Raw genomic sequence first — 56991 nt, 5'->3', positions numbered from 1 at the left:
GGGCCCCCGGCTGCATCTTGCCGCTTGCTGGACAGCGCCGGTGGCGAGGTTTAGACCGGTGTGCGAACCGGCCTGGCCGGAGAGACCCGTTTTGCGATGAAGGCCCGCCATGCCCAGTCTGAATGACATCCGCTCTACCTTCCTTGGCTATTTCGAGAGGAACGGCCACCGGGTCGTGGAAAGCAGCCCGCTGGTGCCCCGGAACGACCCGACCCTGATGTTCGCGAACTCGGGCATGGTGCAGTTCAAGAACCTGTTCACAGGGGTCGAGACGCGCGACTATAACCGTGCGACCACGGCGCAGAAATGCGTTCGGGCGGGGGGCAAGCACAACGACCTCGACAATGTGGGCTATACAGCGCGTCACCACACATTCTTCGAGATGTTGGGAAATTTCAGCTTCGGCGACTACTTCAAGGAGCAGGCGATCCCCTATGCGTGGGAACTGCTGACCAAGGAATTTGGAATTCCGAAGGACCGGCTGCTGGTCACCGTCTATCACACCGACGACGAGGCGGCGAACATCTGGAAAAAGGTCGCGGGACTGTCAGATGACCGGATCATCCGGATCGCGACCAGCGACAACTTCTGGCAGATGGGTCCGACCGGTCCTTGCGGTCCCTGCACCGAGATCTTCTTCGACCACGGCGACAAGATCTGGGGCGGCCCTCCGGGCTCGGCCGAGGAAGACGGCGACCGCTTCATCGAGATCTGGAACCTGGTTTTCATGCAGAACGAGCAGTTCGAGGACGGGTCGATGCGGGCGCTGGACATGCAGTCCATCGATACCGGCATGGGGCTGGAGCGGATCGGCGCGCTGCTGCAGGGCAAGCACGACAACTATGACACCGACCTGATGCGGTCGCTGATCGAGGCCTCGGCCCATGCCACCAGCAGCGATCCTGACGGACCGGGCAAGGTGCATCACCGCGTGATCGCGGATCACCTGCGGTCGACCAGCTTCCTGATCGCTGACGGTGTCATGCCGTCGAACGAGGGGCGCGGCTACGTGCTGCGGCGGATCATGCGGCGTGCGATGCGGCATGCGCATATGCTGGGGGCGCAGGACCCGGTCATGCACAAGCTGGTTCCGGCGCTGGTGCAGCAGATGGGGGCAGCCTACCCCGAGCTGACGCGCGGGCAGCCGATGATCGAGGAAACGCTGCGGTCCGAGGAGACGCGCTTCCGCCAAACGCTGGACCGCGGCCTGCGGCTGCTGGACGACGAGTTGGCGAAGCTGCCCGAGGGGGCAGACCTGCCGGGCGAGGCGGCGTTCAAACTGTACGACACGTTTGGTTTTCCGCTGGACCTGACGCAGGACGCGCTGCGCGAGAAGGGTCGCACGGTCGAGATCGACGGTTTCGACGCGGCCATGGCCGAGCAAAAGCGTATGGCGCGGGCGGCCTGGAGCGGCTCGGGCGAGGCGGCGGATGCGACGATCTGGTTCGAACTTGCCGAAAAGCATGGCGCGACCGAGTTCTTGGGCTATGATACCGAAGAGGCCGAGGGGCAGGTTCTGGCCCTGGTTTTGGACGGGGCCGACGCCGCCGAGGCGGGCGAGGGCAGCAAGGTCGCCATCGTGGTGAACCAGTCGCCCTTCTATGCCGAAAGCGGCGGCCAGGTTGGTGATACCGGTCTGATCAAGACCGAAACCGGCGCGGCGCGCGTGATCGACACTAGGAAGGTGGCAGGCGTCTTCGTGCACCATGCCGAAGTGACGATGGGCGCCATCGCGCGCGGCCAAGGGGCGACGCTGTCGGTGGATCACGACCGGCGCAGCACGATCCGGGCGAACCACTCGGCCACGCACCTGCTGCACGAGGCATTGCGGCGGACGCTGGGTGACCATGTCGCACAGCGGGGCAGCCTGAACGCGCCCGACCGGTTGCGCTTCGACTTCAGCCATAACCAAGCCGTCTCGGCCGAAGAACTGGCGCAGATCGAGGGCGAGGTGAACGAATTCATCCGGCAGAACAGCCCGGTCGTCACGCGTATCATGACGCCGGACGAGGCACGCGCGATGGGTGCGCAGGCCTTGTTCGGAGAGAAATACGGCGACGAGGTCCGCGTCGTGTCGATGGGCAACTTGGCCGGCAGTGGCAAGGGACTCGACAAGGCAACCTATTCGCTGGAGCTGTGCGGCGGCACGCATGTGGCACGGACCGGCGACGTCGGTGCGTTTGCGTTGCTGGGCGACAGCGCGTCCAGCGCGGGCGTGCGGCGGATCGAGGCACTGACGGGGCAGGCGGCCCTTGACCACCTGCGCGACGCGGACCGTCGGCTGACGGAGATCGCCGGCATCCTGAAGGCGCAGTCGTCCGAGGTGGTGAACCGCGTCCGGGCGCTGGCGGATGAACGCAAGGCACTGGCCAACGAGGTCGCGCAGTTGAAGCGTCAGCTGGCGATGGGAGGCGGCGGCGCGTCCGACGCCGAAGAGGTCGGCGGCGTCAAGTTCATCGGCCGCAAGGTCGAAGGCGTCGGCGGCAAAGAGCTTGGCGCGTTGGTCGACGACATGAAGGCCGGGCTTGGCAGTGGCATCGTGTTGGTGCTGGCCGAGGCCGACGGGAAAGCGACCGTCGCGGCCGGCGTGACGCCGGACCTGACAGGCCGGATCAGCGCCGTGGCGCTGGTGCAGACCGCCACGGCCGCCCTTGGCGGCAAGGGCGGTGGCGGCCGCCCCGACCGCGCCCAAGGCGGCGCCCCCAGTCTTGCGGCCGCCGAGACCGCGTTGCAGGACGCCCGCAAAATGATCGAGGAAAGCGCATGACCGCCCTTTGGATTGCCCATGTGACCGTCACCGACGCAGAGGCCTATGGACGGTACGCCAAGGAGGCGGGGCCTGCCATCGCCGCCCACGGAGGCGTCTTCCTGGCGCGCGGCGGACGCTATCAGCAGCTGGAAGGAAGCGATCGGGCCCGCAATGTCGTCGCCCGGTTTCCCAGCTTCGATGCAGCCGTTGCCTGTTATCACAGCACCGACTATCAGGCGGCGCTTGCGCATGCCAAAGGGGCCAGCGAACGCGACCTCGTGATTGTGGAAGAGACGTCGCCGGCAACGGAATAGGTGATTGCTTCATCCTTTCGTGGTAGGTCTGTCACAAAGCAGACACGAAGGGGCAGGACATGTGTCGTTGGGCCGCCTATCTTGGCGAACCGATCTTCCTTGAAGACATCGTCAGCCGTCCGGCACATTCGCTGATCCGGCAGAGCCAGGGCGCGACGCGCTGCCTGACGCCGGTCAATGCGGACGGGTTCGGGATCGCCTGGTATGGTGAGCGGCCCGAGCCCGGGCTTTATCGCGACGTCATGCCCGCCTGGTCCGATCCGAACCTGCGCAGCCTGGTGGGTCAGGTGCGGTCGGGACTGTTCCTGGCCCATGTCCGTGCCTCGACCGGGACGGCGACCAGTCGCAACAACTGCCATCCCTTCACCGCCGGGCGGTGGTCCTTCATGCATAACGGCCAATTCGGCGGGTATGACAGCTTTCGGCGGCATGCCGATGTCCTGATCCGCGACGACCTCTATCAGCACCGCAAGGGCGCCACCGACAGCGAAGCTCTGTTCCTGATCGCCCTGGGGGAGGGACTGAACGAGGATCCGAAAGGTGCCATGGAACGCGCCCTTGGCCGAATGGGGGCGCTGGCCCGCCAGCGTGGGGAGGCGCCGCATGTCCGCGCGGCTTGTGCGCTATCGGATGGCCAGCGCCTGTTCGTCCTGCGGTACAGCAGCGACGAGTACGCGCCGTCGCTTTACTATCGCTGGTCGATCACGCGCCAAGGCTGGGCGGTCGTGTCAGAACCACTGGAAACGGACGAGGGTGATTGGCAGGAGGTGACGCCCGGCAGCTTCTGCGTGTTCGGCCCTGACGGCGTCCAGGCCGCGACGTTCCGGCCACAGCTGTGCGATCTTGCGGCGTGAGATAACAGCCGTTGATCCAGGCATCCGGTGATTATGCAGCACTCGCGGGGAGGCCGATAGCGAGCGATTTGTGCTTGTCGGCGCAAGTGCATAGGGCGCATCCACTCATTGTTCCCGGCGGCTCATTGCACGCCCACGCCGCAATGATCGTTAACTCTCGGGCGAGATCATATCCTTGAGTGCGCGGTTGCGAATGCGGGATTTTTTCGCGGCTGTGGTCGGCAAAGGTTCGGAGTCGGCGATCCGACAGGCGGCTTTTGATCGGGCTGTTCAGGGGCTGGTGAGGCTTTGAGAAGAAGCCGGCTGCGATGAATGAGATGCAAGTGGACAGGTCACGAGATGGCATCCAAGGCGCATGGAAGAAATGTGCGCAGGCAAATCGTGCGGGTCAACAGCGGCATGAAGATAAAGGCAGACACCGCTGCCGATGCCTCATGGTTTCTGGCCCGCTTCGTCAACCGACTGGCCGACTTTTGCCAGCCCACTCGGCCGGCGGCCGTCCCGACCAGCTAGCCGCTCAAGGGCTGGTTGCGTACCTAGCGCAGCCACGGTGTTGACTGGGTCAACAGGGGTCCGGACGATCAAGCAAGAGCAGCGGAGGTTTGCCACGACCTGACGGGAGACTTCCGTCCGACACGAAAGCGAAGCTGCGAACGGCGGACGGTGATCAACATCGCATTGAGCAACGCGAGGCCTGCTGCGCGTCTCCATTTGGTCCGCAAGGCCCCTCCAGTGTCGTCGCGACCGGCATGCCATGGCCTCGAGCCCTGACCTGGGACGTCAGCTTTCAGCGGGATCCGTAGCTGCCGGTTTCAGCAGGCGCTTGACCTCGGCGTCCTGGCCCTGTGGCGGCCTGCGAAACACCAGCACGTTATGATAGACCGTCGCCCGGCCGGTCAGGCCACTGCGCTCTTCGCTCGGCAGGACGTCGGCGCGCAGGTATTCCCAACCCTCGGCGGCCATGCGGTTCAACTCGGCCGTCAGCGTCAGCGCGAAGCGCTCGGTCGGCGTCTTGGCCTCGCGCGCCTTCTCGCCCCGCATGGGGGCGGCGACGACGGAGTATTCATAGGCCGGATGTGACATCAGTTCGGTCCTGACAAGCGTGGCGGTGCCGCCCGTGCGGCACCGGGGGATCTTATTGTCCCAGTTTCCGGGCAACCAGTTCATTGACGGCCGCGGGATTGGCCTTGCCGCCCGTCGCCTTCAGCACCTGGCCCACGAACCAGCCCGCCAGCTTGGAGTTGGCCTTCGCCTTTTCGACCTGGGCGGGGTTGTCGGCGATGATCTGGTCCACGGCGGCCTCGATGGCGCCAAGGTCGGTGACCTGCTTCATGCCGCGCGCTTCGACGATTTCGGCCGGATCGCCGCCTCCGGACCACAGGATTTCGAACAGGTCCTTGGCGATCTTGCCCGAGATGTCGCCCTTGGCGATCAGGTCGATCACGCCGCGCAACTGCGCGGCCGAGACGGGAGAAGTCTGAACAGTCAGCCCCTCCTTGTTCAGCCGGCCGAACAGCTCGTTGATGACCCAGTTCGCGGCCATCTTGCCGTCGCGGCCCTCGGCCACGGCTTCGAAAAAGTTCGCACTTTCGACATCGGCGGTGAGCACGCCGGCATCGTAATCCGACAGGCCGAGCGCCGTGACGAAGCGAGCCTTCTTTTCATCCGGCAACTCGGGCATGCCAGCCGCGATGTCGTCGACCCACGCCTGCTCGATGTCCAGCGGCAGAAGGTCGGGATCGGGGAAATAGCGATAGTCATGCGCCTCTTCCTTGGAGCGCATCGACCGGGTCTCGGCCTTGTCGGGGTCATAGAGCCGGGTTTCCTGCACGATGCTGCCGCCGTCCTCAAGGATGGCGATCTGGCGGCGTGCTTCGTATTCGATGGCGGCCTGGATGAAGCGCAGCGAGTTCATGTTCTTGATCTCGCAGCGCGTGCCGAGGTGGCCGAAGTCGCCGGTTTCCTGAAAGCGTTCATAGTCGCCGGGCTTGCAGACGCTGACGTTGACGTCGGCGCGCAGGTTGCCGTTCTGCATGTTGCCGTCGCAGGTGCCCAGGTAACGCATGATCTGGCGCAGCTTGGACACATAGGCCGCCGCTTCCTCGGGGCCGCGGATGTCGGGGCGGCTGACGATCTCCATCAGGGCGACCCCGGTGCGGTTCAGGTCCACGAATGACATGGTCGGATCCATGTCGTGGATCGACTTGCCGGCGTCCTGTTCAAGGTGAATGCGCTCGATCCGCACGAGGCGCGCGATCCCCGGGGCCATGTCGACGATCACCTCGCCCTCGCCCACGATGGGGTGATAGAGTTGGCTGATCTGGTAGCCCTGCGGCAGGTCGGGATAGAAGTAGTTCTTGCGGTCGAACGCGCTGCGCAGGTTGATCTGGGCCTTGAGCCCAAGCCCGGTGCGCACCGCCTGTGCCACGCAGAATTCGTTGATGACCGGCAGCATGCCCGGCATGGCGGCATCGACGAAGGCCACGTTGCTGTTTGGCTCGGCCCCGAAGGCGGTCGAGGCGCCGGAAAACAGCTTGGCCTTCGAGGCCACCTGGGCGTGAACTTCAAGCCCGATGACCAGCTCCCATTCGCTTTTCGCGCCCTGGATCACCTTGGGGGCCGGGGGGGTCAGGGTCAGGTCAAGCATGGGGGCCTCGTCTGCGGCTTTACGGTCTGGCGGCTTTTCTAGGGCAAGGCCGGGGGATTGTCACGGGCTGGCAGCTGCCGCGATCGTTGCCCATCGAATCGGCCGGCGGCCTGCGAAAGCTAAAATGCGTGTAAAATTATGCGCCAGTGATGCGGCTGCCCATCCCGGTCGGCGGATTTCCGAGCATCGACAGGCGGCATTGGGGCGCGAACCCGCCGACGCAAAATGCTGTGGCTTGCGGCGTCTTGCGGACCGGATATTGCAGATGACGACGAAATTGCCATTCGAGGTCACGATGCGCGCCGCGCTTTCCCTTGCCGCCCTTGCTCTGCTGGCCGCCTGTTCCACAACTCCCTCTGCCACGCCGAATGCGCAGGTCGAGGCCCAGGAAATGGCGCTGGCCCAGGAGCCCCCGATGCGGTGGGGAGAGCGCAACGGTTCCGACGAATGGACCCGCGCCACGCTGGCGGCGCTGGACCGCGAGGGCGTGACGATCATGTCGAACGTTCCGAACGACATCACCGAGTTCTGCCCGAATTATCGCCAGCTGGCGCAGCCGGGCCGCAAGGCGTTCTGGGCGGGGCTGCTGTCCGCCGTGGCCAAGCACGAGAGCACGTACAACCCGCAGGCCTCGGGCGGCGGCGGGCGGTGGTTGGGACTGATGCAGATCGCGCCCGCCACCTGGCGCAATTACGACTGCGACGGCAACATCAAGAACGGTGCCGACAACATGGCCTGCGCGGTCAAGATCATGTCGCGGCAGGTCGCCCGCGACAACGCGGTGGCCCGGGACGACGGCGGCTGGCGGGGCGTGGCGCGGGACTGGGCGCCGATGCGCAGCTCGTCGAAGCGCGCGGATATCGCGGCCTGGACCTCCAGCCAAAGCTACTGCTCTGCCAAAAGCTGAAGGGCGCTGGCCGGGATCTGGCGGAAGAAGTCGCGGGGGCGAGCAGAGATGCTCACCCCCGTTCTCGTCAGCGCAGGGCCGCTAGGATGCGTGTCCAGGAGCGTGCGCCCCTGGCAAAGCTCTCGACGTCGTATTTCTCGTTCGGCGAATGGATGCGGTCGTCGTCGCGGGCAAAGCCGACCAGCAGCGAATCCATGCCGAGGATGTCGCGGAAGTCGCCGGCAATGGGGATCGAGCCGCCGGCGCCGATGAAGGCGGCGTCCTGGCCCCATTCCTCGGTCAGTGCATCCTTGGCCATCGCAAAGGCCGGGTCCGAGATGTCCATGACGCTGGCCGAGCTGGCGCCGTGGTCATAAAAGGTGACGTTGCAATCGGCGGGAACGAAGCGCCGGACATGGTCCTGGAAGGCCTGGCGGACGGCTTGTGGGTCCTGCTTGCCGGTCAGGCGGAAGCTGACCTTGGCGCGCGCCTGCGCGGGAAGTACAGTCTTGAAGCCGTCTCCGGCATAGCCGCCGGCAATCCCGTTGATCTCGGCGGTCGGGCGGTTCCACGCCATCTCCAGCGCGGTGCGGCCTTTTTCGCCGATGGGGGTCGACAGGCCGACGCGGCTTAGGAACTCGGACGCGTCGAAGTTCAGCGCCTCCCAGTCGCGCGCTAGTTCGGGCGGCAGATCCTCGACGCCGTCATAAAAGCCGGGCAGGGTGACGCGGCCCGTGTCGTCCTTCAGCCCGGCCAGGGCCTGAGCCAGGATCATGATCGGGTTCGCGGCCAGGCCTCCGAAGCTGCCCGAATGCAGGTCGCGGTCAGCGGCGTCGATGACGACCTCCTGTCCGACCAAGCCGCGCAGCTGCGTGGTAATGGCAGGCCGGCCATCGGCATAGCGGCCGGTGTCGCAGATGATCGCAAGCGAGGCGCGGAGGCTCTCAGCATGCTGCTGCAGGAACGGGCGCAGCGACGGGGATCCCGACTCCTCCTCGCCCTCGAACAGCAGCACAAGATCGGTGGGCAGGCTGCCATGCACGGCCTTCCAGGCGCGGAATGCCTCGACGAAGGTCATCAGCTGACCCTTGTCGTCGGACGCGCCGCGCGCCCGGATGACGGGCCCCCGGGGTGTTTCCTCGATTGCGGGCTCGAACGGCGGGCGGTTCCACAGGTCCAGCGGGTCGACCGGCTGGACGTCGTAGTGACCATAGAACAGCAGCGGCCGCGCGCCGCCGGCGGCCGACCGGGCCACGACCATCGGGTGGCCTGGCGTGTCGTGCACCTCTGCCTCGAAGCCCAACGCGGCCAGTTCCGCGCGCAGCCATTCCGCCGCGGCCCGAACATCGCCCGCATGGGCCGGATCGGTCGAGATCGACGGGATGCGCAGGAAATCCATCAGACGCGCCAAGGCGTCCTCCAATCCCTGGTCCACCTGCGTCAGCATGTCCCCTAGCCTTGCGTGATCGGCCATGTTTCCTACCTTTTCCTGTGTCGGTTCAACGTCGGCGTCTGCCCCTTTGGTCGAAACGCAGCTTTTTCGATCTGTCATTTTCGCAGTTTGACCTCTATCAAGGCATAAAGCGCGCGGTCGGAGAATGATCGCACCCAGCCAGCTACGCAAGGGATCGCCCGCATGAAGTACGACGCCGCATTGGACCAGGCCATTTCGCGACTGCACGAAGAGGGCCGGTACCGGACCTTCATCGACATCGAGCGCGCGAAGGGCCGGTTTCCGCAGGCCGTGTGGAACCGCCCCGATGGTGCGCAGCAGGAGATCACCGTCTGGTGCGGCAACGACTATCTGGGCATGGGCCAGCACCCCACGGTCCTCGCCGCCATGCACGAGGCGCTGGACGCGACGGGGGCCGGGTCGGGCGGGACGCGCAACATCAGCGGCACCACGGTCTATCACAAGCGGCTGGAAGCCGAATTGGCCGATCTGCACGAGAAAGAGGCCGCGCTGGTCTTCTCCTCGGCATATATTGCCAATGACGCGACACTTTCGACGCTGCCCAAGCTGTTTCCGGGGCTGATCATCTATTCGGACGAGCTGAACCACGCCTCCATGATCGAGGGGATCAAGCGCAACGGCGGCGCCAAGCGGATTTTCCGGCACAACGACCTCGCGCATCTGCGCCAGCTGCTTGCGGCCGACGATCCGGCCGCGCCCAAGCTGATCGCGTTCGAATCGATCTATTCCATGGACGGCGACTTCGGTCCCGTTGCGGCGATTTGCGATCTGGCGCAGGAATTCGGCGCGCTCACCTATCTGGACGAGGTTCATGCCGTGGGCATGTACGGCCCCCGCGGCGGCGGCGTGGCCGAGCGTGACCGCCTGGTCGGGCGCATCGACATCATCAACGGCACGCTCGGCAAGGCGTTTGGCGTGTTCGGCGGCTATATCGCGGCCAGCGCCAAGATGTGCGACGCGATCCGGTCCTATGCGCCGGGCTTCATCTTCACGACCTCTCTGCCGCCCGCGGTGGCGGCAGGTGCGGCGGCATCGATCGCCTTCCTGAAGACCCCTGCTGGCCAGAAGCTGCGCGACGCCCAGCAGCTGCATGCGCGCATCCTGAAGATGCGGCTGAAATCGCTGGGGATGCCGATCATCGACCACGGCAGCCACATCGTGCCCGTGCATGTCGGCCATCCGGTCCACTGCAAGGCGCTGTCGGACATGCTGCTGCGCGACTATGGCATCTACGTCCAGCCGATCAACTTCCCGACGGTCCCGCGCGGCACGGAACGGCTGCGCTTCACCCCTTCGCCGGTGCACGATCCCAAGCAGATCGACCATCTGGTGCGCGCCATGGATGCGCTCTGGTCGCACTGTGCCCTGAATCGCTCGGAACTGAGTGCTTAGCACAATCGTTGGATGAACTGCTCTCGCCTGCGTGATATCATGCGGGTAAACAAGCGGTGGTAGCGTCCGATTCGGACGGCCATATAACGGGCGTATGAGGCACACGGGATGAACAGGCTGCGGGTAGAAGACCCGGCAGAGGGGTTCGCGCAGGTGGAGGTGACGACTTCCTTCCTCGACGATGACACGCGGTTGGGCGACCTCATGCGAGGAGAGCGCGCGACGTTGGGCAAGTCACTGCTCGACGTGCAGCGAGAGTTGCGCATTCGCGCGTCCTATGTCGCCGCCATCGAGAATTGCGACATCTCTGCCTTCGACACGCCCAGTTTCATTTCGGGCTATGTGCGGTCCTATGCGCGCTATCTGGGCATGGACCCCGACTGGACCTTCCGGCGGTTCTGTCAGGAATCCGGCTTTCAGCCGACGCATGGTATGGCTGCCTCGGCGTCGGGGCCGAAACCGGCGCGCCGGCCGTCCGATCCGGCCGAGGCGCTGGCCAATCCGCGCGCGTTGTTCATCCCGCAGGAGCGCAGCTTCTGGGCCGACGTCGAGCCGCGCGCAATCGGCGCGGTGCTTGTCCTGATCGCCGTGATCTCCGGTCTGGGCTATGGCGGATGGGCCGTCCTGCAAGAGGTCCAGCGCGTAACGCTGCTGCCGGGGGACGACCTTCCGGCGGTCGTAACGGCGCTTGATCCAGCGGAGGGTGCGGACCTTTCGGATCCCGAACTGGTCCAGATCTCGGGCCGCGATATTGCGCAAACCCTGCCGCAGCCGGACGCGTTGGACCGGCTCTATCGGCCGCAGATCCTGGAGGCGCCGGTGCTGACGGCGCGGGACGGTCCTATCGCCGCCATTGATCCGGGATTGATGGACAGTTCGGCCACCGTGGAACAGGTCATCGCTTCCGCCGGCGGTATCGGCGCGGAGCAGACTGCCGAAGCGCCCGGTCCTTCCGAGTTCATCGGGCCCCTCGCGCCACCTCGGCAGGTGCAGGTCCCATCCGAGCCGGGCGTGCGGACCGTTGCCGCCGATCCCGCGCAGTTGGAGCTGCTGTCGGTGCGCCCGGCTTGGGTGCGCGTCACCTCGGCCGACGGAACGGTCTTGCTGGAAAAGATCATGGACGCGGGCGAACGTTTTGCCTTGCCGCATCTTGAAGAAGCGCCGCTTCTGCGGACGGGGAATTCCGGCGCGGTCTATTTCGCCGTCAATGGCCAGACCTATGGTCCCGCAGCGCCCGGCGCGCAGGTCGTGAGCAAGATCGAGCTGTCGGTGGACGGACTGACGGGAAGCTATGCCCTGGCCGACCTGTCGGCCGACCCCGAGCTTGCCGACATGGTTGCTGTGGCGCAGATTGCGCCACCTGCCGGCGGGGACACAACCGTGGAATAAGCGAAAGGCCGGACGATCATCCGGCCTTTTCCATTCACGCCTTCCAAGTCCGCTCCAGCATCGAGATCCAGTTCTGGTGGGCGATCTTCGCCACCAGCGCGTCCCCATAGCCATGTCTGGCCATTGCGGCGATCAGCGCGGGAAGCGCAGCCGCGTGGTCCAGGTCCTGCGGCATCAGCGCGCCGTCGAAATCCGAACCCAGCGCCACGCCGTCCTCGCCCAGAATGCCGATCAGGTGGTCGAGGTGGCGCAGCATGACGTCCAGATCCTCCAGCGGCAGGCGGCGGCCGTCGGGGCGAAGGAAGCTTGACGCGAAGTTCAACCCGACCAGCCCACCGCTGTCGGCGATCTGGCGCAGCTGTCGGTCGGTCAGGTTGCGGCTGCTGGGGCAGATGGCGTGGACGCAGCTGTGGCTGGCGACCAGCGGCGCATCCGACAGCCGCGCGACGTCGTCGAACCCGGCCTCGTTCAGGTGGGACAGGTCCAGCATGATGCCGAGCGCGTTGCAGTCCCGGACCAGGCGGTGCCCCGCCTTGGTCAGCCCGGGCCCGATGTCTGGCGAGGACGGGAACGCAAACGGTACCCCTTCGCCATAGGCGGTCGGACGCGACCAGACCGGCCCTAGCGACCGCAGCCCCGCGGCGTACCACAGGTGCAGCGCGTCCGTGTCGCGGATCGCCTCGGCCCCCTCCATGTGCATGATGGCGGCGATGCGCCCGGCGTCGATACAGGCGCGCAGTTGCGAGGCGCTGCGCACGACCTCCAGCGTCCCGGTGCGTTCCAGCGAAAGCAGCGCGGCGGCCTGCTCGAACGCCGGGGGCAGCGCTTCGTCATGCGGGATCTGGGCGGGCAGGTCCATTGCGAAGGGCGGGTTTTCCATCAGGCGGACGGCATCGGCATCGTTCGGGCCGACAGGCGCGGGGATCCAGATGGCGAAGAAGCCGCCGACCATGCCCCCGGCCCGCATCCGCGGCAGGTCCATGTGACCCGTGCCGTCCCCGTTCAGCCACAGCCGTGCGCCGTCGCTGCCCGCCGCGACCACGCGTTGCAGGAAATCGTTATGGCCGTCGAAGACGGGTATCATGGCATCGTCCTTTCGCTTCTTCGCCGGCAGATTGCACGTCCTGCAGTTCCGCCGCAATGCTTTGCGCAGCGGCGCTTCCGGGCTAGGCTGGGTGGGCAGAGCAACGCCAGCAAGGACGCCAGCCATGCCCGACATCACTGCCGACTTCCAGGGTCAGACGGTCATCACCACCTTCGAGGTGACGCCCGGAAGCGCCCATGACGTCCTGGACCTGCTCACCGATGCCTGGGCGCAGGTCATCAGCCAGCAGCCGGGATGCCTGGGCGGCGCGATCCATTTGAACGACGCGCAGACGCGCATCGCGACCTATTCCAAGTGGCGCGACCGCAAGGACTATCAGGCGATGCTGCGCGAGCCGGAGATGCGTCGCCGCAATCGCGACATCCACGCGATGTGCAAAAGCTTCGAGCCGGTGATGTACGAGGTGCAGGGCGTCTATCCATGATGCTGCACCCGCAGAAACGGGGTGCATTCGGCTGACGCGGTGCTAGTTTGGTCCGAAATGGACGGAGGAACAGCATGGCGGGCCGGATCATCACCGTTGCGCAGCAGAAGGGCGGGTCGGGCAAGACCACGCTGGCGGTGAATCTGGCGGTCTGCCTGCACGCACGGGGACATTCGGTGGCGCTGGTCGACACCGACCCGCAGGGCAGCATGGGCCGCTGGTTCATGGAACGGATGCAGGCGCGGGGCGAGGATGAGGCGATGGACTTCTCGACCTCGTCGGCCTGGGGGGCAAGCTATGAATCCGAAAAGTTGAAGAAGCGATTCGACTTCGTCATCATCGACACGCCGCCCAAGATCGACAGCGACCTGCGCCCCGCACTGAGGGTGGCGGACCTCGTGCTGGTGCCGGTGGCAACCAGCCATGTGGACCTCTGGGCGACCGAGGGGGTCCTTGACCTGGCGCGGCGCGAGAAGGCCGAAGTTCTGGTCGTCCTGAACCGCACGCGCCCCAACACCCGGCTGTCGGTCGAGGTCGCCGCGAAGGCGGCCGGACTGGGCGCGGCGGTCGCCGCGGTCCGGGTCTCGAACCGTGTCAGCTATGCCGAGACACTCGGGCAGGGGCTGGGCGCGATCGAGCGGGCGCGCTCGGGCCCGGCGGTGGCCGAGATGGCGGCGCTGACCGACGAGGTGCTGAGGGCGATCGGCTAGCCGATCAGGCTGTCGACCCAAGCGGGCACGATGCTGGTTGCCGGCCCGAGGATGCGCTGGTCGAAGTCGCGCGCATTGCTGCTGGCGTCGAGGTTCAGTTCCAGGCACCGGGCGCCGTTGCGGCCGGCATGCTGCGCGAAGCCTGCGGCTGGATAGACGTTCCCGGACGTGCCGATCGCGACGAAGAGGTCGGCGACCTCGAGCGCGGCCCAGATCGCCTCGATGTGCTGTGGGGTCTCACCGAACCAGACGATGTCGGGGCGGGTGGCCGGTGCCGAGCAGGCGGAGCAGGGATCGGTGGCCGACATGACGGCCGGTGCCGTCCAGCGGTGCCCGCATCCGGCACAGCAGGCCCGGTTCAGCGCGCCGTGCATGTGGATCACATGGGGACTGCCGGCCCGCTCGTGCAGATCGTCGACGTTCTGCGTGACCAGCGTCAGGTCGTGATGTGCCGCCAGCCGCACCAAGGCCCGGTGCGCGGCGTTCGGATGCGCGGCGGCGGCTGCCGCGCGGCGCATGTCATAGAAGCGCAGTACCAGATCGGGATCGCGGGCAAAGGCCTCGGGGGTGGCGACATCCTCGATCCGGTGCTGTTCCCACAGCCCGTCCGAGGCGCGAAACGTCGCCAGCCCGCTTTCGGCCGAGATGCCGGCCCCGGTCAGGACGGTGATGCGCATCGCCTCAGCGGCAGAGACGCTCGGCCTGCGTGGCGAAGTTGCGGTAGCGGCGCCAGAAGGCGTTGTCGCGGTCGCTCTTGGATGCGCGAACCTCTTGCGCTCGGTGCGGGTCGCGGAAGAACTGCGCGGCCTGACGCTGGTCGGACCGCGACAGCGTCTGGTTCGCCACCTGCTGGATGCAGCCGCAAAGCGGCGCGTTGCCACGCGCGCGGTCCGACCGGACGCAGGCCGAGTCGATGGGCCCGGCCATGGCCAGGGGCGTGGTCATCACGACCGCGGCGGCCGCGATGATGAAACGGTTCAGCATGGACTGTCTCCTCGATTGCCGTGTCCGTTGCGGGCAGCCGGTTGATCCGGTCTCTGGGCCCCTGAACGGTGCGGCAAGCCTAGCAGGAATATCCGCGACGCTCAATCACGCTGCCGTGCGTTTTCATGATGCGGGCGTAGGCTGGTATCCGGCCGCGACGATTGCCTGCAGCGCCGTCGCCTCGTCCAAGCCGCCGACCGTGACGCGCTTGCGGTCCAGGTCCACTTGCGCTTGCCCACCGGCATCGGCAATGGCTTTCTCGACCGCTGCCTTGCAGTGACTGCAGGTCATGTCCGGAACTTCGTAGATCATGTCTTCCTCCGAAGGTGGAGGTTCGATCATGGTGGCTGCGTCGCCGACTGGCAAGATTCGCGAAAGGAACCGCAATGATCAAGGCGATCGGGCTGGATGCCGACGATACCCTGTGGGAGAACGAGACCTTCTTCCGCGTGACCGAGGCCGAGTTTCGCAGGCTTCTGGCCGAACATGGCGATGCCGAGGCCATTGCCTCGCGCCTGTTCGATGCCGAGCGTGCGAATCTGGCCCGCTATGGCTATGGCATCAAGGGCTTCATGCTGTCGATGATCCAGACGGCGGTTGAGCTGACGGACGGAGCCGTGGACGGTCGCACGATCAGCCGCATCCTGGAAATGGGGCAGGACATGCTGGCCCATCCGGTGAACCTGTTGCCGGGTGTCGCCGACGCGCTGGACAGGCTTGCCGGACGAAAGCTGATCCTTGTCACCAAGGGCGACCTGATGGACCAGGAGCGCAAGGTTGCGGCCTCGGGCCTTGGCGATCGATTCACTGCGGTCGAGATCGTGGCCGACAAGACGCCCGAGGCCTATGCGCGGGTCCTGCACGGGCACGGCGTGGCGGCCGAAGGGTTCCTGATGGCCGGCAACTCGATGCGCAGCGACGTCATTCCCGTGCTGGAACTGGGCGGCTGGGGCGTCTTCATCCCGCACGAACTGACCTGGCTGGTCGAGCGGGTCGAGGCGCCGGATCATCCCCGGCTGCGGCAGTTGCAGAGCATGTCGGACCTGCCGGACCTGGTGGCGCGGCTGGAGGCCGAGGCATGACGGACGGCACGCAGACATCGCCGATGAGCGAGAACGGGCGGGCCGCGATGTTCATGATCGGCTCGATGGCGATGTTCGCGATCGAGGACGCGTTCATCAAGACGCTGACCGGCGGCATGCCCGTCTGGCAACTGCTGGCCATGACGGGCGTGCTGGGGACCGGCGTCTTCTGGATGCGGCTGTCGCGGCGCGGCGGGCGGCTGTGGACGCGGCAGCTGCTGCATCCGATGGTCGTTCTGCGCAACCTGGGCGAGGTGATCGGCGCGGTCAGCTTCGTCACCGCGCTCGCGATCGGCGAACTGGCCTCGACTTCGGCGATCCTGCAGGTGCTGCCTCTGACGCTGGTGCTTGGGGCGGCGGTGTTTCTGGGCGAGAAGGTCGGCTGGCGCAGGTGGGCATCTGTCGCGGCGGGTTTCGCGGGCGTTCTGCTGATCCTGCGCCCGGGCACGGCGGCATTTCAGCCGGCGATGCTGTGGGCCGTGGCGGGCGTCGCCGGGCTGACGCTGCGCGACCTGGCGACGCGTCGGGTGCCGCGGGACGTGGCGTCCGACCAACTGTCGGCCTCGGCCTATGCGGCGATGGTGCCGGCGGGGCTGATCCTTGGGGCTGTCGGCGGGCAGGGGGCGGTGCTGCCCGACCTGCTGCAGATGTTCCTTCTGGCGGGAACGGTGGTCTTCGGCGTGTTGGGCTATGCAACGCTGATCGCGGCATCCCGGCTGGGTGAGGCGTCGGTGGTGGCACCTTTCCGGTACACGCGGCTTGGCTTTGCGCTGCTGGTCGCGGCAGTGGTTTTCGGCGAGAGGCCGGACCTGCCCATGCTGTTCGGCGCAGGGCTGATCGCGGCGGCGGGCATTTATGCCATGTGGCGCGAGGCGGGGCTGGGGCGTCGGGTACGTTCGGCCGGGCAGGTCGACGGGCTGATCCGGCCCGGTTCGCGTTGAGGGCAGCACAGCAGAAAAGCCGCCTGCAGCCCCATCGAGGGGCCTTGGCGGCTGCGCGACCGGACGGTCGCGCGCGCAGCCGCGGCGGCATCGGGAACCGCGAGGCGTCGGCGATCATTGACCGGACGTATCCGCAGTCGTCTTGACGCTGCGCAACCGGAAGGAACCTGCCATGCCCAAGGCGCTGATCATCCTGACATCCCACGACACGCTTGGCGACAGCGGCAAGCGGACGGGCTTTTATTGGGAGGAACTGGCGGCGTCTTACTGGATCCTGTCGGACGCGGGCTATCGGGTCGAAATGGCCAGCATAGCAGGTGGCAAGCCTCCGGCGGACCCGTCATCCGAGGCGGACGACGCCGTCACTGCGGAAGTCCGCAGGTTCTGGGCGGATGACGCGGCCATGCACCGGCTGGAGCATACCGAGCGGGTCGAGGACGTCGAAGTCTCGGGCTGCGACATCGTGTTTCTTCCGGGCGGACACGGAACGATGTGGGACCTTCCGACGTCCGAGGCACTTGGCGCGCTTCTGGCGCGTGCGTGGAAAGCAGGCGCGGTGGTCGGCGCGGTCTGTCACGGGCCGGCGGGGCTGCTGTCGGCCAAGCTTTCGTCCGGCGCGCCGTTGGTCGAGGGGCGGCGCGTGGCTGGCTTCACCAATGCCGAGGAAGACGCGGTCGGCCTTTCTGACACCGTTCCGTTCCTGCTGCAGGAGCAGTTGAAGGCCCAAGGCGCGCGCTTCGAATGCGGTCCCGACTGGCAGCCCTTCGTTGTCTCGGACGGCAAGCTGGTGACCGGCCAGAACCCAGCATCCTCGGCCGAAGTCGCCCGGCTGATGCTGCAGGCCGCCGACTTGCCGACGGTGCCCTGAGACAAACGACGCGCGCGCGCGATAGCCTCTTTTCGTGGCCCGCGCGCGCCTGTATAGCCCGGCCATGACCGAGCTTTCCCTCATCCGCAACTTTTCGATCGTGGCTCATATCGACCACGGCAAATCCACATTGGCCGACCGGCTGATTCAGCTGACGGGCACTGTCGCCGAACGCGACATGAAGGCCCAGATGCTGGACAGCATGGATATCGAGCGCGAGCGGGGGATCACCATCAAGGCCAACACCGTCCGCATCGCATATCCGGCGAAGGACGGGCAGACCTATGTGCTGAACCTGATCGATACGCCGGGCCATGTCGACTTCGCCTACGAAGTCAGTCGCTCGATGCGCGCGGTCGAGGGTTCGCTTCTGGTCGTGGATGCGACGCAAGGGGTCGAGGCGCAGACGTTGGCCAACGTCTATCAGGCCATCGACGCCAACCATGACATCGTGCCGGTCCTGAACAAGATCGACCTTCCCGCGGCCGAGCCGGACCGGGTGAAGGCGCAGATCGAGGACGTGATCGGCATCGATGCCCAGGACGCTATTCCGATTTCTGCCAAGACGGGCTTGGGCATTCCCGACGTTCTGGAAGCGATCGTCACGCGGCTTCCCGCGCCGAAGGGTGATCGGAACGCGCCGTTGAAGGCGATGCTGGTCGACAGCTGGTATGACGCTTACCTGGGCGTCGTCGTGATGATCCGCGTGATGGACGGCATCGTGCGCAAGGGCGACCAGGTCAAGATGATGCAGACCGGCGCGACCTACCGTTTGGACAAGCTGGCCGTCCTCACGCCCGCGATGCGCGACATCGAGGAACTGGGACCGGGCGAGATCGGCGTGTTTACGGCCTCGATCAAGCAGGTGCGCGACACCCGCGTCGGTGACACCGTCACGCACGAGAAGAAGCCTGCGGACCGCGCGCTGCCGGGCTTCAAGCCCGCGCAGCCGGTGGTTTTCTGCGGTCTGTTTCCGGTGGACGCCAACGACTTCGAGCCGCTGCGTGACGCGATCGAGAAGCTGGCCCTGAATGACGCGTCCTTCAGCTACGAGATGGAAACCTCGGCCGCGCTTGGCTTCGGCTTCCGCTGCGGCTTCCTGGGGCTTCTGCACCTGGAGGTCATCCGCGACCGGCTGGAGCGGGAATACGACCTGGACCTCATCACGACGGCGCCGTCTGTGGTTTTCAAGCTGCACATGAGGGATGGAGAGGTGCGCGACCTGCACAACCCCGCCGACATGCCCGACCTAACGCTCGTCGACCATATCGAGGAGCCGCGCATCAAGGCCACGATCATGGTGCCCGACGAATTTCTGGGAGACGTGTTGAAGCTGTGCCAGGACCGGCGTGGCATCCAGATGGACCTGACCTATGCCGGCAGTCGCGCCATGGCGGTCTATGACCTGCCGCTGGCCGAGGTGGTCTTTGACTTCTACGACCGGCTGAAGTCGGTCACGAAGGGCTATGCCAGCTTCGATTACCAGATCAGCGAATACCGCGAGGATTTCCTGGTCAAGATGTCGATCCTGGTGAACGACGAACCCGTGGACGCGCTGTCGATCATGGTGCACCGCGACCGCGCCGAAAGCCGTGGCCGCGTGATGGTCGAGAAGCTGAAGGACCTGATCCCGCGGCACATGTTCAAGATCCCGATCCAGGCCGCCATCGGCAGCCGGGTGATCGCGCGTGAGACCCTGTCGGCGATGCGCAAGGACGTGACAGCCAAGTGCTATGGCGGCGACGCGACGCGGAAGAAGAAGCTGCTGGAAAAGCAGAAGGCCGGCAAGAAGAAGATGCGTCAGTTCGGCAAGGTCGAGATCCCGCAGACGGCGTTCATCCAGGCGCTGAAGATGGATAGCTGACGCGCTTGGCGGGCAGTCCAGGCTGACGACGATGCCGTCTTGCCGTAGTGTCCTTGCGGTTTCGCTCCAGCGCCAGCGCCAGCGTCGTATCGAAGCTGAGCAACGGACGGGTCACAGCGTGACTGCGCCGCCGTGCCGTAGGTCTGGTTGTCAGTCCCGGAACAAGGGGAGCTCGATCTGGCAGTAAGCTGAAACGGCTTGCCCGATGGAAACCGACCCATCCCGCGGCCCCGCGCCGAACTGCGAGAGACCTGCGCCCTCTGCCTTTTTGGCCTCGGCCAGCGTAAACAGAATGCCCTTGCCGGCACCGCGCGGTTGCGGAGAGGCTCGCCATAGGCGTGTCGTGACCGGCAGGTCCAGAACCCGCTGCGCGAAATCGCCGGCGGCGCACCAGTAGTCGGTGTCCATCCTGCCGCTGTCGAACAGCACGGCTATGTCCGTCGGACTGACGTCCGTGGCTTGCATGCCGTTGCGAGCTAGGAACGCCGCGGCAGGCGTCGGAGTGAGAAGGAGCAGGATGGCAAGCAGTCGCATGGCACTTTCCCAACAAAATCCTTCAGTATCTGTGTCAGACAGGACGAAGCTTCTCTCGAATTTTGCCATTAAGGCTGAGGAAGACAATCAAGCCCTTCGAATCCCGCAGCCAGACCCATTCTCGTAAGAACTTGCTAGCTTCTCCCCCGAGAAAACGGCGGCGCAACAGACCGTCTGACTGCCATGCGAAGGAAACGACCCCGACGCTTGGCGCTCCGGGGTCGGGCCTCGTGGCGGATTATCAAATCCCGGCTTGCACCTCGGCGCTTTCTTCTTGCACCACCTGGCCCGCGGTCGAGAGATCGCGGCCTGCGCCTTGGACAGTTTCACACGCTGCCAGGGCGAACATGGCCAGAACGGCGGTAAGTCCCAGAACTTTCTTCTGCATCTCGTGGTCTCCTTTGCCAACCGACTGACATTGCAACGCAACTTGTCGCAGCGGGTTCCCGTCAAAATGCAACGCCGGACCACAGGCAGATATTGGCATAGGGGGTGAACTCGCCGGTGCGGACGACGGCCACGGCCTCGGCAGAGCGGCGCTTCAGATCGGCATGCGGCCTTAGATCAAGGGTACCGACCTGCCGGGACGAGAACCGTCGAACGAGATCGGCAGGTGTCTCGGTCGCGATGAGCGAGCGTTCGACCACGGATTCGGCGAGAATGGCGTCGAGCACGTCGAAAATGCCGGGCACGCCAGCCGTCACCGCCAAATCCACGCATTCAACGCCGCGCGGTACAGGCAGTCCGGCGTCACCAACGACAAGCAGGTCCCCATGGCCGAGGGCGGCAATCAGTCCAGACAGACGGGAATGCAGGAGTGGGCCACGTTTCATGACAGGGATCCTAGCGTTGGGGCAGCGTGTCGGCCAAGTACGCCATCATGTTGGCCCCCATGACCTTGGCGATCTGTTCTTCGGACAGGCCGCGGTCCAGAAGGGCCTGGGTCAGCGCCGGCAAGTGCGCTGCATCGAACGGGGTATCGACCGATCCGTCCCAGTCCGACCCGAGCGACACGTGATCATCGCCCGCGATCTCTATGGCTGCGGCGATCGCGTCGGCCACGTCGGCAGGCGTTTGGCCGCAGATCACATCGGACCAGTAGCCGACGCCGATCAGCCCGCCTGCATCCGCAATGCGCGCCACAAGATCGTCGGGCAGGTTGCGCGGACTGGGGCAGTGGCCGTTGATGCCGGTATGCGACAGGACGGGCCGCGTCCCTGGAATGGCCAGAACATCCTCGACCATCTGCGGGGCGGCGTGGGTCACGTCGATGACCATGCCAAGCTGCATCATCCGGTCGACAACCTGCCGCCCGAAATCCGACAGGCCCGCGCCGCTGCCGCCCTCTCCATGCAGGCTGCCGCCCAGCTCGTTGTCGAAGAAATGCGTCAGGCCCATCAGCCGGAACCCCGCACCGTAGAGGGCGTCGAGCTTGCCCAGATCCCCCTCCAGCGGGTGGCCGCCCTCCGAGCCGATGATGGCGCCCAGGACTCGCTGGCCGCTGTCACGCGCTGCCAGAAGCTGCGCCAGGTCGCCCTGGGTCCGGATGATCCGCAACTGGTCGGGGGCGCGCCGGGCGGCATCTTCCAGCGCCTCGGCCTGCACGAGGGCGCGTTCGTGCAGCGAGAATAAGGACCGTGGCGGACGAAGCTGGCCGATGAACAGGGGTGTGATGTTGTCGCCGCTGGCCGCGCTGTTGTGGTCATAGTTCTGGCCGCGCGGGCTCTTGGTGACCGTGGTGAACACCTGCACGGCGACGTTGCCCTCAAGCAGCCGCGGCACGTCGGTGTGCCCCCGGTCGACGCGCTTCAGAAGGTCACGGTCCCACAAAAGCGGATCGGCGTGCCAGTCGCCGATGACAAGGCGTTGGTGCAGCGCGCGCGCCTCGTCGCTGACGGGCCAGCCTTCGGCGGGCATGGACACGGGGTTCATCAATCGCTCGACATAGGCGGGCGCAAGCGAGAAGAAGGCTATCAGCCCGACCACGACGATCGCCAGAAGCGACAGGAGGATCCGTTTCAGCATTGCCTCTCCGACGATGGCCCGGCAGCGGGGTGGTCTGCCGCGCGAACCGTACCGGCAGCGGGCCAGAGGTCAAGGCGCAGGACATGCTGCGGGCCGATCTTTCCGCCGTGGTAGAGCTCTCGGCCGTCGCGGAAGCCCGCCGACAGATAGACCGCGCGGGCGGCGGCATTGATCGTGTTGACGGTCAGCACGCAGCCGCGGGCCTTGGGGTAGTGCTGGCAAAGATGTTCCCGCAACAGCGCCATGGCCGCCTTGCCGATGCCGCGTCCCTGCCAGGCGCGGTCGATCATCACACCCCGCAGCCCCAGTTCCCCCGGCCGCGCCAGCTCCATGCGGGACGCGTAGTCGCGGTCGATCTTGAAGAAGCCGACAGCGTGCCCGTCCCGTCGGATGACGTGAAAGTCGCAGAGGGGTTCGCCGACGGTAAAGTGGCCGGCGATTGTGCCGCTGAACGGCTCCTGCTCGGGCGCGACCGCGATGTGGCTGACATCCTCGAAGCGGTCGCGACCGAGCAGCGCCAAGGTGATCACGCCTCCAGTGCCTCGAGTTCGTCGATGAAGCCCTCGATCATCGACAGCCCCTTGTTCCAGAAGGCGGGGTCCGACGCGTCGAGGCCGAAGGGGGCCAGCAGTTCCTTGTGATGCTTCGATCCGCCTGCCTTCAGCAGGTCGAAATACTTCTCCTGGAACTCGGGCAGCCCGTCTTCGTAGGCGGCATAGAGCGCGTTTACCAGCCCGTCGCCGAAGGCATAGGCATAGACGTAGAAGGGCGAGTGCACGAAATGCGGGACATAGGTCCAGAACGTCTCATACCCCGGCATGTATTCGAAGACCGGCCCCAGGCTTTCGTGCTGAACCTGCATCCAGATGGCGTTGATGTCGTCAGGGGTCAGCTCGCCCTCGGCCCGCGCGGCGTGCAGGCGGCATTCGAAGTCGTAAAAGGCGATCTGGCGGACGACCGTGTTGATCATGTCCTCGACCTTGCCGGCCAGCAGGGCCTTTTTCTGCGCCGGATCGGTGGTCCGGGCCAGCAGCGCGCGGAAGGTCAGCATCTCGCCAAAGACCGAGGCGGTCTCCGCCAGCGTCAGGGGCGTCGAGGCCAGAAGCTCTCCTTGTGCGGCGGCCAGGCGCTGGTGGACGCCGTGACCCAGCTCATGCGCCAGGGTCATCACGTCGCGCGGTTTGCCCAGGTAGTTCAGCAGGATATAAGGATGCGCGGTGGTCACGGTCGGATGGGCGAAGGCGCCCGGCGCCTTTCCCGGCTTGACGGCGGCGTCGATCCAGCCCTTGTCGAAGAACGGCTGCGCCAGCTCGGCCAGTTGCGGCGAAAAACCTGCATAGGCGTCCATGACAGTCGCCCGCGCCTCGGGCCAATCGATGGTGCGGGGCGTTTCCGTCGGCAAGGGGGCGTTGCGGTCCCAGACCTGCAGCTTGTCCAGACCCAGCCACCGGGCCTTCAGCGCATAGTAACGGTGCGACAGGCGCGGATAGGCGGCGGTGACGGCGTTTCGCAGCGCCTCAACCACCTCGGGTTCGACATGGTTCGCCAGATGGCGGCCGTATTGGGGGTTGGGCATCTTGCGCCACTTGTCCTCGATGGCCTTTTCCTTGGCCAGCGTGTTGTGGATGCGCGAAAACAGCCCGACATTTGCGGTAAATACCTTTGCCAACGCCCGCGCGCCCGCCTCGCGCCGGGCGCGGTCGTGGTCGGTCAGCAGGTTCAGCGTGGCTTCCAGGCCAAGCGTCTCTCCCTCGACCTCGAAGGTCAGGGCGGCGGTGGTTTCGTCGAAAAGGCGGTTCCAGGCGGCGGCACCCACCACCGAGTTGTCGTGGAGGAACTGCTCCAGCTCGTCCGAGAGCTGGTGGGGGCGCATGGCCCGCATACGGTCGAAGACCGGCCTGTAGCGCGCGGGCCCCTCGGCGGCGGTGAAGACCGACTGGTAGGTCTCGTCCGGGACGCGGTTGAATTCGAGGCTGAAGAAGACCAGCGGCGTCGTCAGGTCGGTGATCTGGCCCTGCAGGTCGCCCATCTGCTTGGCGCGCAGCGGGTCGGTCGTGTTCTGGTAATAACGCAGGCCGACATAGGACATGATGCGTCCGGCCAGGATGTCGATCTGTTCATAGGTCTGGATGCAGGTCAGCATCTGCTGGGGCGTCAGGTCGGCCAGCTTGCCGCGATAGTCGCCGGCGAACTGCTGGACCAGGCCGTCGAGCTTGTCGACATCCGCCGCGAGTTCGAGGCTGTCGGGCGCGGGATAAAGGTCGGTCAGGTCCCATTCCGGAAGATTGCCGAAATCGCCCTGGCTGCGGGCGGGTTCGGTCGCGTCGAAGGCCATATAGCCTGCCATCGTCTGTCCTTTCTGTCGCTTGTCACGGATTTGGACGCTGCAGCGCGTCCGCACAAGTCCCGCGACCCTTTACAGTTGCTGGAACGCCCGCGCGTGCCGGACGGCGCTGCCCTGCGGCAGGTGGCCGTGTATCTGCAGGCCGGGCCAGGGCGAATCCAGCGACGCCTCGGCGAACCCGGCTGCGGCGTAAAGCGTGCGGCTACCCAGCACCACGACCGCATGGTCGCCCGCCGCCTTCAGCGCCGCCGCGATCAGCGCCCGCCCCAGGCCGCGTCCCTGAACTCCGGGATCAACGGCAAGCGGAGCCAGCGCATAGGCGGGGCGGTCGGCCTGCAGGGGCGACAGGGCCACGTGCCCGATGATCGTGCCTTGCGCATGGGCGACCAACGACACCGCCAGATCGCCGTCGGCGCGCAGGTCGCGGACCAGCTGGGCCTCGGCCGGGCCGTCGAAGGCGCGGGTCAGCAGCCGGTCGATCGCGTCGCGGTCGGTCGGTCCCTCGGGACGGATCTGCGGCTGCACGGAGTGGCGGTGAAAGTCGCGCCCCATGTCGCGGCTTCCGGCGCCCCAGGCGCTGGCCTGGGTTCGCTGCTGGTGGCGCTGGAAGGCGTCCTCGTCGGCAAACAGCTCGTCCAGGGCCCAAATCATCGGATCTTCGGACTGGGTGATGTCGAAGCGGAGACAGCCGGGCTCGGCCCGGGTCAGGGCGACATGGTCAGGCAGCAGGTCCAGCGCGGCCATCATCTGGCCCATGTCGCTGCAGATCAGCCGTCCATGAAGGCCGAAGAGGGGCGTTCCCAACTGCACCGTTTCGCCGGACGTGTCGGTCGGGGCGTGGTGGTGATGGCCGCAGGCGCAACTGCTCATGACATGTCCTCGTGCGATGTGCCGGGCAGCATTGACGGTCGCGGCAGCAGGGTCAAGCGTGCTCAGACCTCTTCGCCGGCGTCCATGCGCGCCAGAAAGGACCGGGCATCGGCCAGCGCCGCATCGCGCCTGTCGGCGTCCATGCGGTCCCAGGTGGCGTAGATGCGGCCGATCCGCGGGTTCTGCTGGAAGCGGTCGCGATGGCGGTCGAGGAAATGCCAATAGAGCAGGTTGAACGGGCAGGCGTCCGGCCCGGTCCTGTCGTCCACTTTGTAGGCGCAGGTCCGGCAATAGTCGGACATTTTGTTGATGTAATTTCCAGAACTGACATAGGGCTTGCTGCCGACGATGCCGCCGTCGGCAAACTGGCTCATCCCGATGGTGTTCGGCGCTTCGACCCATTCGTAGGCGTCGATATAGACCTCGAGGTACCATTCGTGCACCTGGTGCGGATCGCAGCCCGCCAGAAGGGCGAAGTTGCCGGTCACCATCAGCCGCTGGATGTGATGCGCATGGGCAAGGTCCCGCGTCTGGCCGACCGCATGCGACAGGCAGTTCATCCTGGTCGGCGCGCCCCAGTAAAGCGGCGGCAGGTCCCGCCGATGCCCCAGCGCGTTGCGACGGGTATAGTCGGGCCCTTCGAGGAAATAGATCCCGCGCATGAATTCGCGCCAGCCGAGGATCTGGCGGATGAACCCTTCGGCCGAGTTCAGCCGCACCTGGCCTGCGGCATAGGCACCGGCCGCCGCCCCGCAGACCTCGGCCGCCGACAGAAGGCCCGTGTTGATATAAGGCGACAGGATCGAGTGGTGCAGATACGGATCATCCATCAGCATCGCGTCCTGGTAGGGGCCGAACTCGTCCAGCGAGTTGGCGATGAAGTGGTCCAGCGCCTTCAACGCCCCGGCGCGATCCGTGGCATAGGTGAAAGGGCGCAGCGTGCCGAAGTTTCCTGAAAAGCGCGCCTCGACAAGGTCCAGAACCTCGGCGGTGACCGCGTCGGGCGGGAAGGCGGGCGGCCCCTGGCGCAGCAGGTCCGGCGCGGCAGGCTTGCGGTTGTCGTGGTCATAGTTCCACTTGCCGCCCTCGGGCTGGCCGTCGGTCATCAGCAGGCCGGTCTTGCGCCGCATCTCGCGATAGAACCACTCCAACCGCAGCTCCTTGCGGCCCTTGGCCCAAGCGGCGAACTCGGCATGGCTGGCGAAGAAGCGGCTGTCGGGCAACTGACGCACGGGGACCGGCAGGTCGACAAGCGCCTGGATCAGGCGCCATTCGCCCGGCTCGGTGGCGATGATCTCGGCGGCGCCATGTTCGGCGGCGCGGCGAAGCAGCTCTCCGGTGATGGCATGGCTGTTGTCGGGATCGTCCAGCCGGGTATAGGCGACGGTCCAGCCCGCCTCGCGCAGCTCGATCGCGAACTTGCGCATGGCGGCAAAGATGAAGGCGATCTTCTTGGGATGGTGACGGACATAGCTGGCCTCGGCCATGACCTCGGCCATGACGACCACGTCGCCGGGATTCGCGGTGCGCAAGGCTGACAGTTCGTGTGTCAGCTGGTCGCCCAGCACAAGGATCAGCCGCATGGCACCTCTCGCAAAACGAAAGGACGCGCGGGTTGCCCCGCGCGTTCCCCCGATGTCATGCGGCGTGGTGGCACGTCATTCCCATTCGATCGTGCCCGGCGGCTTTGAAGTGATGTCGTAGGTGCAGCGGTTGATGCCCTTGACCTCGTTGATGATCCGGGTGGCGGTTTCGCCCAGAAACTCGTGGGTGAAGGGATAGTAATCCGCAGTCATCCCGTCGACGCTGGTCACCGCGCGGAGGGCGCAGGCGAAGTCATAGGTGCGCCCGTCGCCCATGACGCCGACCGTGCGGACCGGTAGGATCGCCACAAAGGCCTGCCAGATGTCGTCATAGAGCCCGTGCCTGCGGATCTGGTCGATGAAGACGGCATCGGCCTTGCGCAGGATTTCCAGCTTCTCGCGGGTGATCTCTCCGGGGCAGCGGATGGCCAAGCCGGGGCCGGGGAAGGGATGGCGGCCGATGAAGCTGGCGGGCAGGCCCAGTTCTCGGCCCAACTCTCGGACCTCGTCCTTGAACAGTTCGCGCAGCGGTTCAACCAGCTTCAGGCCCATCTTCTCGGGCAGGCCGCCGACGTTGTGGTGGCTTTTGATCGTGACGGACGGGCCGCCGGCAAAGCTGACGCTCTCGATGACGTCGGGATAGAGCGTGCCCTGCGCCAGGAATTCTGCGCCGTCGATCTGGCTTGCGTATTTCTGGAAGACGTCGATGAACAGCCGGCCGATGGTCTTGCGCTTGACCTCGGGGTCGCTGACGCCTTCCAGCGAGCCCAGGAACAGGTTGGCCTCGTCTGCATGGATCAGCGGGATGTTGTAGTTGTCGCGGAACATCTTCACGACTTCCTCGGCCTCGTTCAGGCGCAGAAGACCGTGATCGACGAAGACGCAGGTTAGCTGGTCGCCGATCGCCTCGTGAATCAGCACCGCCGCCACGCTGCTGTCGACGCCGCCGGACAACCCGCAGATGACCTTGCGATCGCCCACCTGCTCGCGGATCTTGCGGATCGCCTCGTCCTTGTAGGACGCCATCGTCCAGTCGCCGGTGAATCCCGCAAGCCGCACGAAGTTCTCCAGCATGGTCCGGCCGTTGGGCGTGTGATGCACCTCGGGATGGAACTGCACGCCATAGAAGTGCCGCGCTTCGTCAGCAATCATCGCCATGGGCGCGTTGGGCGAGGTGCCGATCACTTCAAAACCCGGCGCCAGCGTGGTGACGCGGTCGCCATGGCTCATCCAGACTTCCTCGCGCCCGCTGGCAAACAGGCCCGCGAAGATGCCGTCCTGCTTGTGTCCCGGGGTGGGCATGATGAAGGCGCGGCCATATTCGGCGTGGTGGCCGGATTCGACGCGGCCGCCCAACTGCTCCATCATGACCTGCTGGCCATAGCAGACGCCGAAGACCGGCACCCCCATCTCGAACACCGCCTGCGGTGCGCGGGGGCTGGCCTCCTCGGTCACGCTGGCGGGGCTGCCCGACAGGATCACCGCCCGCGGGGCCATGTGGCGCAGCATGTCGTCGGACACTGTGTTGAACGGGTGGATTTCGCAATAGACGTTCAGTTCACGCAGGCGACGCGCGATCAGCTGCGTCACCTGGCTGCCGAAGTCGATGATCAGAAGGCGCTGGTGCTGGGTCATGGTTGCGCTTTAAGCGCGGTTTCAGAACCTTGCAAGCCTCTCGCGCCGATGCTGCGGCGGAACCGGCCCCAGCTGCGGACGTTGACCGGCAGCAACCATGCGCGAGGTTCTGCCGATGCTCCGTCCGATGCTGACCGTGGGTTCCGTCCTGCTGATCGCGGCATGCCAGCCGCAGATTCCCCGACCCATAGCGTCCGTTCCCGAAGAGGGGCTTGCGGCCAGCTGTCCCGGCGTCCCCGAGGCGGCCGAGCGTCTGAACCAGCTGGTGAACACCGCCCGCGTGGCCGAGGCCAAATCGCCGCTGGCGGTCAGCGAGAAGCTGAACCTGATCGCGCTGTCCCATGCCTGCGACATGGCGATGATGCAGCAGTTGGACGTGGCGGGCTCGAACGGGTCGAACGTCGTCGACCGGGCGCGGTCCGTGGACTATCCGACCTGTGGCGTCGTCCAGTTGGTGCAGGTCGGGCAGACGCCCGAGGGCGCCGTCGTCAGCTGGATGGTCCCCGGCCCGCAGAGAGAGCAGGTGCTCGGCCAGCTGAGCTATGAGGTCGGCAGCGGCGTGGCGCGCGGACCGGACGGCCGTCTGTGGTTGAGCACGGTCATGGGCAACGACTGCCCGATGATCTGAGGGCGGCGCGGGGCAGTACCCCGCACGCACCCGTCATCTCTCGGGCAGCAGACCGCGCGGTGCGAAACGCAGCACCAGCAGCAGCACAAGCCCCATCGCGATGAAGCGCATGTGCGGTGCGCTGTCCAGCAGATGCGCCTTGACCGCGCTGTCGGGCAGCGGCCCGGTCAGCAGGGCGATCAGCGCCGGTCCCCAGACCTCTGCCTTGATCCAGAGGAACCAGATCGTGACCGCGCCCAGGACCGCGCCCCAGTTGTTGCCGGACCCACCGACGATCACCATGACCCAGATGAGGAACGTGTAGCGCAGCGGGTTATAGCTGGTGGGTGCCAGCAGCCCGTCCAGCGTCACCATCATCGCGCCCGCCACGCCGATCACGGCCGACCCCAGGATGAACACCTGCAGGTGGCGTCGCGTGACGTCCTTGCCCATTGCCTCGGCCGCGGTTTCGTTGTCGCGGATCGCGCGCATCATCCGGCCCCAGGGCGAGTTCAGCGCCAGTTCGGCCAGCAGGATGATGACCAGAAGCACGACCAGGAACAGCGACATGTAGCTGAGCTTGACCCAGATGCCCGACGCCTCGGCCGCACCAAAGCCCCAGCGGGCCGCGAAGTCGACGAACTCGGGGTTGTTCTGCAGGTCGATTTCGGCCGCGACGGGGCGCGGGATCGAGGTGATGTTCTTGACGCCGCGAGCCAGCCAGTCCTCGTTCTTGAGGACGGCGACGATGATCTCACCGATGCCGAGCGTCGCGATAGCCAAGTAGTCCGAGCGCAGTCCAAGCGCCACCTTGCCGATGCCCCAGGCCGCCACGGCCGCGAACGCGCCGCCGACGATCCAGGACAGCAACACCGGCAGGCCCAGCCCGCCGATATTGCCGTGGCGGGCCGGGTTGTTCGCCTCGATTGCCGTTACGGCAGGATCGAACAGCCAGCGATAGGCGACGAAGCCCGCGATCAGCACGATAGTTGTGGCGATGCCGCTGCGGGTCCGCGTCCAGGCCAGTTTGGCCAGGGCCAGGGTCCCGAGGCCCACCAGCAGCGCCCCCATCAGGCGCGTGCCGCCGGCGGACCATGCGCCCTCGACCGGGGGCAGGGAGACCAGCACCGGGGCCAGCGCGCCCATCGCCAGGAAACCGACGACGCCCACGTTGAAAAGCCCGGCATAGCCCCATTGCATGTTCACCCCAAGCGCGGTGATCGCCGACAGAAGCCCCATGTTCAGGATCGCGAGCGAGGTGTTCCAGCTGCCCGAGAACATCGCGTTCCGGACCGTCCCCTCCAGCACGAAGAGGATCGCCAGCACGGCGAAAAGGATGAGGGCGCGCCAGCGGCTGTGCGAAGTGGTGGCTTGACGATTGGTTGCCATGGTCGTGTCCCCTTAAACCGATCTGCCGCGGAAAAGGCCGGTCGGCCTGAACAGCAGCACGACGATCAGGATCACGAAGCTGACCGCGAACTTGTACTCCGTCCCCAGAAGCTGCATCAGCCCCCCCGGTTCGTACCAAGGCGCGACATAGCCCACGATCTTGATCCAGGGGTAGGTCACGGCGACCTCCGAGAACGCCACTAGGAAGCCGCCAGCAATGGCGCCGACCGGGTTGCCGAGGCCGCCGACAATGGCCGCTGCGAAGATCGGCAGCAGTATCTGGAAATAGTTGAAGGCCTTGAACGACTTGTCCAGCCCGTAAAGCGTCCCGGCGATGGTCGCCAGACCCGCGGCGATGATCCAGGTCAGCCGCACGACGCGTTCGGGATCGATGCCCGACAGCAGGGCCAGATCCTCATTGTCGGAATAGGCGCGCATCGCCTTGCCGGATTTCGTCCGGTTCAGGAACCAGAAGAGCGCGATCACCACCAGCACCGCCACGACCAGCGTCAGCGCCTGCGTGGACCGCAGGGCCAGCCCCTCGGGCAGACCGGTCATCTCGCGAAAGGACCGGACGTCGATGATGAACCGCTCGCCGTCGTCGAAGCGGTATTCATCCACTCCGATCAACAGGCGCGTCAGGCCGTTCATCACGAACATCACGCCGACCGAGGCCATGACCAGGATGATCGGCGCCGCCTTCTGCCGACGGTAGAACCGATAGACGGCGCGGTCGGTGCCCAGCACCAGCAGCGCCGTCAGCGCGATGCCCAGGGGCAGGGCAATCAGCGCGGTCGGCAGCGGCCCGGCCGTGATGCCGATGGCCTGCAGGCCCCAGGTCAGCAGGATCACGATCGCCGTCCCGATGGCCATGGTGTCGCCATGCGCGAAGTTGGAGAATCGCAGGATCCCATAGATCAGCGTCACGCCAAGCGCACCAAGCGCCAGCTGCGCGCCATAGGCCGCGGCGGGGATGAAGACGAAGTTCAGAAATACCACGAGGGCGTTCAGGATATCCACGGCTCAGCCCCCCAGGAAGGTGCGGCGCACCTCGTCGTTCTGCATCAGTTCGTGGCCGGTGCCGGTATGGGCGTTTGCCCCCTGCACAAGCACATAGGCCTTGTCGGCGATCATCATCGCTTGGCGCGCGTTCTGTTCGACCATCAGGACCGGCAGCCCGCCCCGCGCGATGGCGATGATGCGGTCGAACAACTCGTCCATGACGATCGGGCTGACGCCGGCGGTCGGTTCGTCCAGCATCAGCACCTTCGGCTGCGTCATCAGCGCACGGCCAACTGCGACCTGCTGGCGCTGACCGCCCGACAGTTCTCCGGCGGCCTGGCGACGCTTTTCCGCGACGGCTGGAAACAGGTCATAGACCTGTGCCATCGTCTGCTTGATGTCGTCGTTGCGGATATAGGCACCCATCTCCAGGTTCTCCTCGACCGTCATGGACGGGAAGATGTTGTTGACCTGCGGGACGAACCCCATGCCCGCCTTGACCCGGTCCTGAGGGTTCAGGGCGGTGATGTCCTGGCCGTTCAGGCGCACGCTGCCCTGGCGCAGGTTCAGCATGCCGAAGATGGCCTTCATCGCCGTCGATTTTCCGGCGCCGTTCGGGCCGACGATGACGGCGATCTGGCCCGCCTCGACCGCGATGGTGCAGTCGTGCAGGATGTCGGCGCCCTTGCCATAGCCGCCGGTCATGTTCTCGCCGATCAGGAAGGGATCACCGGTGCGGCCCGGTCCAGTCGGCCCTGACCTGCGCTCTCCATCGGCGGTGCCACGGCCCTGCGGGTTCACCACCGACCGGTCGCGATTGCCGCGCTTGCCGAAGACTGCGTCCTGATCACTCATGCGCCCACCATATCCTTGTTCTTGAGGCCGGTGCCCAGATAGGCCTCGATCACGGCCTCGTTCTGCATGATGTCCTGGGCGCTGCCTTTTGCCAGGACCTTGCCCTCGGCCATGACGATCACCGGGTCGCAAAGCTTTCCGATGAAGTCCATGTCGTGTTCGATCACGCAGAAGGTATAGCCGCGCTCCTTGTTGAGGCGGATGATCGCATCGGCAATGGTCATAAGCAGGGTGCGGTTCACGCCGGCGCCGACCTCGTCCAGGAAGACGATCTTGGCATCGACCATCATCGTGCGGCCCAGTTCCAGCAGCTTCTTCTGGCCGCCCGACAAGTTGCCGGCCTTTTCGTGGGTCAGGTGGCGGATGGTCAGGAAGTCCAGCACCTCGTCGGCCTTGCGCTTCAGTTCGGCTTCTTCGCGTTCAATTCGGCCGCGCTGGAACCAGGTCTTCCAGATCGTCTCGCCCGCCTGCGCGCCGGGGACCATCATCAGGTTCTCCCGCACCGTCATCGACGAAAATTCATGCGCCATCTGGAAGGTCCGCAGCAGGCCCATATGGAACAGCGTATGAGGGGGCAGGCCCGTGATGTCCTCGCCATCCATGAAGACCCGGCCCGATGTCGGAGGCAGGACGCCCGCGATGACGTTGAACAGCGTCGATTTCCCAGCCCCGTTCGGGCCGATCAGCCCGGTGATCGAGCCCGTCTCGATCGTCATGCTGGCGCCATCGACGGCGCGGAAGCCGCCGAAATGTCTGTGAAGGTCCTCGACCCTGATCATTCTTCTACATCCCCATCTTCACATTCTAGGTGAAGATTTTTCAGCAACATGCTGTTATATCATTGAAATGGCCCGGCATCGCAGATGCCGGGCCGATCCGTGTCAAGATCGATCAACGATAGCCGACGACCTCGATCTTGCCGTCGGTGAACTGGATCTCGCGATAGACGCCGGCGGATTCGCCCTCGCCGACCATCTCGACGGCAGTGGCGCCGACATAGTCGACATCGCCGCCGCCATTGATGATCTCCAGCGCCTTGGCCAGGTCGCCCGGCATGATCTTTTCGCCCGGCTCGTTGGCGACATCCATGATGCTGCCCTTGTAGGTCGCCGGGTCGGACGACCCGGCCTTTGCCATCGCCAGAAGCATCAGCGCAGCCGCGTCATAAGCCTCGGCCGAGAAGGCGCCCGAACCGTCGAAGCCCGCCTCTTCGGCCATGCTCAGATAGGTCTCGCGGCCTTCGCCCTCGGCGGCGGGGTTCTGGCCGAAGCTGCCCTCGATCTCGGTGCCGAAGTTGTCTTCCAGCGCCTGGCCGACCATGCCGTCAGGGAAAACGAAGGTATCGAAGGCGCCGGTGTCAAGCGCGGCCCGCACGATGCCCGAACCGCCTTGGTCGACGTAGCCCGCAACGACCAGCGCATCGCCGCCGGCTGCCGACAGGGCCGCCACTTCGGCCGAGTAGTCGGCCTTGCCGTCGTCATGGGCGCTGTTCACCGTGACGGTGCCGCCCTTTTCCTCGAACGCGGCCTGGAAGCTGTCAGCCAGGCCCTTGCCGTAGTCGTTGTTGGTATAAGTCACGGCCACCGTGTCGATGCCGCGCTCCATGATGATATTGGCCATCACTTCGCCCTGGCGCGCGTCCGACGGCGAGGTGCGGAAGAACAGGCCGTCATCCTCGATCGTCGACAGGGCGGGCGACGTCGCCGAGGGTGAGATCATCACGATGCCGTTCGGCTTGGCGACGTTTTCCAGCGAGGCGATCGTCTCGCCCGAACACATGCCGCCGACGATGCCCTTGACGTTCTCGGCGGTGATCAGGCGTTCGACGGTCGCGGTCGCGGCGGCAGCGTCGATGCAGGTCGAGTCGCCCGTGACGCTGGTGACGGTCGATCCGTCCAGCAGCAGGCCCGAGTCGCTGACCTCCTTCATCGCCAGTTCCGCGCCGCTCTGCATGCCCGGTGCCATCGATTCCAGCGGACCCGTGAAGCCGAGCGATACGCCCAGCTTGATTTCTTCAGCGCCAGCGGCACCGGCCAGAAGCGCACCGGCGGCGGTCGCAAGAAGAAGTTTTTTCATGTGGTCGTCTCCCAGTTGGAACATTGTCCTGCCGGCAGGTTAGAAGCGCCCCAGTCAAAAAGAAAGGGGCGTCATCGTGCGCGGAAGCATGCTTTTTGGTCAATTCGGCAGGTGACGCTGCGGCAGTTTCCGCCGCGGCACCCGCGTTCGCTCAGCGGTCCTGAACGGTCAGCCCCAGCACCGGCTGATAGATCTGAACCAGGCGCGCGATGGCGTCCTTGGGCGACAGTTCCTCGCTGGTGCCGGTGCGGCGGTTCGTCAGTTCGACCTTGTTGGAAGCCAGGCCGCGGGGACCCACCGTGATGCGCCAGGGCAGGCCGATCAGGTCCATCGACGCGAATTTGGCGCCAGCACGCTCGTCACGGTCGTCATAGAGCGGGTCGAGGCCCCGGGCCTGCAGTTCGGCATAGATCGCCTCGCAGGCACTGTCGGTCGAGTTGTCGCCCTGCTTCAGGTTGACAATGCCGACATGGAATGGCGTGACACCCTCGGGCCAGATGATCCCGCGGTCGTCGTGGTTGGCCTCGATGATCGCGCCCAGCAGGCGGCTGACGCCGATGCCGTGGCTGCCCATGTGGACCGGCACGCGCTGCCCGTCGGGACCGACGACGGTCGCGCCCATGGGTTCGGAATACTTGGTGCCGAAATAGAAGATCTGCCCGACCTCGATCCCGCGTGCGGTGCGACGGCGTTCCTCTGGCACCTGGTCGAAGATCGCCTGGTCATGCGTCTCATCGGTGCGGGCATAGCGGCTGGTGAATTCGTCCAGCACCGCCTGGCACTCTTCCACGCTGTCATAGTCGATCTGCCGGTCGCCGAAGGTCAGGTCGGTGATGTGGCTGTCATAGAAGACCTCGGATTCGCCGGTTTCCGCCAGCACCAAAAATTCATGCGTATAGTCGCCGCCGATCGGCCCGCCATCGGCGCGCATCGGGATCGCCTGCAGGCCCATCCGCTCATAGCTGCGCAGATAGCTGACCAGGTGCCGGTTATAGGCATGCAGCGCGTCTTCCTTGGTCAGATCGAAGGTATAGCCGTCCTTCATCAGGAACTCGCGTCCGCGCATCACGCCGAAACGGGGGCGGATCTCGTCGCGGAACTTCCACTGGATGTGGTACAGCGTCAGCGGCAGGTCCTTGTAGCTGTTCACGTGGCTGCGGAAGATGTCGGTGATCATCTCCTCGTTCGTGGGCCCGTACAGCAGGTCGCGCTTTTGGCGGTCGCGGATGCGCAGCATCTCCTCGCCATAGTCGTCATAGCGGCCGGATTCGCGCCACAGGTCGGCGGGCTGCAGCGTCGGCATCAGCATCGGGATGTGGCCGGCGCGCTGCTGTTCGTCGTGGACGATCTGCTCGATCCGGCGCAGCACCTTGAAGCCCAGGGGCAGCCAGGAATAGATGCCCGCCGCCTGCTGCTTGATCATGCCCGCGCGCAGCATCAGGCGGTGACTGACGATCTGCGCCTCTTTCGGGTCTTCCTTCAGGACGGGCAGGAAATATCGCGACAGGCGCATGTTTGGGTCCTTCGAAACGGTTTCGCGCAGCGATACCGGATCGGCCCCGCCTTGCCAAGCATGGCGCTTGCAACCGGTCGCGCGTGGCGGCACATTCGCCCCAACTTCAGGGCAAAGGTCGAGATCATGCGCAACCCCGTACGCAAGCAGGTCAAGTGGTGGGGCCTCGCCGCGCTGGTCCTGCTGCTGACCTTGTGGCTGCTGGGCCAGGCGGTGCTGCCCTTCATCATCGGCGCAGGCGTCGCCTATCTGCTGGACCCGGTCGCCGACCGGTTGGAGCGGGCGGGCCTGTCGCGCACGATGTCGGTGGTGCTGATCACGGTGATCGTGGTGCTGGCCTTCATCGCCACCGTTCTGCTGGTCGTGCCGATCCTGTTCCGCCAAGCGGCCGCGCTGATCGAGATCGCCCCCCAGATGCTGGAACAGGCGCGCGCCTTCGCCGACGCTCGCTTTCCCGGCGCGATTCCGCATGCCGGCGGGCTGCAGCAGACGCTGACCGACCTGCAGGCCGCGCTGGGTGAGCAGGCGGGCCGCGTCGCATCGACGCTGCTTGGATCGGTGCGCGGCGCGATCGGGACGGTCGCGCTTCTGGTGATCGTGCCCGTCGTTGCCTTCTACCTGCTGCTCGATTGGGACAACATGGTGGCCGAGATCGACCGCCACCTGCCGCGCGAACATGCCCCCGTCATCCGCCGCCTTGCGACCGAGATCGACGATGCGCTGGCCGGCTTCGTGCGCGGGCAGGGCGTCGTGATCCTGATCCTGGGGACGTGGTATGCGCTCGCCCTGATGTTCGTGGGCCTGCCCTTCGGCTTCTTCATCGGCATCATGGCGGCGGTGCTGTCCTTCATCCCCTATGTCGGCGTCCTGATCGGCGGGGCGACCGCCATCGGCGTGGCGCTGTTCAGCTTCTGGGGTGATCCCCTGTGGATCGGCGCGGTTGTCGCGATCTTTGCGGTCGGGCAGGTGGTCGAGGGCAACTACCTGCAGCCCAAGATCGTCGGGGGCCATGTCGGCCTGCACCCCGTCTGGCTGCTGCTTGCACTGTCGGTCTTCGGCGCGCTCTTCGGCTTCGTGGGCCTTGTCATGGCGGTTCCGATGGCGGCGGCTTTGGGGGTGCTGGCCCGCTTCCTGATCGCCCGGTACCGGGAAAGCGTGCTCTACACCGGCCAGTCCGAGCCGGTGGAGCCCGCCCAGCCCATCCTGGTCGAGATGGTCCCCGCGGGCACCGTCGCCGACCGGCTGCGCGCCGCGCGCCTGGCCGTCGACCGCGCCCGCAGCCAACAACAGATCGCCACAATGCAGGACGACCTGAACCGCCGCGAGCGGAGCTAGCGAGGCCGCGTGACCCTGTTCCCGCTGTCCCGCCAGCTGACGCTGGACCTGACGACACCGCCCGCCCATGCGCGGGCTGACTTCCTGCCGGCGCCTGCCAACCAGGCGGCGCTGCGGGCGCTCGACCGGCCGCAGGACTGGCCGCAGGGCAGGATGTTGCTGATCGGGCCCGAAGGGTCGGGAAAGACGCACCTGGCGGCGTTCTGGGCGGCCGAGAACGGCGCGCGCCGGATCAGCGCAAGCGCCCTGCGCCCCGAAGCTGCGGACCTGATTGCGGCCGAGGGCGGTGCCGTGGTGGTCGAGGACGCGGACCATGCGGGCTTTGCCGCCGGGGCCGAGCAGGCGCTGTTTCACCTGTGGAACCTCTGCGGGCCGCGCGAATGCCTGCTGCTGCTGACAGCCCGCCGCCCGCCACGGGACTGGGGGCTGGTGCTGCCGGACCTGCGCTCGCGCATGGACGCGATGCCGCAGGTCCTGCTGGGCCCGCCGGACGAGGCGCTTCTGGCCGCGGTGCTGGTGAAGCTTTTCGCCGACAGGCAGTTGGCGGTGCCGGCGGGGCTGATCGACTGGCTGGTCCTGCACATGGACCGTGACCTCGGCTTGGCGCGGCGACTTGTGGCCGAGATGGACGTCGCCGCGATGGCCGAGAAAGGCCCGGTCACCCGCCGCATCGCAGCCGATCTGCTGGACAAATTGTCCGACGCTGAGGCATGATCGCACCTCAGCATGCGACCGGAAACCGATGACCCAAGCCGATTTTCTGCGTACCCCGTTTCTCGAGCCCAAGGATCTGCCGGACGGCATCCCCGAGGGCGCTGCCCGCTTCTTCAATCGCGAACTCAGCTGGCTGTCCTTCAACTGGCGGGTTCTCGACGAGGCGCGAAATCCACGCGTGCCGCTGCTGGAGCGGTTGCGCTTCGTGTCGATCAGCGCGACCAACCTGGACGAGTTCTATACCGTCCGCGTGGCCGGCCTGCGCGAGTTGATGCGCGAGGGCAGCACCACGCCCTCGGATGACGGGCTGAGCCCGACCGAGCAATTGGCGCTGATCAACGCCGACGCGCGGCGCCTGATGGGCGCGCAGCAGGGGGTCTGGAACGCGCTTCGTCGCGAGATGGAGCAGGAGGGCATCGTCATCCTGTCCCGCCAGCGGTTGACGCGTCCCGAGGAGGAGTTTCTCCACGACTACTTCGAGAACCGCGTCTTCCCGGTCCTGTCGCCGCTGGCCATCGACCCCGCCCATCCGTTCCCGTTCATCCCGAATGCCGGTTTCTCGCTGGCGCTGGAACTGGCGCGCGAGACCGACCGCCGGCAGATGCAGGCGTTGCTGCCGATCCCGGCACAACTGCCGCGCTTCGTGCCCCTGCCGGGAGGAGAGCGGTTCCTGAAGCTGGAAGACCTGCTGCTGATGCACCTCTCCAGCCTGTTCCCGGGCTATACCGACATCGGCCATTGCAGCTTCCGCGTCCTGCGCGACAGCGACCTGGAGGTCGAGGAAGAGGCCGAGGACCTCGTGCGTGAATTCGAGACCGCGCTGAAGCGCCGCCGCCGCGGCAGCGTCATCCGCCTGAAAATCACCGCAGGCGCGCCGGACCGGCTGCGCCGGCTGATCATGGAAGAGCTTGAGGTCGGCCCCGACGAGGTGATCGAGGTTGAGGGCCTGCTGGGCATGGCCGACCTCAAGGAACTGGTGCTGGACCACCGGCGCGAGCTTTTGTGGCCGGCCTTCACGCCCCGGGTACCGGAACGGGTGCAGGACCATGACGGCGACATGTTCGCGGCCATCCGGCAAAAGGACATGCTGCTGCACCACCCCTACGAGACCTTCGACATGGTGGTGCGCTTCCTGGCGCAGGCGGCGCGCGATCCCGACGTGCTGGCGATCAAGCAAACGCTCTATCGCACCAGCCGCGACAGCCCCATAGTCGACGCCCTCTGCGAGGCCGCCGAGGCGGGAAAGTCGGTGACCGCGCTGGTCGAACTCAAGGCCCGCTTCGACGAGGCCGCCAACATCCGCCAGTCCCGCCGGCTGGAGCGGGCAGGCGCGCATGTCGTCTATGGGTTCGTGAACTACAAGACCCATGCCAAGATCAGCACCGTGGTCCGACGCGAGGGCGACCGGCTGGTGACCTATACTCACTATGGCACCGGCAACTATCACCCGATCACGGCGCGGATCTACACCGACCTGTCGCTGTTCACCTGCGATCCGGCACTTGGGCGGGATGCGACTAAGGTTTTCAACTACTTGTCGGGTTATGTTCAACCTGCCGGATTGGAGAACCTGGCCATTTCACCGATCAACATGAAGACCCGCCTGATCGAGATGATCCTGCACGAGGCCGAGTTTGCCAGCAAAGGCAAGCCGGCGGCGATCTGGGCCAAGATGAATTCGCTGATCGAACGCGACGTGATCGAGGCGCTCTATACGGCCAGCGCCGCCGGCGTCAAGATCAGCCTGGTGATCCGCGGGATCTGCGGAATCCGACCGGGGATCAAAGGGTTGTCCGAGAATATTCGCGTAAAGTCCATCGTCGGGCGATATCTAGAGCATTCGCGGATCGTCTGCTTCGGCAATGGTCAGGGACTGCCGTCGGCCAAGGCGCGGGTCTTCATCAGCTCTGCCGACTGGATGGATCGCAACCTGAACCGCAGGGTCGAAACGCTGGTCGAATGCGTCAATGACACGGTCAAGGCGCAGATCGTCAGCCAGGTGATGGCGGCCAACATGGCGGACGAAGCGCAGAGCTGGCTGATGCAGCCGGACGGGCGCTTCCTGCGTTACCTTCCCGAAGGACAGGACGACCTGTTCGATTGTCATCGTTTCTTCATGGAAAATCCGTCCCTTTCCGGTCGGGGTACAGCCGGTGCAAGGGACGTTCCGGCGTTGACGCATTCGGCGGATTAACGCATGTCCCCTGCGGGAACCAACGGCGAACAGACAAGAGGCGCGAAGATGAACGGCGTGCGGACCACCAGTGGGGCCATGATTGAGCCCTTCAATGCAAAGTTCCGCAAGCTGCCCAAGCGGGCGCTGAAAAGGGTCGGCGTCGTCGACGTCGGATCGAACTCGATCCGCCTCGTCGTCTTCGACGGCGCAGCAAGGTCGCCGGCATACTTCTACAACGAGAAGGTCATGGCCGGCCTGGGCCAGGACATGGCCAAGACCGGCAGGTTGAACCCGAAGGGCGTGGAGCGCGGCTTTTCCGCCCTTGCGCGCTTCGCGGCCCTCGGCCGCAGCATGGACATCGAGCCGCTGACATGCGTCGCCACCGCCGCTGTCCGCGAGGCCGCTGACGGCCCGGACTTCCAGCGGCGCGTCGAACGCGAGACCGGCCTGAAGCTGCACGTGATCGACGGAGAGGAAGAGGCGCGCCTGTCCGCGCAAGGCGTGCTGCTGGGGTGGCCGGATGCGCGCGGCCTTGTGTGCGACATCGGTGGAAACTCGATGGAATTGGCCGAGGTTGCCGACGGCAAGGTTGGGCGGCGTGTCACCTCTCAACTGGGGCCGTTCCGGTTGCAGCAGATTGCGCCGAACAAGCTGCGCGACCACATCGCGGGCATCCTCAGCCAGTTGGCCGAGGAGATGGGCAGCCACCACGAGCGGATCTACCTTGTCGGCGGGTCCTGGCGCGCCATAGCCCGGCTGGACATGGAGCGGCTGAGCTATCCAATGACGGTTCTGCACGAATACCGCATGACGCCCGAGACGGCCGCCGACACGATCAACTGGATCGGCCAGCACGACCTGAACACCTTGCGTGGCAGTGTCGGCATCTCGTCGTCGCGGATCGAGCTTGTTCCGCTGGCCTCGAAGGTGCTGTCGCAGTTGGTGGAGGTCTTCACTCCGTCCGAGCTGTTCATCTCCAGCTATGGGATCCGCGAGGGGCTGCTCTATGAACACATGTCCGAGACGTTGCGCCGCCGTGATCCGCTGATCGAGGCCGCGCGGTTCACGGAAAAGCAGATGTCGCGCATGCCTGGCTTCGGCAAGAAGCTCTATCACTTCCTGCTGCCGCTGTTCCCGGACATGTCCGAAAAACGCGACCGCCTGATGCGGGCCGCTTGCCTGCTGCACGACACCGCCTGGCGCGCGCACCCCGACTATCGGGCCGAGGCCTGCTTCGACAACGTCACGCGTGCCAACATGGCGGCGCTCAGCCACCCTGAGCGGATCTACCTGGGGCTGGCCCTGCTGCACCGCTACAAGAACAACCGGGCACAGTCGCAGATGGCGCCGCTGTTCGACCTGCTGGGCGAACCCGAGATCTTGTCCGCCGAGATCCTGGGCAAGGCGATGCGCTTCGGCGCGATGTTCGCGATCGACGATCCGGCCGATGCGGGGACGCTGCAGGTGATCCCCGGCAAGTCGCTGGAACTGCGGCTCACGAAGACCGGCCGCGAACTGATGGGCGAGGTCGCCCACGCACGGTTCCAGTCGCTCTGCAAGTCGATGAACGTCGAGGGCATCCTGTCCTGACATTCATCTGGGCAGCGGCAGGTCATTAAAAAGGGCGCTCTTTCGAGCGCCCTTTCGTCTGTCTGGGGTAGGGGGATGATTACATCATCCCGCCCATGCCGCCCATGTCGGGCATGCCGCCGCCGGCACCCTGGCCCTTGGGCTCGGGCTTTTCGGCGATCATGGCTTCGGTGGTGATCAGCAGGCCGGCAACCGAGGCTGCGTCTTCCAGCGCGGTGCGCACGACCTTGGCCGGGTCGATCACGCCGAACTTGAACATGTCCCCATATTCTTCGGTCTGCGCGTTGAAGCCGAAGGCCTTGTCCGAGGACTCGCGGACCTTGCCGGCAACCACGGCGCCGTCGACGCCCGCGTTCTCGGCGATCTGGCGCATCGGAGCTTCCAGTGCGCGGCGCACGATGGCGATCCCGGCATCCTGGTCGCTGTTCGCTCCGGTCAGGCCGTCGAGAGCCTTGCCACCCTGAACCAGGGCCACGCCGCCGCCGACGACAACGCCTTCCTGAACGGCCGCACGGGTCGCGTTCAGCGCATCGTCAACGCGGTCCTTGCGCTCTTTCACTTCGATCTCGCTCATGCCGCCGACGCGGATCACGGCAACACCGCCGGCCAGCTTGGCCACGCGCTCCTGCAGCTTTTCCTTGTCGTAGTCCGAGGTGGTTTCCTCGATCTGCTGGCGGATCTGCGACACGCGGGCTTCGATCTCGGCCTTTTCACCAGCACCGTCGACGATGGTGGTGTTGTCCTTGTTGATCGTGACCTTCTTGGCGCGGCCCAGCATGTCGATGCCGACATTCTCCAGCTTCATGCCCAGGTCTTCGCTGATGACCTGGCCGCCGGTCAGGATCGCGATGTCCTGCAGCATGGCCTTGCGACGATCACCGAAGCCCGGAGCCTTGACGGCAGCGATCTTCAGGCCGCCGCGCAGCTTGTTGACGACCAGCGTGGCCAGAGCCTCGCCTTCGACATCCTCGGCCACGATGATCAGCGGCTTGCCCGACTGGATCACGGCCTCCAGCAGCGGAACCATCGGCTGCAGCGACGAGAGCTTCTTCTCGTGCAGCAGGATGTAGGCGTCTTCCAGTTCGGCGACCATCTTGTCGGGGTTGGTCACGAAGTAGGGCGACAGATAGCCGCGGTCGAACTGCATGCCTTCGACGACTTCGACCTCGGTCTCCATCCCCTTGTTCTCTTCGACGGTGATGACACCCTCGTTGCCGACCTTCTGCATCGCGTCTGCGATGAAGCGGCCGATCTGGGCTTCGCCGTTTGCCGAGATGGTGCCGACCTGGGCGACTTCGTCGCTGTCGTTCACCGGACGTGCTGCGGCTTTGATGGCCTCGACGACCTTCAGGGTGGCCTGGTCGATGCCGCGCTTCAGATCCATCGGGTTCATGCCGGCGGCGACCGCCTTCATGCCCTCTTTCACGATGGCCTGGGCCAGAACCGTCGCGGTGGTGGTGCCGTCACCGGCCTCGTCATTGGTGCGCGAAGCGACTTCGCGGACCATCTGGGCGCCCATGTTCTCGAACTTGTCGGAGAGTTCGATTTCCTTTGCAACCGACACGCCGTCCTTGGTGATGCGCGGCGCGCCGAAGGACTTGTCGATCACCACGTTGCGGCCCTTCGGGCCAAGCGTCACCTTGACCGCGTCGGCCAGGATGTTCACGCCCTTCAGCATCCGGTCGCGCGCGTCCGTGCTGAACTTGACTTCTTTCGATGCCATTTGGTTCTCCTGAATTTATCGTTGAAGGAAAGGTCGCGAAATCAGGCGATGATGCCCAGGATGTCGCTTTCCTTCATGATCAGCAGCTCTTCGCCGTCGACCGTGACTTCGGTGCCCGACCACTTGCCGAACAGGACGCGGTCGCCCGCCTTGACCGACGGTGCGATCAGTTCGCCCGAGTCCTTGCGCGCGCCATCGCCGACCGAGATGATCTCGCCCTCGGCGGGCTTTTCCTTGGCGTTGTCGGGGATAATCAGACCACCCTTGGTCTTCTCTTCGCCCTGGACGCGGCGGACCAGAACGCGGTCATGCAGCGGTTTGAATGTCATTTGGAACACTCCGATGTTTCAGGTTGCAGTGTTGCTCTGTTGGCACTCACGGCATGCGAGTGCCAATGACGCTGATCTAGGCAAAGCAAATTGGCCTGTCAACAGGCCAGTTGGCGGATCGGCGCAACGGGGAAGTGGATGCCCGCCTACCGGTTTGATGGCAGTGGGTGGGCGACAGTGTTCGACGGCCGAACCTACGTCACCAGGCGCATGGCTGGGCGTGCAAAGAGCCAGACGTGGCGGAAGGTGCCCCTGAGGACACGACAGACAGCTAAGATGGTTACGTCATGTTGACAAATGGCGGATCCAGAGGCGGATCGAGGTGATGTCGATGAAGCCTGGGAAGCTCTCGGCGGTCTTGTCGTAGCGGGTAGGCGACGCGGCGGGCGTTTTCGAGCTTGTTGAAGCACCGCGCGACAAGGTTCCGCAGCCGGTAAGGGCTTGCGGTCGACAGCCACGCAGCTTCCGTGACTTCCGCATGGGTGTCACGGGCACGACGTTGCGCGCCTCCATGTTTCGCGAACCTTGTCAGAGGCATGGTCGCGATCGGCCAGCAGGACGCAAGGTTCCGGCAGGTTGTCGTCCATGGCCAGATCGAAGCCCAGATGGTCCGACGTCTGGCCCGGCGAAATATGCGACCTCATGGGGAGCCTGCACCGTTGACCCGGAGGTGGATCTTGGTCGCGAAGTGGAAGGTGGTCCAGAAAACGATCCGGTGGATCGTCTTCCCACCGGACGCTCTCGAACGGCCGAAACCGGCGGTGGACGCTGGACCACTTGCCGAACTTTTCGGGCAGGTCGCGCCAACCATCCCTCGCGGGCCCCGATCACGCCGGAGGTCCTGCAGGCCCTGCGCCTGCTCCTGGACCGGCAGCGGGAGATCCAGCACGTCTCGAGCGAGACCTACGAGACGGTGCTGCCGCTGACCGCGCTTCTGGATCTGCTGCGCCGACCGAAGGACCAGGAGGAACTGGGCCGGCAGCTGGCCGAGGCCCTGCGCCAGATCCTCGTCTCGACCCAGAAGATCGCGCAGGATCTGGCCACCCTGATCTCGGCGCAGCGCGAGCAGCGGGAGGAGGTCCGGGGTCTGACCGCGCAGATCCAGGAAGTCATGGCGGCTCAGCGTCTGCTGATCGATGGGCAGGCCTCGCTGAACCGGACCGTCGCCGCACTCGGCGACGACTTGTTCGAAGGCGAACGCGGGTCGTAGCGTTGCTGCTGCTCGCCCGGCGCATCTGTCGCGGGCTTGGCCTCACGGCCCATCCCGTCATCCGCCAGGGTAGCCCGACTGTCGAGGTGCGCTTCGATGACGGCAGCGCGGTCGGCATCCGTCCGGACATCGTTCTATTGGAGCGGCGCGGCAAGCTGGACAGCTCGCTGGCGAAGACCTTTGCGGGGGCACTCGCGCGGGCGAAGCAGTGGGTGATCAGCCGGCACGACACGGCATTGCCGCCCCCGCGACCCGGTGAGCCCGGAACTCCCTTAGCCGGGACCCTGGCCGCGCTGCGGACACACATGGGCGCAAGGCTGCGAGGGCGACAGCCCGTTCACCTAACAGCAGACCTTTGCCTGCGCCAACACGCAGTAACGCTGTGGCACGAGCTCGTGCAGCATGGGCCGGACGTGGAGGAGCAGACCAGCCCGGTGCTCATCCTGACCCCGCGATGCCTCAGGGCAGTGCTAGCGCGGGAGCCTGGAGGCGCGGAGCGGCTGAAGGCGCTGACGACGCGCAATCCCGAGGTCACAGTTGCGGCATTCCTTCCACCAAATGGCGTGCCGCGCGTTCTGTCGATGGACCGGCTGAACGGCATCATCCGATCTCGGCTGAAGAAAACGCGCTTGGCGTCAGAGGTGGCTTCAGGCTGTCAGAGTGATGATTCCGGCCTGGACTTCCCTGCGCCTGCGTGAGCGCCTATCTTGCAAAGGGGGAATGATCCAATACCTCAAGACGAGACAATGCTACCCCGGTCGCTACCCCAAGGCTGATCGACAGCAAAAAACGCCCGATAATTAGAAACTTGGAAAAGGGTAGTGGCGGAGACGAAGGGATTCGAACCCTCGAGACCCTTTCGGGCCTGCACCCTTAGCAGGGGTGTGCCTTCGACCACTCGGCCACGTCTCCGTCGACCCGTATATGGATGTCGTCAGAGCAGGACAAGGGCTTTTTGAGGGATTGCGGCATGTCGAGCAGGACGGGTGTAAGGCCCGGTTGTTGAAGGCTAAGTGGTCGAGCGGCTGCCGGTTCCCTTTTCGGCCGGGCGGAGGTCAGCACTGGACCAGGTCGTGGTGGATCTGCGATCCTGCCCATGCGCCGTCCGCCATGGCGAGGCTGATGGAGTGGTGGCTGAGGGCGGCGTCCCCGCAGGCATAAGCGCCGGCGACGGAGGTTTCGCGGCGGTCGGTCGTGACGATGAACTGCTCGGTCGGCAGTTCGGACAGCCGGCAGCCAAATTCGCGAGCAAGCGCACCGGCGGGTGCCGTGGCCGAGCTGGTGAAGATGCCCGCGGCGGATAGAATACGGTCGTCGGCCAGGTGAACACGACCGGGAGCAACGTGCGAGATGGCGGTTTCCTCGACCGCTACCTTCAGGTGCTCCAACGCGGCCCGGGTCGCGCGACCCAGTGTCAGGGACCGGTTGCAGAGCAGCGTGACCGGCCCCCAATCGGTCAGCAGTCGCACCTGGTCCAGAGACCGCGCACCGACGGCGATGACAGCGATGGGACCCTTGTTCAGTTCGTAGGCGTGGCAATAGGGGCAGTGGAAGACCGTCTTCCCCCACTGATCGGCAAGGCCGGGAATGGCCGGCAAGGTATCGGACACGCCGATGGCAAAGAGGACGCGGCGACCCTCATGGACCTGCCCGTCACCGGTCGTGACCCGAAAGTTGTCGAGGCTGCCCGTGACTCCGGTAGCCGTGCCATCAACCCACGTCAGCGTCGGATAGCGCGCCAGTTGTTCTCGGGCGTCCGAGGCCAGCGTGTCGCGCGCGACGCCGTCGCCGCCCAGCACCGCATGCGCGTGACTGGCGGGGTGATTGCGCGGTCTGCCCGAATCGATGACCAGGATGCTACGGCGCGCGCGCAGCAGTTGCAGGGCCGCCGACATGCCGGAATAGCTGCCGCCGATGATGATCGCGTCGTGGCGCATGGAGGCCTCTTGTTCCTCGGGGTGCCCGGAACCGCGGCAGCCGCACTTTGTTCCCCGACAAGGGCCGACGCGGGCCGGGCGGAATGGAACAATTCATCCGTCAGACTGTTCATCCAAGGCATTTTCGGGGAGCGTGAAATGGCAGAGCACTACGTCTCGGACAACGATGTCTCTCAACCGATGACGGGTCAGGAGGCGCTGAAGGCACTCTCGCGGTCGCGCATTGCCATCGAGGGCGTCTCGATCGAGATCGATGGCGGGCGGTTCTCGGCCAAGGTCGTTGCCGGACAGACGGCCACGGTTCAGGCGGACATCTTTTCCGACGGCCACGACAGCATCGACACGGCCCTTCTGTTCAGGCGCGCGGGCACAGACAGCTTTACCGAAGCGCCGATGCGGTTCCTGGAAAACGATCGCTGGCAGGGCAACATGGTCCTCGAGCAGCCCGGCCAATACGAGGTCACGATCCTGGCTTGGCGCGACCTGTTCCTGACATGGCGCAAGGAAGTCGCCAAGAAGCACGCCGCCGGCCAGTCCATCGCGCTGGAGCTGGAGGAGGGTCGCAACCTGCTCGCGGCCGTATTGGCTCCCGACAGCCGCGCCGACGAGGCCGGCCGCGGCGCCATCTCGGCGCTTCTGGCCGAGGATGACGGGGCGATGCGCGGCGATGAACATGACGGCCTGCGCTTCGGTCGTCTCGGCGCACCCGAGACGGTCGAGCTGATGCGCCACGTCGGCCCCCGCACCGACGCCACGCGTTACAGGCTGCTGCCGGTCTTCGCCGACCGGGAGGCTGCCGCCTTCAGCGCATGGTACGAGTTGATGCCCCGGTCGCAGTCTAACGACGAACATCGGCACGGCACCTTCGACGATGTCATCGCGCGGCTGCCCTATGTCCGTGACCTCGGCTTCGATGTTCTGTATTTCCCGCCGATCCATCCCATCGGCCGCACCAATCGCAAGGGCCGCAACAACACGTTGACACCAGGGCCCGACGATCCAGGCAGCCCCTATGCCATCGGTTCCGACGAAGGCGGCCACGACTCCATCCACCCCGAACTGGGAAGCTTCGACGACTTCCGCCGCCTGGTCGATGCCGCACGCGATCACGGGCTGGAGATTGCGCTCGACTTTGCCATCCAGTGTTCGCCCGACCACCCCTGGATCCGCGAACACCCTGAGTGGTTCGACTGGCGCCCCGACGGCACCATCAAGTTCGCCGAGAATCCGCCCAAGAAGTACGAAGACATCGTCAACGTCCATTTCTATCGCAAGGCCCTGCCGGACCTGTGGTACGCGCTGCGCGACATCGTGCTGTTCTGGGTGGAGCACGGCGTCAGGATTTTCCGCGTCGATAATCCCCACACCAAGCCGTTCCCGTTCTGGGAATGGATGATCGCGGAAGTGCGCGCCAAGCATCCTGAAGTGATCTTCCTGGCCGAGGCATTCACCCGACCGAAGGTCATGAAGCGGCTGGCGAAGATCGGCTTTTCGCAGTCCTATTCCTATTTCACGTGGCGAAACACCAAGGAAGAACTGACAGACTACCTGATCGAGCTGACCCAGAGCGACAGTCGGGAAGTCATGCGCCCAAACTTCTTCGTCAACACCCCTGACATCAACCCGCGCTTTCTGCAGACCAGCGGGCGGCCGGGCTTTCGGACGCGGCTGGTGCTGGCGGCGACGCTTGGCGGCAACTACGGCGTCTATAACGGGTTTGAGATCTGCGACGCCGCCCCCGTGCCCGGCAAGGAGGAATATCTGGACTCGGAGAAGTACCAGATCCGTGTCTGGGACATGGACCAGCCGGGCAACATTCAGGACGACATCCGGCTGGTGAACCGGCTGCGCCACGAACACCCGGCGCTGCGGCATTTCACGAACCTCAAGTTCTATCACGCCGGCAGCGACCAGGTGCTGGCCTATGGCAAGCGGGCAGGGGACAACTTCGTCCTGATCCACGTCAACCTGGACCCGCACAACGTCCAGTCCTTCCAGTTCGAGGTTCCATTGTGGGAATTCGGCCTGCCCGACGACGCATCCATCGAGGTGCGCGACCTTGTCCACGGCAACAGCTTCACCTGGCACGGCAAGTACCAGTGGCTTGAACTCGATCCTCAGACACGGCCCTATGTGATGTGGCAGCTTCTGGCCCCGGGGGTGGCGCGCTGATGAATATCTCGACGAAGAAAGACCAAGCCAGCTTTGCCGTGCGCGGCGGAATCGACCGCGACTGCGCCGACTGGTACAAGGACGCGATCATCTATCAGTTGCACATCAAGGCGTTCCAGGATTCGAACGGCGACGGGATCGGCGATTTCGCGGGCTTGATGCAGCGGCTGGACTATGTGCAGGAGCTGGGCGTCACGGCGATCTGGGTGCTGCCCTTCTATCCGTCCCCCCTGCGCGACGACGGCTATGACATCTCGGACTACAGGTCGATCAACCCGTCGTATGGGACCATGAAGGACTTCAAGGCGTTCGTGACCGAGGCGCACAAGCGCGGCATCCGGGTGATCACCGAACTGGTCATCAACCACACCAGCGACCAGCACCCGTGGTTCCAGAAGGCCCGCCACGCCAAGCCCGGTTCGGCTGCCCGCGACTACTACGTCTGGTCCGACACGGACGAGAAATGGCCCGAGACGCGGATCATCTTCCTGGACACGGAGCGGTCGAACTGGACATGGGACCCGGTGGCGGGCGCCTATTACTGGCACCGCTTCTATTCGCACCAGCCCGACCTGAACTTCGACAATCCGCGCGTGCTGCAGGAAGTCCTGAAGGTCATGCGCATGTGGCTGGAGATGGGCGTCGACGGGCTGCGGCTGGACGCGATCCCATATCTGGTGGAACGCGACGGCACCAACAACGAGAACCTGCCCGAGACGCATGATGTCCTGAAGGCGATCCGCGCCGACCTGGACGCGCATTTCCCCGACCGGATGCTGCTGGCCGAGGCCAACCAGTGGCCCGAGGACACGCGCCCCTATTTCGGCGACGGCGACGAATGCCACATGGGCTTTCACTTCCCGCTGATGCCGCGGATGTACATGGCGTTGGCCCAGGCGGACCGCCACCCGATCACCGACATCATCCGCCAGACGCCCGAGATCCCCGAGGCCTGCCAGTGGGGCATCTTCCTGCGCAACCATGACGAACTGACGCTGGAGATGGTGACGTCGGAAGAACGCGACTACCTGTGGCAGACCTATGCCGCCGACACGCGGGCGCGGATCAACCTGGGCATCCGCCGCCGGCTGGCGCCGCTGATGCAGAACGACCGGCGCAAGATCGAGCTGCTGAACTCGCTGCTGCTGTCCATGCCCGGCACACCGATCATCTATTACGGCGATGAGATCGGCATGGGCGACAACTACTACCTGGGCGACCGTGACGGGGTCAGGACGCCGATGCAATGGTCTGGCGACCGCAATGCCGGGTTCTCGGCCGCGAAGCCGCAGCAGCTTTATCTGCCGGCAATCATCGATGCTGTCTATGGCCACCAGGTCATCAACGTGGAATCGCAGGCCGACGATCCATCCTCGCTTCTGAACTGGATGCGCCGGATGATCACCGTGCGCCGCCAGCACCCGGCCTTCGGGCGGGGCACGATGACGCTGCTCTATCCCCGGAACCGCAAGATCCTGGCCTATATCCGCGAACACGAGGATCGCGCCTATCTGTGCGTGGCCAACCTGTCCGACGCCGCGCAGGCGGTCGAACTGGACCTGGCGCGTCACCGCGACAAGGTGCCCGTCGAGTTGACCGGGCGGTCGGCCTTCCCGCCAGTGGGTGATCTGCCCTACATGCTGACGCTGCCGGCCTATGGCTTCTACTGGTTCGCGCTGGCCAGCGACGAGGAAACGCCCGCCTGGCACGAGCAGCTGCCCGACATCCTGCCCGAGTTCATGACGCTGACCACTCGCGACGGCCGCGTCCTGACCGCGCTGAAGGGACGAGAGGGCACGCAGTTCCAGAACGACGTGCTGCCGCAATGGCTGCCGATGCAGCGCTGGTTCGCCGCCAAGGACGAGAAGATCAGTGCGGTCAAGATGACCCCGATGGGCGAGGTCGATCCCGATCACGCGTTGGTGTCGATCGACGTGACGCTGTCGGACGAACAGCACAGCTACTTCCTGCCGCTGTCCGCCCGGTGGGGAGAGGAGAATCTGCGCCCGGGTGCGCCGCGCCTGTCCTACACGCTGGCCAAGACACGCCACACGGCGCGTGTTGGTGCGCTGATCGACGGCGCCTATGACGAACGGCTGCCGGGCCTCTTCCTGGATGCGATGAAGGCCGACAGCCGTAAGGGCGACCTGCGCTTCAGCGGCACCGACGCGCTGCGCGAGATCACCGAGCCGGGCGATCCGCGCCAGCTGGGGGTCGAGCAGTCGAACATCTCGATCGCGTTCACCGACCAGATCATCCTCAAGCTCTATCGCCGCCTGCGCGAGGGCGAGCAGCCCGATGTCGAAGTCGCGCGCTTTCTGACCGAGACGGCTGGATACCCGCATACGCCCGCATATCTGGGCCAGGTCACCCACGAGGGAGACGCCCGAACCGTGCTGGCCGCCGCCTTCGCCTTCGTCGCCAACCGCGGCGATGCCTGGACCGGGATCTTCGACGCGCTGATGCTGGAGTTCAACGAGCACGAGTCCTGGCCGTCCGAGCAGGAGCCGGACGTGACGTCCCCGTCCTTCGATTTCCCGCTGAGCATCGGCGCGCTTCTGGGCGAACGCACGGCGCAGCTGCACAAGGCGCTTGCGACGCCGACCGAAGACCCGGCCTTCGCGACCGAGGATCTGACGGTCGATCATCTGGCCGACTGGACCCGCACCGCCGAAGCCGAGGCCGAGGCGATGCTGTCGCGCCTTCAGCAGGCCCAGGACCAACTGCCCAAGGACGCCCTTCCGCTGGCGCGGGAACTGCAGCAGCGCAAGGACGACCTGATGGCGCGCCTCCGCAAGGCATCGGGGATCGCGCCGTCCGGCAAGCTGTCGCGCATCCATGGCGACTACCACCTGGGTCAGGTCCTGCTGGCCCAGAACGACGTCGCCATCATCGACTTCGAAGGCGAACCCGCGCGCACCCTGGAGGAGCGGCGTGCTAAATCGTCGCCCCTGCGCGACGTGGCCGGCATGCTGCGGTCGTTCGACTATGCGGCGCTTTCGGTCATGGCGCGCCACCGCCATGATGCCCCCGCCGGGGCAGAGCGCGCCACGACGCGGATCGAGGAATGGCGGCGATCGGTTGCGCGGGACTTCATGGGCGCCTATCGCAGCCATGGCGAAGGCGCGCCGAACCTGCCCGACAACGACGACGCCATGCAGGCGCTGCTGGACCTGTTCCTGCTGCAAAAGGCGATCTACGAAACCGGATACGAGCTTGGGAACCGCCCGACCTGGGTCGGCCTTCCCCTGCGCGGCATCCTTGATCTTCTGGACGAGGCCCCATGAGCGAGACGGCAAACCTTCCCGAAACCCGCCCCGACGGCCCGAGCGCCGCGGCCATCGAGGCCATCCTGCGTGGCAACCACCACGATCCGTTCTCGATCCTGGGACGGCATGACGGTCAGCTTCGGGTCTTTGCGCCGCAGGCGGCCGAGGTCTGCGCCATTGCCTCCGGCGGCTCGACCAAGCTGACCCGCATCCATCCCGAGGGCTTTTTCTGCGGACCTGCGCCGTCAGGGGATTATCGCCTGAAGATGACCGCCGGAAGCCACGAGTGGGAGGTCGACGACCCGTATCGCTTCGGTCCCGTTTTGGGCGAGATGGACGAATACCTGATCGCCGAGGGCAGCCACCGCAAGCTCTATGACAAGCTGGGCGCGCACCCGATGACGCATGAAGGCGTCGCGGGCACGTCCTTCGCGGTCTGGGCGCCGAACGCGCGCCGCGTCAGCGTCGTCGGCCACTTCAACGCCTGGGACGGGCGGCGCCACCCGATGCGCAAGCGCCTCGGGCCGGGCATATGGGAGCTGTTCATCCCCGGCGTTGGCGCCGGAGAGATCTACAAGTACGAGATCATCAGTGCTCATGGCCAGCGGATGCCGCTGAAGGCCGACCCGATCGGGTTCGCGCACGAACTGCCCCCTGAAACCGCCTCGGTCATCGATGGCCTGCCTCAGCATGACTGGCACGACAGCGGCTGGATGGCGGGGCGCGCAGCGCGCCAGGATGCCCGGGCCCCGATCTCGATTTACGAGGTGCATCTGGGATCGTGGCGGCGCGGTGGCGGCGACGAGATCCTGAGCTATGATACCATTGGCGATCTGCTGGTGCCCTATGTGGTCGAGATGGGCTTTACCCATGTCGAGTTTCTGCCGGTCAGCGAACACCCGTTCTCGGGCTCCTGGGGCTATCAGCCGGTGGGGCTGTTTGCCCCGACCAGCCGCTTCGGCGACCCGGAGTCCTTCGCACGGCTGGTGGACCGCCTGCACCAGGCCGGGATCGGTGTGATTCTCGACTGGGTTCCGGCGCACTTTCCCTCGGACGCCCACGGTCTGGCGCAGTTCGACGGCACCGCGCTTTACGAACATGCCGACCCGCGACAGGGCTTCCACCAGGACTGGAACACGCTGATCTACAATTTCGGCCGCCGGGAAGTCGCGAACTTCCTGCAGTCCAGCGCACTCTACTGGATCGACCGCTTCCATGTCGACGCCCTGCGCGTCGATGCCGTGGCGTCCATGCTGTACCTGGATTATTCGCGCAAGCAGGGCGAGTGGATCCCGAACGAGTATGGCGGCAACGAGAACCTCGAGGCGATCTCGTTCTTGCGCGGCGTCAACGAGCGCGTGCAGCAGGATCATCCCGGCGCGATCACCATTGCCGAGGAATCGACCGCCTTCCCGAAGGTCAGCCGGCCCGTCGACGACGGCGGCCTGGGCTTTGCCTTCAAGTGGAACATGGGCTGGATGCACGACACGCTGGGGTATTTCCGGCGCGACCCGATCCACAGGCGGCACCACCAGCACGACCTGACCTTCGGCCTGGTCTACGCGTTCTCGGAGAACTTCGTCCTGCCGCTGAGCCATGACGAGGTCGTCCACGGCAAGGGCTCTCTGATCGGGCAGATGGCCGGGGACCGCTGGCAGAAGTTCGCGAACCTGCGCGCCTATTTCGGCTTCATGTGGACCCATCCAGGCAAGAAGCTGATATTCATGGGCGGAGAATTCGCGCAGGAGCGTGAATGGAACCACGACCGGTCGCTGGACTGGCACCTGCTGGACGATCCGCTGCACAGTGGGATGCAGGCGCTGGTGGCCGACCTGAACCGGCTTTATCGCGACCGTCCTGCGCTGCACCGGCTGGACTGTTCGCCCGAAGGCTTCGAATGGATCGATGCCAGCGACGCCGAGCAGAGCGTTCTGGTCTACATGCGCAAGTCTGATGACGGTTCCGCCCCCTGCGTCGTGGTCTGCAACCTGACGCCGGAACCGCGCTATGACTACCGGATCGGCGTCCCGGTGCCCGGCCTCTGGCGAGAGGTCCTGAACAGCGACGACGCGCGCTATGGCGGTTCGAACCTGGGGAACCACGGGCTGGTGCAGGCGGATGACGAAGCGTGGCACGGGCGCGACCAGTCGCTGCGGCTGACGCTGCCGCCGCTGGCCACCATCGTTCTGGCGCCGGGCGAAGATGCCTGAGGCGCGCGACCTGACGCAGCGGGCGTTGGAGCATGGCATCCAGCCCACCTACGTGGGAATGGGGGGCGAGGCGCATCTTGCCCCCGAAGCCACGCTGGAAAAGCTTCTGCAGGCTTTCGGGGCTGACCCGGACCGGCCCGGGCCGCTGACAGCGGAACCTGAACTGCGCGCGCATCCCGGCACCCGGTGCTACCTGCCCGAGGACGGCCGGGCCTGGGGCGTCGCGCTTCAGCTCTATCAGCTTCGCTCGGCACGCAACTGGGGCATCGGCGATTTCGGCGACCTTGCGGACATGGCGGCGGTGCTGGGCGCGGCGGGGGCGGACTTCATCGGCCTTAACCCGCTGCACGCGCTGTTCCTGTCGAAGCCCAGGCACTGCAGCCCGTTCTCTCCGTCGAACCGGCGGTTTCTCAACCCGCTCTACATCGCGGTGGATCGCCTGCACGGCTTTCAGCCGCAGATGGCCGCCGAGGCGCGGCTGAAGTCGCTGCGGCAGGCAGAGTTTGTCGACTACGCCGGCGTCGCGGCGCTGAAGCTGCCGGTGCTGCGCCAGATCTGGGACGCGGCCGGTCGTCCCGACGCGGCCGAGGATCTGCTGACCGAAGGCAGCGCGGACCTGCGTCGCCACTCGCTTTTCGAGGCGCTGTCGGCTTGGATGGTGGCGCAGGGCCATGGGGCAGGGTGGCGCGACTGGCCCGAGGAATGGCAGGACGCGGAAGGCGATGCCGTGGCCCGGTTCGCGCAGACCCATGCCGACGACCTCCGCTTTCACCGTTGGCTTCAGCAGGTGGCGCAACGACAGCTCGCAGAGGCGGGCGAGGCCTGCGGTCGCGCGGGCATGACCATCGGCCTTTATCTCGATTTCGCTGTGGGCGAGGCGTCGGACGGTTCCGGCGCCTGGGGCAACCCGCTGGTGGTGCCCGGCGTCCGCATCGGCGCGCCGCCCGACTGGTTCAACGAGACGGGCCAAGACTGGGGCCTTGCGCCCCTATCCCCGGTCGAGATGGCCGCCCGAGAGGCCGCGCCGTTCGCGACGCTGATGGAGCAGGCGACGCGGCAGGCGGGGGCGCTGAGGATCGACCATGCCATGGGGCTGTGGCAGCTGTTCCTGATCCCCGACGGTGACGGCCCGCCCGAGGGCACTTATGCCCGCTATCCCGTGGCCGACATGCTGGACGCGCTGGCCCGCGCCTCGCGTCAGAACCGCACCATCGTCATCGGCGAAGACCTGGGCAACGTTCCTCCGGGCTTTCGCGAGGTCATGGATGAGGTCGGGATCCTGTCTTATCGCATCCTGCTGTTCGAACGGACAGATGAGGGCTTCATCCCGCCAGAGGATTATCCGCGCAACGCGATGGCATGCCTGTCCACTCACGACCTGCCGACCTTTCAGGGCTGGTGGCGCGGTGACGACGTCACCCTGCGCCTGAAGCATGGACTGATCAACGCCGCTGCCGCGCAGGATCAGGCGGCGACACGGGTGACCGAGCGCGACCAGCTGCTTCAGGACCTGGCGGCGGTCGGCCTCTGGTCCGGTGCCCCGCCGGTCACTGACGCCGCGCCCGAGGATCTGGTCGCGGCCGTCCATGCGTTCCTGGCAAAAGCCCCGTCGCGGCTTCTTGCCGTGAGATTGGAGGATGTCACCGGCGAAGCCGACCCCGTGAACATCCCCAGCACGGTGGACGAGCATCCGAACTGGCAGCGCAAGCTTGGGGTATCGGTTGAGGACATCGCGGACCTGCCGCTCTTTCGCAAGATCGCGAATGGTCTGCAAGCCGAGCGGCCACGTCGAGGCCTGAGCCGATGACGGTCGGCGGACCCGTGCGGCCAGGGCGCGCACGTTGTGGCGACAGCGAGAGCGATTTTCCAAGGCGGTAGCGATCCGCTCGAAGAGGGTTGGAGATGATCTTCGGGCCCCGATGCCACTTCGATGGCTGATCGCATGCTGTTAGATGCTATCGTTCGTCGGGGTTGCGGAGAACACCATGGTTACCGAGCGAAAGCTTGGAGGTTTCTGGCCCCCATGCGAGGTTGCTGCTTGTGACCGAGGACCTTCTGGCATGTGAGATTGGCTCCAGTCAGGCCGCGAGGTCAAGAGACATCGGCTCGAGAGGCTGAGAAAGCGTTTTCCCAGCGGTCGATCTTCCGCATCTGGATCTGGCCGGAGGCCAGCAGCGCCCAGAGCAGCATGGGCACGGTTTCGGCGCAGG

At 65.7% G+C, this 56991-nt stretch carries 48 protein-coding genes, 1 tRNA gene and 2 pseudogenes; 23 read left to right on the top strand and 28 right to left on the bottom strand.

Annotated elements, in window-relative coordinates:
• Positions 1 to 109: 109 nt before the first annotated feature.
• The 3 genes from alaS to OC159_RS04135 are packed head-to-tail and all read left to right on the top strand — an operon-like array spanning position 110 to position 3917.
• Positions 110 to 2767, top strand: coding sequence for an alanine--tRNA ligase (gene alaS, locus OC159_RS04145; protein WP_265499890.1), 2658 nt, complete (start codon positions 110 to 112; stop codon positions 2765 to 2767).
• Entirely contained in the window at positions 2764 to 3063 is a 300-nt protein-coding gene (locus OC159_RS04140; protein ID WP_265499889.1) for a DUF1330 domain-containing protein, read from the top strand. Before alaS ends, OC159_RS04140 begins: the two co-directional genes overlap by 4 nt.
• Before the next feature lie 59 nt (positions 3064 to 3122).
• Positions 3123 to 3917: a class II glutamine amidotransferase gene (locus OC159_RS04135; protein ID WP_265499888.1), complete on the top strand. Its 795-nt coding sequence runs from the start codon at positions 3123 to 3125 to the stop codon at positions 3915 to 3917.
• 780 nt (positions 3918 to 4697) lie between these two features.
• On the opposite strand, the gene OC159_RS04130 is transcribed toward OC159_RS04135, so the two are convergent.
• Both OC159_RS04130 and gatB read right to left on the bottom strand, forming a co-directional pair.
• Entirely contained in the window at positions 4698 to 5000 is a 303-nt protein-coding gene (locus OC159_RS04130) for a hypothetical protein (protein ID WP_322626710.1), read from the bottom strand.
• Between the two features lie 52 nt (positions 5001 to 5052).
• Complete coding sequence (gene gatB, locus OC159_RS04125) at positions 5053 to 6564, bottom strand: Asp-tRNA(Asn)/Glu-tRNA(Gln) amidotransferase subunit GatB (RefSeq protein WP_265499887.1); 1512 nt, start codon at positions 6562 to 6564, stop codon at positions 5053 to 5055.
• A 265-nt stretch (positions 6565 to 6829) separates the two neighbouring features.
• On the opposite strand from gatB, the gene OC159_RS04120 reads away from it, so the two are divergent.
• Positions 6830 to 7471 (top strand): lytic transglycosylase domain-containing protein, encoded by a 642-nt coding sequence (locus OC159_RS04120; protein ID WP_265499886.1) that lies wholly within the window; start codon positions 6830 to 6832, stop codon positions 7469 to 7471.
• Between the two features lie 67 nt (positions 7472 to 7538).
• Here the strand turns inward: OC159_RS04120 and OC159_RS04115 are convergent, their stop codons facing one another.
• Positions 7539 to 8924 (bottom strand): M20/M25/M40 family metallo-hydrolase, encoded by a 1386-nt coding sequence (locus OC159_RS04115; RefSeq protein ID WP_265499885.1) that lies wholly within the window; start codon positions 8922 to 8924, stop codon positions 7539 to 7541.
• Positions 8925 to 9086: 162 nt separating this feature from the next.
• Between OC159_RS04115 and hemA the strand changes: the two genes are divergently transcribed.
• The gene (gene hemA / locus OC159_RS04110; RefSeq protein ID WP_265499884.1) at positions 9087 to 10316 is read left to right on the top strand and encodes a 5-aminolevulinate synthase; all 1230 of its coding nucleotides are present in this window, start codon (positions 9087 to 9089) and stop codon (positions 10314 to 10316) included.
• A 108-nt stretch (positions 10317 to 10424) separates the two neighbouring features.
• Positions 10425 to 11705, top strand: a complete 1281-nt coding sequence (locus tag OC159_RS04105) for a helix-turn-helix domain-containing protein (RefSeq protein ID WP_265499883.1) — start codon at positions 10425 to 10427, stop codon at positions 11703 to 11705.
• A 34-nt stretch (positions 11706 to 11739) separates the two neighbouring features.
• On the opposite strand, the gene OC159_RS04100 is transcribed toward OC159_RS04105, so the two are convergent.
• Positions 11740 to 12789, bottom strand: a complete 1050-nt coding sequence (locus tag OC159_RS04100; protein WP_265499882.1) for a dipeptidase — start codon at positions 12787 to 12789, stop codon at positions 11740 to 11742.
• A gap of 124 nt (positions 12790 to 12913) precedes the next feature.
• Between OC159_RS04100 and OC159_RS04095 the strand changes: the two genes are divergently transcribed.
• A complete protein-coding gene (locus OC159_RS04095) occupies positions 12914 to 13234 on the top strand; it encodes an antibiotic biosynthesis monooxygenase family protein (protein WP_265499881.1) in 321 nt (106 codons plus the stop codon).
• Positions 13235 to 13308: 74 nt separating this feature from the next.
• Complete coding sequence (gene parA / locus OC159_RS04090) at positions 13309 to 13944, top strand: ParA family partition ATPase (RefSeq protein ID WP_265499880.1); 636 nt, start codon at positions 13309 to 13311, stop codon at positions 13942 to 13944.
• Here the strand turns inward: parA and OC159_RS04085 are convergent.
• The 3 genes from OC159_RS04085 to OC159_RS04075 form a co-directional block, all read right to left on the bottom strand.
• On the bottom strand, positions 13941 to 14621 hold the full coding sequence (locus OC159_RS04085; RefSeq protein WP_265499879.1) for an NAD-dependent deacylase: 681 nt from the start codon (positions 14619 to 14621) through the stop codon (positions 13941 to 13943). The genes parA and OC159_RS04085 overlap by 4 nt on opposite strands.
• 4 nt (positions 14622 to 14625) lie before the next feature.
• On the bottom strand, positions 14626 to 14928 hold the full coding sequence (locus OC159_RS04080; protein ID WP_265499878.1) for a hypothetical protein: 303 nt from the start codon (positions 14926 to 14928) through the stop codon (positions 14626 to 14628).
• 123 nt (positions 14929 to 15051) lie between these two features.
• Positions 15052 to 15240 carry a heavy-metal-associated domain-containing protein gene (locus OC159_RS04075; protein WP_265499877.1) on the bottom strand — a complete coding sequence of 63 codons (189 nt, stop codon included), beginning with the start codon at positions 15238 to 15240 and terminating at the stop codon, positions 15052 to 15054.
• Positions 15241 to 15314: 74 nt separating this feature from the next.
• On the opposite strand from OC159_RS04075, the gene OC159_RS04070 reads away from it, so the two are divergent.
• The 4 genes from OC159_RS04070 (at position 15315) to lepA (ending at position 19683) form a co-directional block, all read left to right on the top strand.
• The gene (locus OC159_RS04070) at positions 15315 to 16010 is read left to right on the top strand and encodes an HAD family hydrolase (RefSeq protein WP_265499876.1); all 696 of its coding nucleotides are present in this window, start codon (positions 15315 to 15317) and stop codon (positions 16008 to 16010) included.
• The gene (locus OC159_RS04065; RefSeq protein ID WP_265499875.1) at positions 16007 to 16951 is read left to right on the top strand and encodes a DMT family transporter; all 945 of its coding nucleotides are present in this window, start codon (positions 16007 to 16009) and stop codon (positions 16949 to 16951) included. Before OC159_RS04070 ends, OC159_RS04065 begins: the two co-directional genes overlap by 4 nt.
• Before the next feature lie 172 nt (positions 16952 to 17123).
• Positions 17124 to 17819, top strand: a complete 696-nt coding sequence (locus tag OC159_RS04060) for a type 1 glutamine amidotransferase domain-containing protein (protein WP_265499874.1) — start codon at positions 17124 to 17126, stop codon at positions 17817 to 17819.
• Positions 17820 to 17883: 64 nt separating this feature from the next.
• Positions 17884 to 19683 (top strand): translation elongation factor 4, encoded by a 1800-nt coding sequence (gene lepA / locus OC159_RS04055; RefSeq protein ID WP_265499873.1) that lies wholly within the window; start codon positions 17884 to 17886, stop codon positions 19681 to 19683.
• 150 nt (positions 19684 to 19833) lie between these two features.
• On the opposite strand, the gene OC159_RS04050 is transcribed toward lepA, so the two are convergent.
• The 9 genes from OC159_RS04050 to guaA all read right to left on the bottom strand — a co-directional run bounded on the left by OC159_RS04050 (position 19834) and on the right by guaA (position 28674).
• On the bottom strand, positions 19834 to 20217 hold the full coding sequence (locus OC159_RS04050; protein ID WP_265499872.1) for a hypothetical protein: 384 nt from the start codon (positions 20215 to 20217) through the stop codon (positions 19834 to 19836).
• A 241-nt stretch (positions 20218 to 20458) separates the two neighbouring features.
• Positions 20459 to 20605, bottom strand: coding sequence for an entericidin A/B family lipoprotein (locus OC159_RS04045; protein WP_265499871.1), 147 nt, complete (start codon positions 20603 to 20605; stop codon positions 20459 to 20461).
• A 61-nt stretch (positions 20606 to 20666) separates the two neighbouring features.
• Positions 20667 to 21050, bottom strand: coding sequence for a D-ribose pyranase (rbsD, locus tag OC159_RS04040; RefSeq protein WP_265499870.1), 384 nt, complete (start codon positions 21048 to 21050; stop codon positions 20667 to 20669).
• 10 nt (positions 21051 to 21060) lie between these two features.
• Positions 21061 to 22242, bottom strand: a complete 1182-nt coding sequence (locus tag OC159_RS04035) for a dipeptidase (protein ID WP_265499869.1) — start codon at positions 22240 to 22242, stop codon at positions 21061 to 21063.
• Positions 22236 to 22772, bottom strand: a complete 537-nt coding sequence (locus OC159_RS04030; RefSeq protein ID WP_265499868.1) for a GNAT family N-acetyltransferase — start codon at positions 22770 to 22772, stop codon at positions 22236 to 22238. Before OC159_RS04030 ends, OC159_RS04035 begins: the two co-directional genes overlap by 7 nt.
• A complete protein-coding gene (locus OC159_RS04025) occupies positions 22769 to 24589 on the bottom strand; it encodes a M3 family oligoendopeptidase (RefSeq protein ID WP_265499867.1) in 1821 nt (606 codons plus the stop codon). The genes OC159_RS04030 and OC159_RS04025 overlap by 4 nt, the downstream gene beginning before the upstream one ends.
• A 69-nt stretch (positions 24590 to 24658) precedes the next feature.
• The gene (locus OC159_RS04020; protein ID WP_265499866.1) at positions 24659 to 25456 is read right to left on the bottom strand and encodes a GNAT family N-acetyltransferase; all 798 of its coding nucleotides are present in this window, start codon (positions 25454 to 25456) and stop codon (positions 24659 to 24661) included.
• A gap of 62 nt (positions 25457 to 25518) precedes the next feature.
• Positions 25519 to 27039: a cryptochrome/photolyase family protein gene (locus OC159_RS04015; protein ID WP_265499865.1), complete on the bottom strand. Its 1521-nt coding sequence runs from the start codon at positions 27037 to 27039 to the stop codon at positions 25519 to 25521.
• 75 nt (positions 27040 to 27114) lie between these two features.
• On the bottom strand, positions 27115 to 28674 hold the full coding sequence (gene guaA, locus OC159_RS04010) for a glutamine-hydrolyzing GMP synthase (RefSeq protein ID WP_265499864.1): 1560 nt from the start codon (positions 28672 to 28674) through the stop codon (positions 27115 to 27117).
• Positions 28675 to 28771: 97 nt separating this feature from the next.
• On the opposite strand from guaA, the gene OC159_RS04005 reads away from it, so the two are divergent.
• Positions 28772 to 29302, top strand: a complete 531-nt coding sequence (locus OC159_RS04005) for a CAP domain-containing protein (protein ID WP_265499863.1) — start codon at positions 28772 to 28774, stop codon at positions 29300 to 29302.
• Positions 29303 to 29335: 33 nt separating this feature from the next.
• On the opposite strand, the gene OC159_RS04000 is transcribed toward OC159_RS04005, so the two are convergent.
• The 6 genes from OC159_RS04000 to proS all read right to left on the bottom strand — a co-directional run bounded on the left by OC159_RS04000 (position 29336) and on the right by proS (position 36116).
• The gene (locus tag OC159_RS04000) at positions 29336 to 30670 is read right to left on the bottom strand and encodes a branched-chain amino acid ABC transporter permease (protein ID WP_265499862.1); all 1335 of its coding nucleotides are present in this window, start codon (positions 30668 to 30670) and stop codon (positions 29336 to 29338) included.
• A gap of 12 nt (positions 30671 to 30682) precedes the next feature.
• Entirely contained in the window at positions 30683 to 31690 is a 1008-nt protein-coding gene (locus OC159_RS03995; protein ID WP_265499861.1) for a branched-chain amino acid ABC transporter permease, read from the bottom strand.
• Positions 31691 to 31693: 3 nt separating this feature from the next.
• The gene (locus tag OC159_RS03990) at positions 31694 to 32527 is read right to left on the bottom strand and encodes an ABC transporter ATP-binding protein (protein WP_265499860.1); all 834 of its coding nucleotides are present in this window, start codon (positions 32525 to 32527) and stop codon (positions 31694 to 31696) included.
• A complete protein-coding gene (locus OC159_RS03985; RefSeq protein WP_265499859.1) occupies positions 32524 to 33306 on the bottom strand; it encodes an ABC transporter ATP-binding protein in 783 nt (260 codons plus the stop codon). The genes OC159_RS03990 and OC159_RS03985 overlap by 4 nt, the downstream gene beginning before the upstream one ends.
• 112 nt (positions 33307 to 33418) lie before the next feature.
• Positions 33419 to 34603, bottom strand: coding sequence for an ABC transporter substrate-binding protein (locus tag OC159_RS03980; RefSeq protein ID WP_265499858.1), 1185 nt, complete (start codon positions 34601 to 34603; stop codon positions 33419 to 33421).
• A gap of 151 nt (positions 34604 to 34754) precedes the next feature.
• The gene (gene proS, locus OC159_RS03975) at positions 34755 to 36116 is read right to left on the bottom strand and encodes a proline--tRNA ligase (RefSeq protein WP_265499857.1); all 1362 of its coding nucleotides are present in this window, start codon (positions 36114 to 36116) and stop codon (positions 34755 to 34757) included.
• Positions 36117 to 36242: 126 nt separating this feature from the next.
• On the opposite strand from proS, the gene OC159_RS03970 reads away from it, so the two are divergent.
• The 4 genes from OC159_RS03970 (at position 36243) to OC159_RS03955 (ending at position 41931) form a co-directional block, all read left to right on the top strand.
• The gene (locus OC159_RS03970; RefSeq protein WP_265499856.1) at positions 36243 to 37451 is read left to right on the top strand and encodes an AI-2E family transporter; all 1209 of its coding nucleotides are present in this window, start codon (positions 36243 to 36245) and stop codon (positions 37449 to 37451) included.
• 9 nt (positions 37452 to 37460) lie between these two features.
• The gene (locus tag OC159_RS03965) at positions 37461 to 38165 is read left to right on the top strand and encodes a P-loop NTPase family protein (RefSeq protein WP_322626709.1); all 705 of its coding nucleotides are present in this window, start codon (positions 37461 to 37463) and stop codon (positions 38163 to 38165) included.
• 28 nt (positions 38166 to 38193) lie between these two features.
• The gene (locus tag OC159_RS03960) at positions 38194 to 40359 is read left to right on the top strand and encodes an RNA degradosome polyphosphate kinase (protein WP_265499855.1); all 2166 of its coding nucleotides are present in this window, start codon (positions 38194 to 38196) and stop codon (positions 40357 to 40359) included.
• Positions 40360 to 40437: 78 nt separating this feature from the next.
• Positions 40438 to 41931: a Ppx/GppA family phosphatase gene (locus OC159_RS03955; protein WP_265500048.1), complete on the top strand. Its 1494-nt coding sequence runs from the start codon at positions 40438 to 40440 to the stop codon at positions 41929 to 41931.
• Between the two features lie 79 nt (positions 41932 to 42010).
• Here the strand turns inward: OC159_RS03955 and groL are convergent, their stop codons facing one another.
• The 3 genes and pseudogenes from groL to OC159_RS03940 all read right to left on the bottom strand — a co-directional run.
• Complete coding sequence (gene groL, locus OC159_RS03950) at positions 42011 to 43654, bottom strand: chaperonin GroEL (RefSeq protein WP_265499854.1); 1644 nt, start codon at positions 43652 to 43654, stop codon at positions 42011 to 42013.
• Positions 43655 to 43695: 41 nt separating this feature from the next.
• Positions 43696 to 43983: a co-chaperone GroES gene (locus OC159_RS03945; RefSeq protein WP_265499853.1), complete on the bottom strand. Its 288-nt coding sequence runs from the start codon at positions 43981 to 43983 to the stop codon at positions 43696 to 43698.
• Positions 43984 to 44268: 285 nt separating this feature from the next.
• A pseudogene (locus OC159_RS03940) lies at positions 44269 to 44671 on the bottom strand (transposase); the annotation flags it as partial.
• 27 nt (positions 44672 to 44698) lie between these two features.
• Here OC159_RS03940 and OC159_RS20080 point away from each other — a divergent pair.
• Complete coding sequence (locus tag OC159_RS20080) at positions 44699 to 45193, top strand: hypothetical protein (protein WP_407674053.1); 495 nt, start codon at positions 44699 to 44701, stop codon at positions 45191 to 45193.
• Positions 45194 to 45195: 2 nt separating this feature from the next.
• Positions 45196 to 45891 (top strand): hypothetical protein, encoded by a 696-nt coding sequence (locus OC159_RS03930; RefSeq protein ID WP_265499851.1) that lies wholly within the window; start codon positions 45196 to 45198, stop codon positions 45889 to 45891.
• 124 nt (positions 45892 to 46015) lie between these two features.
• On the opposite strand, the gene OC159_RS03925 is transcribed toward OC159_RS03930, so the two are convergent.
• A tRNA-Ser gene (locus OC159_RS03925) sits at positions 46016 to 46105 on the bottom strand.
• Between the two features lie 143 nt (positions 46106 to 46248).
• The gene (locus OC159_RS03920; RefSeq protein WP_265499850.1) at positions 46249 to 47130 is read right to left on the bottom strand and encodes an NAD(P)/FAD-dependent oxidoreductase; all 882 of its coding nucleotides are present in this window, start codon (positions 47128 to 47130) and stop codon (positions 46249 to 46251) included.
• A 180-nt stretch (positions 47131 to 47310) separates the two neighbouring features.
• Between OC159_RS03920 and OC159_RS03915 the strand changes: the two genes are divergently transcribed.
• From OC159_RS03915 to malQ, 4 genes are read left to right on the top strand one after another with little or no spacing between them, the layout of a single operon-like run.
• Positions 47311 to 49302 (top strand): alpha-1,4-glucan--maltose-1-phosphate maltosyltransferase, encoded by a 1992-nt coding sequence (locus OC159_RS03915; RefSeq protein ID WP_265500047.1) that lies wholly within the window; start codon positions 47311 to 47313, stop codon positions 49300 to 49302.
• On the top strand, positions 49302 to 52589 hold the full coding sequence (treS, locus tag OC159_RS03910; protein ID WP_265499849.1) for a maltose alpha-D-glucosyltransferase: 3288 nt from the start codon (positions 49302 to 49304) through the stop codon (positions 52587 to 52589). The genes OC159_RS03915 and treS overlap by 1 nt, the downstream gene beginning before the upstream one ends.
• Positions 52586 to 54781 carry a 1,4-alpha-glucan branching protein GlgB gene (glgB, locus tag OC159_RS03905; RefSeq protein WP_265499848.1) on the top strand — a complete coding sequence of 732 codons (2196 nt, stop codon included), beginning with the start codon at positions 52586 to 52588 and terminating at the stop codon, positions 54779 to 54781. Before treS ends, glgB begins: the two co-directional genes overlap by 4 nt.
• The gene (gene malQ, locus OC159_RS03900; protein ID WP_265499847.1) at positions 54774 to 56588 is read left to right on the top strand and encodes a 4-alpha-glucanotransferase; all 1815 of its coding nucleotides are present in this window, start codon (positions 54774 to 54776) and stop codon (positions 56586 to 56588) included. The genes glgB and malQ overlap by 8 nt, the downstream gene beginning before the upstream one ends.
• Before the next feature lie 271 nt (positions 56589 to 56859).
• Here malQ and OC159_RS03895 read toward each other — a convergent pair.
• Positions 56860 to 56991: pseudogene (locus tag OC159_RS03895) on the bottom strand (IS256 family transposase); the annotation flags it as partial.

Origin of the sequence: Paracoccus beibuensis (genome assembly GCF_026162625.1) — a bacterium.
GTDB classification, from domain to species: domain Bacteria; phylum Pseudomonadota; class Alphaproteobacteria; order Rhodobacterales; family Rhodobacteraceae; genus Paracoccus; species Paracoccus beibuensis.
This window is presented reverse-complemented; position numbering and strand designations above follow the sequence as displayed.

Excerpts from the sequence above, each read along its gene's own strand:
- malQ (WP_265499847.1), top strand. The coding sequence starts at position 54,774 with ATGCCTGAGGCGCGCGACCTGACGCAGCGGGCGTTGGAGCATGGCATC.
- OC159_RS04000 (WP_265499862.1), bottom strand. The coding sequence starts at position 30,670 with ATGGCAACCAATCGTCAAGCCACCACTTCGCACAGCCGCTGGCGCGCC.
- OC159_RS03970 (WP_265499856.1), top strand. The coding sequence starts at position 36,243 with ATGCGCAACCCCGTACGCAAGCAGGTCAAGTGGTGGGGCCTCGCCGCG.
- guaA (WP_265499864.1), bottom strand. The coding sequence starts at position 28,674 with ATGACCCAGCACCAGCGCCTTCTGATCATCGACTTCGGCAGCCAGGTG.
- OC159_RS03915 (WP_265500047.1), top strand. The coding sequence starts at position 47,311 with ATGACGGGTCAGGAGGCGCTGAAGGCACTCTCGCGGTCGCGCATTGCC.
- OC159_RS04065 (WP_265499875.1), top strand. The coding sequence starts at position 16,007 with ATGACGGACGGCACGCAGACATCGCCGATGAGCGAGAACGGGCGGGCC.
- OC159_RS04080 (WP_265499878.1), bottom strand. The coding sequence starts at position 14,928 with ATGCTGAACCGTTTCATCATCGCGGCCGCCGCGGTCGTGATGACCACG.
- OC159_RS04140 (WP_265499889.1), top strand. The coding sequence starts at position 2,764 with ATGACCGCCCTTTGGATTGCCCATGTGACCGTCACCGACGCAGAGGCC.
- OC159_RS03990 (WP_265499860.1), bottom strand. The coding sequence starts at position 32,527 with ATGAGTGATCAGGACGCAGTCTTCGGCAAGCGCGGCAATCGCGACCGG.
- gatB (WP_265499887.1), bottom strand. The coding sequence starts at position 6,564 with ATGCTTGACCTGACCCTGACCCCCCCGGCCCCCAAGGTGATCCAGGGC.
- parA (WP_265499880.1), top strand. The coding sequence starts at position 13,309 with ATGGCGGGCCGGATCATCACCGTTGCGCAGCAGAAGGGCGGGTCGGGC.
- hemA (WP_265499884.1), top strand. The coding sequence starts at position 9,087 with ATGAAGTACGACGCCGCATTGGACCAGGCCATTTCGCGACTGCACGAA.
- OC159_RS04060 (WP_265499874.1), top strand. The coding sequence starts at position 17,124 with ATGCCCAAGGCGCTGATCATCCTGACATCCCACGACACGCTTGGCGAC.
- OC159_RS04025 (WP_265499867.1), bottom strand. The coding sequence starts at position 24,589 with ATGGCAGGCTATATGGCCTTCGACGCGACCGAACCCGCCCGCAGCCAG.
- OC159_RS04095 (WP_265499881.1), top strand. The coding sequence starts at position 12,914 with ATGCCCGACATCACTGCCGACTTCCAGGGTCAGACGGTCATCACCACC.
- OC159_RS03960 (WP_265499855.1), top strand. The coding sequence starts at position 38,194 with ATGACCCAAGCCGATTTTCTGCGTACCCCGTTTCTCGAGCCCAAGGAT.
- proS (WP_265499857.1), bottom strand. The coding sequence starts at position 36,116 with ATGCGCCTGTCGCGATATTTCCTGCCCGTCCTGAAGGAAGACCCGAAA.
- OC159_RS03985 (WP_265499859.1), bottom strand. The coding sequence starts at position 33,306 with ATGATCAGGGTCGAGGACCTTCACAGACATTTCGGCGGCTTCCGCGCC.
- OC159_RS03955 (WP_265500048.1), top strand. The coding sequence starts at position 40,438 with ATGATTGAGCCCTTCAATGCAAAGTTCCGCAAGCTGCCCAAGCGGGCG.
- OC159_RS04085 (WP_265499879.1), bottom strand. The coding sequence starts at position 14,621 with ATGCGCATCACCGTCCTGACCGGGGCCGGCATCTCGGCCGAAAGCGGG.
- OC159_RS04120 (WP_265499886.1), top strand. The coding sequence starts at position 6,830 with ATGACGACGAAATTGCCATTCGAGGTCACGATGCGCGCCGCGCTTTCC.
- OC159_RS03980 (WP_265499858.1), bottom strand. The coding sequence starts at position 34,603 with ATGAAAAAACTTCTTCTTGCGACCGCCGCCGGTGCGCTTCTGGCCGGT.
- OC159_RS04105 (WP_265499883.1), top strand. The coding sequence starts at position 10,425 with ATGAACAGGCTGCGGGTAGAAGACCCGGCAGAGGGGTTCGCGCAGGTG.
- OC159_RS04130 (WP_322626710.1), bottom strand. The coding sequence starts at position 5,000 with ATGTCACATCCGGCCTATGAATACTCCGTCGTCGCCGCCCCCATGCGG.
- OC159_RS04050 (WP_265499872.1), bottom strand. The coding sequence starts at position 20,217 with ATGCGACTGCTTGCCATCCTGCTCCTTCTCACTCCGACGCCTGCCGCG.
- OC159_RS04100 (WP_265499882.1), bottom strand. The coding sequence starts at position 12,789 with ATGATACCCGTCTTCGACGGCCATAACGATTTCCTGCAACGCGTGGTC.
- OC159_RS03945 (WP_265499853.1), bottom strand. The coding sequence starts at position 43,983 with ATGACATTCAAACCGCTGCATGACCGCGTTCTGGTCCGCCGCGTCCAG.
- rbsD (WP_265499870.1), bottom strand. The coding sequence starts at position 21,050 with ATGAAACGTGGCCCACTCCTGCATTCCCGTCTGTCTGGACTGATTGCC.
- OC159_RS04015 (WP_265499865.1), bottom strand. The coding sequence starts at position 27,039 with ATGCGGCTGATCCTTGTGCTGGGCGACCAGCTGACACACGAACTGTCA.
- alaS (WP_265499890.1), top strand. The coding sequence starts at position 110 with ATGCCCAGTCTGAATGACATCCGCTCTACCTTCCTTGGCTATTTCGAG.
- treS (WP_265499849.1), top strand. The coding sequence starts at position 49,302 with ATGAATATCTCGACGAAGAAAGACCAAGCCAGCTTTGCCGTGCGCGGC.
- OC159_RS04115 (WP_265499885.1), bottom strand. The coding sequence starts at position 8,924 with ATGGCCGATCACGCAAGGCTAGGGGACATGCTGACGCAGGTGGACCAG.
- OC159_RS04070 (WP_265499876.1), top strand. The coding sequence starts at position 15,315 with ATGATCAAGGCGATCGGGCTGGATGCCGACGATACCCTGTGGGAGAAC.
- OC159_RS04020 (WP_265499866.1), bottom strand. The coding sequence starts at position 25,456 with ATGAGCAGTTGCGCCTGCGGCCATCACCACCACGCCCCGACCGACACG.
- OC159_RS04075 (WP_265499877.1), bottom strand. The coding sequence starts at position 15,240 with ATGATCTACGAAGTTCCGGACATGACCTGCAGTCACTGCAAGGCAGCG.
- glgB (WP_265499848.1), top strand. The coding sequence starts at position 52,586 with ATGAGCGAGACGGCAAACCTTCCCGAAACCCGCCCCGACGGCCCGAGC.
- OC159_RS03920 (WP_265499850.1), bottom strand. The coding sequence starts at position 47,130 with ATGCGCCACGACGCGATCATCATCGGCGGCAGCTATTCCGGCATGTCG.
- groL (WP_265499854.1), bottom strand. The coding sequence starts at position 43,654 with ATGGCATCGAAAGAAGTCAAGTTCAGCACGGACGCGCGCGACCGGATG.
- OC159_RS04035 (WP_265499869.1), bottom strand. The coding sequence starts at position 22,242 with ATGCTGAAACGGATCCTCCTGTCGCTTCTGGCGATCGTCGTGGTCGGG.
- OC159_RS04135 (WP_265499888.1), top strand. The coding sequence starts at position 3,123 with ATGTGTCGTTGGGCCGCCTATCTTGGCGAACCGATCTTCCTTGAAGAC.
- OC159_RS04005 (WP_265499863.1), top strand. The coding sequence starts at position 28,772 with ATGCGCGAGGTTCTGCCGATGCTCCGTCCGATGCTGACCGTGGGTTCC.
- OC159_RS04045 (WP_265499871.1), bottom strand. The coding sequence starts at position 20,605 with ATGCAGAAGAAAGTTCTGGGACTTACCGCCGTTCTGGCCATGTTCGCC.
- lepA (WP_265499873.1), top strand. The coding sequence starts at position 17,884 with ATGACCGAGCTTTCCCTCATCCGCAACTTTTCGATCGTGGCTCATATC.